At 72.3% G+C, this 44,681-nt stretch carries 42 protein-coding genes and 1 pseudogene; 18 read left to right on the top strand and 25 right to left on the bottom strand.

Features of this window, described 5'->3' with window-relative positions; genetic code table 11:
- Positions 1–148 precede the first annotated feature (148 nt).
- On the bottom strand, positions 149–730 hold the full coding sequence (locus ACWGKT_RS38370) for a TIGR03086 family metal-binding protein (RefSeq protein WP_453277290.1): 582 nt from the start codon (positions 728–730) through the stop codon (positions 149–151).
- A gap of 85 nt (positions 731–815) precedes the next feature.
- On the opposite strand from ACWGKT_RS38370, the gene ACWGKT_RS38365 reads away from it, so the two are divergent.
- Entirely contained in the window at positions 816–1,427 is a 612-nt protein-coding gene (locus ACWGKT_RS38365) for a TetR/AcrR family transcriptional regulator (protein ID WP_453277289.1), read from the top strand.
- Between the two features lie 290 nt (positions 1,428–1,717).
- Here the strand turns inward: ACWGKT_RS38365 and ACWGKT_RS38360 are convergent, their stop codons facing one another.
- Positions 1,718–2,329 (bottom strand): TetR/AcrR family transcriptional regulator, encoded by a 612-nt coding sequence (locus tag ACWGKT_RS38360; RefSeq protein WP_453277288.1) that lies wholly within the window; start codon positions 2,327–2,329, stop codon positions 1,718–1,720.
- A 279-nt stretch (positions 2,330–2,608) separates the two neighbouring features.
- Between ACWGKT_RS38360 and ACWGKT_RS38355 the strand changes: the two genes are divergently transcribed.
- The 3 genes from ACWGKT_RS38355 (at position 2,609) to ACWGKT_RS38345 (ending at position 4,610) form a co-directional block, all read left to right on the top strand.
- Positions 2,609–3,283: an MFS transporter gene (locus tag ACWGKT_RS38355; protein ID WP_453277287.1), complete on the top strand. Its 675-nt coding sequence runs from the start codon at positions 2,609–2,611 to the stop codon at positions 3,281–3,283.
- A gap of 120 nt (positions 3,284–3,403) precedes the next feature.
- Positions 3,404–3,544 (top strand): hypothetical protein, encoded by a 141-nt coding sequence (locus ACWGKT_RS38350; RefSeq protein WP_453277286.1) that lies wholly within the window; start codon positions 3,404–3,406, stop codon positions 3,542–3,544.
- Positions 3,545–3,641: 97 nt separating this feature from the next.
- The gene (locus tag ACWGKT_RS38345) at positions 3,642–4,610 is read left to right on the top strand and encodes an alpha/beta fold hydrolase (protein WP_453277285.1); all 969 of its coding nucleotides are present in this window, start codon (positions 3,642–3,644) and stop codon (positions 4,608–4,610) included.
- 341 nt (positions 4,611–4,951) lie between these two features.
- Here ACWGKT_RS38345 and metG read toward each other — a convergent pair whose 3' ends face one another.
- Positions 4,952–6,661 (bottom strand): methionine--tRNA ligase, encoded by a 1,710-nt coding sequence (gene metG, locus ACWGKT_RS38340; RefSeq protein ID WP_453277284.1) that lies wholly within the window; start codon positions 6,659–6,661, stop codon positions 4,952–4,954.
- 146 nt (positions 6,662–6,807) lie between these two features.
- On the bottom strand, positions 6,808–8,544 hold the full coding sequence (locus tag ACWGKT_RS38335) for a VWA domain-containing protein (RefSeq protein WP_453277283.1): 1,737 nt from the start codon (positions 8,542–8,544) through the stop codon (positions 6,808–6,810).
- Positions 8,545–8,745: 201 nt separating this feature from the next.
- Here ACWGKT_RS38335 and ACWGKT_RS38330 point away from each other — a divergent pair.
- A pseudogene (locus tag ACWGKT_RS38330) lies at positions 8,746–8,999 on the top strand (alkaline phosphatase PhoX); the annotation flags it as partial.
- Positions 9,000–9,011: 12 nt separating this feature from the next.
- On the opposite strand, the gene ACWGKT_RS38325 reads toward ACWGKT_RS38330, so the two are convergent.
- Genes ACWGKT_RS38325 through ACWGKT_RS38315 form a run of 3 tightly spaced genes read right to left on the bottom strand, consistent with a single transcriptional unit; the run spans position 9,012 to position 12,883 of the window.
- Positions 9,012–10,949, bottom strand: a complete 1,938-nt coding sequence (locus tag ACWGKT_RS38325; protein ID WP_453277282.1) for an FUSC family protein — start codon at positions 10,947–10,949, stop codon at positions 9,012–9,014.
- A gap of 37 nt (positions 10,950–10,986) precedes the next feature.
- Complete coding sequence (locus ACWGKT_RS38320) at positions 10,987–12,012, bottom strand: endonuclease/exonuclease/phosphatase family protein (RefSeq protein ID WP_453277281.1); 1,026 nt, start codon at positions 12,010–12,012, stop codon at positions 10,987–10,989.
- Positions 11,942–12,883 carry a hypothetical protein gene (locus ACWGKT_RS38315; RefSeq protein ID WP_453277280.1) on the bottom strand — a complete coding sequence of 314 codons (942 nt, stop codon included), beginning with the start codon at positions 12,881–12,883 and terminating at the stop codon, positions 11,942–11,944. The genes ACWGKT_RS38320 and ACWGKT_RS38315 overlap by 71 nt, the downstream gene beginning before the upstream one ends.
- 198 nt (positions 12,884–13,081) lie before the next feature.
- On the opposite strand from ACWGKT_RS38315, the gene ACWGKT_RS38310 reads away from it, so the two are divergent.
- On the top strand, positions 13,082–13,480 hold the full coding sequence (locus ACWGKT_RS38310) for an SH3 domain-containing protein (RefSeq protein WP_453277279.1): 399 nt from the start codon (positions 13,082–13,084) through the stop codon (positions 13,478–13,480).
- A 76-nt stretch (positions 13,481–13,556) separates the two neighbouring features.
- On the opposite strand, the gene ACWGKT_RS38305 is transcribed toward ACWGKT_RS38310, so the two are convergent.
- Entirely contained in the window at positions 13,557–14,003 is a 447-nt protein-coding gene (locus tag ACWGKT_RS38305; protein ID WP_356149524.1) for a hypothetical protein, read from the bottom strand.
- A gap of 104 nt (positions 14,004–14,107) precedes the next feature.
- Here ACWGKT_RS38305 and ACWGKT_RS38300 point away from each other — a divergent pair, with 104 nt between their 5' ends.
- Together ACWGKT_RS38300 and ACWGKT_RS38295 are read left to right on the top strand one after the other, a co-directional pair.
- Positions 14,108–15,301 carry a PP2C family protein-serine/threonine phosphatase gene (locus ACWGKT_RS38300; RefSeq protein ID WP_453277278.1) on the top strand — a complete coding sequence of 398 codons (1,194 nt, stop codon included), beginning with the start codon at positions 14,108–14,110 and terminating at the stop codon, positions 15,299–15,301.
- An 87-nt stretch (positions 15,302–15,388) separates the two neighbouring features.
- Complete coding sequence (locus ACWGKT_RS38295; protein ID WP_453277277.1) at positions 15,389–16,447, top strand: hypothetical protein; 1,059 nt, start codon at positions 15,389–15,391, stop codon at positions 16,445–16,447.
- Positions 16,448–16,477: 30 nt separating this feature from the next.
- On the opposite strand, the gene ACWGKT_RS38290 is transcribed toward ACWGKT_RS38295, so the two are convergent.
- The 3 genes from ACWGKT_RS38290 to ACWGKT_RS38280 form a co-directional block, all read right to left on the bottom strand.
- The gene (locus ACWGKT_RS38290) at positions 16,478–18,427 is read right to left on the bottom strand and encodes a YncE family protein (RefSeq protein WP_453277276.1); all 1,950 of its coding nucleotides are present in this window, start codon (positions 18,425–18,427) and stop codon (positions 16,478–16,480) included.
- Between the two features lie 136 nt (positions 18,428–18,563).
- Positions 18,564–19,805: an amidohydrolase gene (locus tag ACWGKT_RS38285; RefSeq protein ID WP_235457341.1), complete on the bottom strand. Its 1,242-nt coding sequence runs from the start codon at positions 19,803–19,805 to the stop codon at positions 18,564–18,566.
- Between the two features lie 67 nt (positions 19,806–19,872).
- Positions 19,873–20,076 (bottom strand): hypothetical protein, encoded by a 204-nt coding sequence (locus ACWGKT_RS38280; RefSeq protein ID WP_356149546.1) that lies wholly within the window; start codon positions 20,074–20,076, stop codon positions 19,873–19,875.
- Between the two features lie 111 nt (positions 20,077–20,187).
- On the opposite strand from ACWGKT_RS38280, the gene ACWGKT_RS38275 reads away from it, so the two are divergent.
- Both ACWGKT_RS38275 and ACWGKT_RS38270 read left to right on the top strand, forming a co-directional pair.
- Positions 20,188–21,531, top strand: a complete 1,344-nt coding sequence (locus tag ACWGKT_RS38275) for a tetratricopeptide repeat protein (RefSeq protein WP_453277292.1) — start codon at positions 20,188–20,190, stop codon at positions 21,529–21,531.
- Between the two features lie 113 nt (positions 21,532–21,644).
- Entirely contained in the window at positions 21,645–22,343 is a 699-nt protein-coding gene (locus ACWGKT_RS38270) for a GAF and ANTAR domain-containing protein (RefSeq protein WP_453277275.1), read from the top strand.
- A 14-nt stretch (positions 22,344–22,357) separates the two neighbouring features.
- Here the strand turns inward: ACWGKT_RS38270 and ACWGKT_RS38265 are convergent, their stop codons facing one another.
- The gene (locus tag ACWGKT_RS38265; RefSeq protein WP_453277274.1) at positions 22,358–23,137 is read right to left on the bottom strand and encodes a hypothetical protein; all 780 of its coding nucleotides are present in this window, start codon (positions 23,135–23,137) and stop codon (positions 22,358–22,360) included.
- Positions 23,138–23,380: 243 nt separating this feature from the next.
- Between ACWGKT_RS38265 and ACWGKT_RS38260 the strand changes: the two genes are divergently transcribed.
- Entirely contained in the window at positions 23,381–24,352 is a 972-nt protein-coding gene (locus tag ACWGKT_RS38260) for a nucleoside hydrolase (RefSeq protein ID WP_453277273.1), read from the top strand.
- Between the two features lie 153 nt (positions 24,353–24,505).
- Here ACWGKT_RS38260 and ACWGKT_RS38255 read toward each other — a convergent pair whose 3' ends face one another.
- Complete coding sequence (locus tag ACWGKT_RS38255; protein ID WP_453277291.1) at positions 24,506–25,297, bottom strand: DUF4142 domain-containing protein; 792 nt, start codon at positions 25,295–25,297, stop codon at positions 24,506–24,508.
- 208 nt (positions 25,298–25,505) lie between these two features.
- Between ACWGKT_RS38255 and ACWGKT_RS38250 the strand changes: the two genes are divergently transcribed.
- Positions 25,506–26,195 (top strand): DUF6445 family protein, encoded by a 690-nt coding sequence (locus ACWGKT_RS38250; RefSeq protein ID WP_453277272.1) that lies wholly within the window; start codon positions 25,506–25,508, stop codon positions 26,193–26,195.
- A gap of 31 nt (positions 26,196–26,226) precedes the next feature.
- Here the strand turns inward: ACWGKT_RS38250 and ACWGKT_RS38245 are convergent, their stop codons facing one another.
- Positions 26,227–26,733, bottom strand: a complete 507-nt coding sequence (locus tag ACWGKT_RS38245; protein ID WP_453277271.1) for an FxLYD domain-containing protein — start codon at positions 26,731–26,733, stop codon at positions 26,227–26,229.
- A gap of 167 nt (positions 26,734–26,900) precedes the next feature.
- On the opposite strand from ACWGKT_RS38245, the gene ACWGKT_RS38240 reads away from it, so the two are divergent.
- Positions 26,901–27,329: a DUF7144 family membrane protein gene (locus ACWGKT_RS38240; RefSeq protein WP_453277270.1), complete on the top strand. Its 429-nt coding sequence runs from the start codon at positions 26,901–26,903 to the stop codon at positions 27,327–27,329.
- Between the two features lie 140 nt (positions 27,330–27,469).
- Here the strand turns inward: ACWGKT_RS38240 and ACWGKT_RS38235 are convergent, their stop codons facing one another.
- Complete coding sequence (locus ACWGKT_RS38235; RefSeq protein WP_453277269.1) at positions 27,470–27,829, bottom strand: carboxymuconolactone decarboxylase; 360 nt, start codon at positions 27,827–27,829, stop codon at positions 27,470–27,472.
- Between the two features lie 161 nt (positions 27,830–27,990).
- On the opposite strand from ACWGKT_RS38235, the gene ACWGKT_RS38230 reads away from it, so the two are divergent.
- Together ACWGKT_RS38230 and ACWGKT_RS38225 are read left to right on the top strand one after the other, a co-directional pair.
- Entirely contained in the window at positions 27,991–28,422 is a 432-nt protein-coding gene (locus ACWGKT_RS38230) for an SHOCT domain-containing protein (protein ID WP_453277268.1), read from the top strand.
- 15 nt (positions 28,423–28,437) lie between these two features.
- Positions 28,438–29,817 (top strand): diacylglycerol/lipid kinase family protein, encoded by a 1,380-nt coding sequence (locus tag ACWGKT_RS38225; RefSeq protein ID WP_453277267.1) that lies wholly within the window; start codon positions 28,438–28,440, stop codon positions 29,815–29,817.
- Positions 29,818–29,854: 37 nt separating this feature from the next.
- On the opposite strand, the gene ACWGKT_RS38220 is transcribed toward ACWGKT_RS38225, so the two are convergent.
- Both ACWGKT_RS38220 and ACWGKT_RS38215 read right to left on the bottom strand, forming a co-directional pair.
- Complete coding sequence (locus tag ACWGKT_RS38220; protein ID WP_453277266.1) at positions 29,855–32,575, bottom strand: cation-translocating P-type ATPase; 2,721 nt, start codon at positions 32,573–32,575, stop codon at positions 29,855–29,857.
- Between the two features lie 15 nt (positions 32,576–32,590).
- Positions 32,591–33,556, bottom strand: coding sequence for a polyphosphate kinase 2 family protein (locus ACWGKT_RS38215; protein WP_356149483.1), 966 nt, complete (start codon positions 33,554–33,556; stop codon positions 32,591–32,593).
- Positions 33,557–33,738: 182 nt separating this feature from the next.
- On the opposite strand from ACWGKT_RS38215, the gene ACWGKT_RS38210 reads away from it, so the two are divergent.
- The 3 genes from ACWGKT_RS38210 to ACWGKT_RS38200 all read left to right on the top strand — a co-directional run bounded on the left by ACWGKT_RS38210 (position 33,739) and on the right by ACWGKT_RS38200 (position 36,210).
- Entirely contained in the window at positions 33,739–34,464 is a 726-nt protein-coding gene (locus tag ACWGKT_RS38210) for a DUF4328 domain-containing protein (protein WP_453277265.1), read from the top strand.
- A 52-nt stretch (positions 34,465–34,516) separates the two neighbouring features.
- Positions 34,517–35,182 (top strand): SDR family NAD(P)-dependent oxidoreductase, encoded by a 666-nt coding sequence (locus ACWGKT_RS38205; protein WP_453277264.1) that lies wholly within the window; start codon positions 34,517–34,519, stop codon positions 35,180–35,182.
- A 104-nt stretch (positions 35,183–35,286) separates the two neighbouring features.
- Complete coding sequence (locus tag ACWGKT_RS38200) at positions 35,287–36,210, top strand: MIP/aquaporin family protein (protein ID WP_356149474.1); 924 nt, start codon at positions 35,287–35,289, stop codon at positions 36,208–36,210.
- A gap of 26 nt (positions 36,211–36,236) precedes the next feature.
- On the opposite strand, the gene ACWGKT_RS38195 is transcribed toward ACWGKT_RS38200, so the two are convergent.
- The 8 genes from ACWGKT_RS38195 to ACWGKT_RS38160 all read right to left on the bottom strand — a co-directional run.
- Entirely contained in the window at positions 36,237–37,691 is a 1,455-nt protein-coding gene (locus tag ACWGKT_RS38195; RefSeq protein WP_453277263.1) for an NADase-type glycan-binding domain-containing protein, read from the bottom strand.
- Complete coding sequence (locus tag ACWGKT_RS38190; RefSeq protein WP_235460879.1) at positions 37,688–38,245, bottom strand: phage tail protein; 558 nt, start codon at positions 38,243–38,245, stop codon at positions 37,688–37,690. Before ACWGKT_RS38190 ends, ACWGKT_RS38195 begins: the two co-directional genes overlap by 4 nt.
- A 31-nt stretch (positions 38,246–38,276) precedes the next feature.
- Positions 38,277–40,235 (bottom strand): putative baseplate assembly protein, encoded by a 1,959-nt coding sequence (locus tag ACWGKT_RS38185; RefSeq protein ID WP_356149468.1) that lies wholly within the window; start codon positions 40,233–40,235, stop codon positions 38,277–38,279.
- Positions 40,235–40,681, bottom strand: a complete 447-nt coding sequence (locus tag ACWGKT_RS38180) for a GPW/gp25 family protein (protein ID WP_235460881.1) — start codon at positions 40,679–40,681, stop codon at positions 40,235–40,237. The genes ACWGKT_RS38185 and ACWGKT_RS38180 overlap by 1 nt, the downstream gene beginning before the upstream one ends.
- 34 nt (positions 40,682–40,715) lie before the next feature.
- Positions 40,716–42,620, bottom strand: a complete 1,905-nt coding sequence (locus ACWGKT_RS38175) for a VgrG-related protein (RefSeq protein ID WP_356149465.1) — start codon at positions 42,618–42,620, stop codon at positions 40,716–40,718.
- Entirely contained in the window at positions 42,620–43,348 is a 729-nt protein-coding gene (locus tag ACWGKT_RS38170) for a CIS tube protein (protein ID WP_356149463.1), read from the bottom strand. The genes ACWGKT_RS38175 and ACWGKT_RS38170 overlap by 1 nt, the downstream gene beginning before the upstream one ends.
- A gap of 30 nt (positions 43,349–43,378) precedes the next feature.
- Complete coding sequence (locus tag ACWGKT_RS38165) at positions 43,379–43,804, bottom strand: phage tail protein (protein ID WP_356149461.1); 426 nt, start codon at positions 43,802–43,804, stop codon at positions 43,379–43,381.
- 32 nt (positions 43,805–43,836) lie between these two features.
- Positions 43,837–44,681, bottom strand: an 845-nt coding sequence (locus ACWGKT_RS38160) for a hypothetical protein (RefSeq protein ID WP_453277262.1), incomplete at its 5' end; no start/stop codon positions are given.

The following is a 44,681-nucleotide window of genomic DNA, read 5'->3' as shown; positions in this document are numbered from 1 at the left end:
CCCCGGGGGCCCCCGCCCGTGCTCCCCCTCCGCCCCGGGCGCGTGGGGGGGCTGGGCTTCACCCCGGGCCCCCGGCGGGGGGGGGGGGGGGGCCCGACCCCCCCCCCCCCGCCGGTCCGTCAAGCGAGGACGACGCCGCAGGCGCTCATCAGCGCAGCTGAACGGGGGGCGCCCAAGCGGGGTCGCGGCCGGTGAAAGCGACCAGCCGGTCCAGAGGTGGTGCGCTTGCGTCGATGGCGATTTCGGGGCCGAAGGGCATGCCGGGGCCACGGTATTCCGGCTGGATCACGCCTTCGAGCACGGTGAGGGCATGCTGGCAGGTTTGCGGGTCCGGGTTCCATCGCTGGCCGGTCGCACGGGCCAGGTCCCAGCCGTGGCCGAGCGTTTCGATCAACAGCAGGTCGATGACTACGGAGCCCGGATAGGCGCCGCCCAGCAGCGGAACGTTCACGGTAGCTGTCGCCAGGCCGCCGGCCAGGGCCGATCGGATCGTGGTGGTGAGGTGCGCGATCACGGCACTCGGGTGGTCGGGGCCCGTGAACGCGGACGGGTCGGGCCGGTCGCTGCCGGACGGCTCAGTGAAGGCAGCGTCGAAGTAGGTGAGCCAGCCCAGCAGGTGGCGGCGCAACGTGCTCACGTCGAAGTCGTCGCACGGTGTGGGGAGCTTGTCCTGCTCGGGAGTGATGCCGGGGAACTGGTGAGCCAGGTCCTCGAGTACCGGAAAGATCATGGAACCACTTTCTCTGATAGGTGACTATATCGAGTGTAGTCTACTCTCAACGATCTACGATCGGGCAGGGTCTACAGTCATAGGGGTGGTGACACAAGAGGCCGGACGGCGGGCCGAGTACGCGGCTGCGACCCGTCAAGCGATCCTGCTGGCGGCGCGGGAACTGTTCGTCGAACGGGGCTATTTCGACACCCGGGTGCAGGACATCGCCCGTGCAGCGCGGGTAGCAGCGCCCACCGTCTACGCAGCGGTCGGAGGCAAGAGCGGTGTGCTACGCACACTCATCGAGGACGGGGTGCGCGCCGCTGAGGCCGGCGGCATCTACGAGCGGATCGCTGCGCAAACCGACCCCGGCGCGCTGCTGCGCATGCTCGTGGACGGCACTCGAAGCGAGTTCGAGCTCTGGTCGCCGATCATGCGTCAGGCGATCGCCGCCGCACCTCAGGACGCCGGGATCCGGGAGACCGTCGGCGCGGCGCACGACAGCCTGCGCCGCGGATTGCGGGCCACTGCGGCCCGGCTCGCGGAACTGGGCGCACTGCGCGCCGGAGTCACCGTCGACGAGGCTGCGGACGTGCTCTGGTACTTCCTCGGCAACGCCTCCTACTTCACACTGACCGACGACTGCCACTGGCCGCTCGACCGCTCCGCCGACTGGCTGCACCGATGCCTCGCCGCCGCGCTGCTCGGCACGTAAGGAAGTGGCCGGCCAGGACCGCACGCCGTCGTGGACGCGGCGGCCGCGCGATGTGCAGCCGCCGAAAACGAACCGGCGCCTCGGCCGTAGATCTCCTTCGACCCGACTCGGCTGACGACCTGCGTCGAAATCCCCGACGGCCCGCTGCCGCCCCTCCGCCAGGCTGACGTACGCCCGGTCACACCGGCGCAACGCCGAGGAACGGTCGACAGGCGTACGGCGCATTCCATGCCCGACGATCGCGGTGCCGGATCACTGCGGCGGAGCACTTTGCGGGCTGGCCGGCGTCGTCAGTCACAGGCGGCACGCTCCGGTGTCGCGCGAAGGGTGTCTGCCACCGTCTGACAGGCGAGCCGCGCCACGGCCCGTAGCTCCGTGTCCGAGGCGCTGGCGCGGCTGAGGACGGCCAGCGACTGATTGACTGCGACGACGAACGTGGCCAGCTCGTCCGCCAGTTCCTCAGGGGCGGCCGAGGGACCCGTCAGGGCTGTGCGCACTCGCCGGCGCTGGGTGTCGAGCAGAGTGCGCACGTGAGCGCTGTTGTCTCCCTTGAGTATCGGCGCCTGCGCGGCGGACTGGGCGATGAGGCACCCCGCAGGGACAGACGGATCGGCGATGCGCGCGAGGACGACGTCGAAAAATGCCTCGATGGCGCGTACCGGGTCGCCGGCATGGGTGGTGAGGGCCTGCTCGTATCGAGTGCCGTAGGTCGAGGCGTAGCGGTCGAGGCACTGGCGGAAGAGCGCGTCCTTGCCGCCGAAGGTGCCGTAGAGGGAGCCGCGGCCGAGACCCGTGGCGGACCCCAGGACGTCCAGCGAGGCGTCCGTGTACCCGCGTTCCCAGAACACGCGCATCGCCTGGTCCAGAGCCGTGTCAACGTCGAACTGCTTGCGGCCTGACATGTTCCCTCCTGCGTCCCTTCATGATCCTACACACCTGCTGTACCGATCGATCCAAGATTCCTTGACCGATCGTTCCAAGATGATTAACGTGAAGGCACTCGTACCCGAAGTTGGAAGGTGCCGCCGTGATCGGTGAGAGGGCACGTGAGGTTTCGGCCAAGGCCCTCACGCCCGAAGGGGGCTCGCGGGCGCGTACCGGATTTTGGCTCGTAGCTGCGGTGTACGCCCTGGTCTGGGTGGACGCTGCCGATTCCGCTGTACGCGCTCCGGGCGCCGCGAATGGGCTTCGGACCGTTCACCACGCCGCTGGTGTTCGCCGTCTACGCGTTGGGAACGGTGCTGGCGTTGATGATGTTCGCGTCCCTGTCCGACCATACGGGGCGTCGCCCGCTCCTGGTCGGCGCCCTGGCCGCCGCGACTGCGAGCACCGCCTTGGTTTTGATTGCATGCGACGTCGGAACGTTGCTGGTGGCGCGGTTCCTGTGTGGATTGGCCACCGGTGTGTTCACCGCCACCGCTACCGCAGCACTCAATGAGCTGGCCGGAGAACCTCGCGCACGGCGAACGTCGATCGCGTCCACTGCCGCGAGTATGGGCGCACTGGGGCTGGGCACCGTCACGGCGGGTCTGTTCGCCCAGTACGGCGCGGACCCCACGCGCCTGGTGTTCTGGGCGTATCCGGGTACCCGGGCACTGGCGTTTCCCGCCCGCGCCGTCGTCCCGGAGACCGTTGCCGTTCGGCGAGGCCCTGTCCTGTCCGTGCGCCGACCGACCCTGCCCGACCGGCGGCCAGATCGGCCGGAATTTCTGAGCGCCGCCACGGCCGTCCTGGCCGCCTTCGCCGTCAGCGGATTGTTCTCCTCGCTGGTGCCCTCATTTCTGCGCGAACAACTGCACGTTCACAACCTCGCCGCGATCGGCGCAGAGCTGCGCTGCTGTTCCTCATCGCCCTGATCGTCCAAGTGGCCTCCCCCCGGGCGCTGGCTGCGCGACGGCCGGCTTTCGACTGCTTTCCTTGTCGCGGGCATCGCGGTCTTCCAAACCGGGCTGTGGGTACGGCCGCTGCCGCTATTCGTGATCGACCCCCTGCTGGCGGGCACCGGCGTCGGCCTGGGCGGATCTGCTGTCGACGATTTCCTCGCCGCGTATGCCGGCACGATCGTGCCCACCCTGGCCCTGGGACTGCTTGACCAGATCCTCGACCAGGACATCTGACCTCGCCGCTGTCTGTCGCCGTGGCCGCCACGACGCTCGCCACCGCCCGAAGGCGACCCGCAGCACCGTACTTGCTGCATCCACGAAAGGAACAATCATGAGCCGGTCCACGATCGACCTGCCCCCACCCGACGGCCCTGGCTCCGTGTCGCAGGCACCGAAGCTCGCGGCCCGATTCAGCGATACGTTCACGAGCCGTTACATCGACACCGGCGAACTGCGCCTGCACGCGGTCATCGGCGGTGAAGGACCCGCCCTGCTGCTGCTGGCCGGCTGGCCCCAGACCTGGTACGCCTGGCGCCTTCTCATGCCCGCGCTGGCCAAAGACTTCCAGGTCGTCGCGGTCGACCCACGTGGCGTCGGACTGTCCGACAAGCCCTGCAACGGGTACGACACCGGCACTCTCGCCGACGACCTCGCCGCGCTGATGACCGCGCTGGGACACCAACGATTCGCCATGGTCGGCCACGATATCGGAATGTGGACGGGCTATGCCCTGGCCGCGGATCACCCCGACCGGCTCGATCGTCTGGCCGTCGCCGAAGCCGCGATCCCAGGCCTGTCCCCGTCACCACCTCTGTTCGGAAGTGCGGATTCCAACGACCGACTCTGGCACTTCGGCTTCAACCGGCTCAGCGAGATCAATGAACGACTGGTCAAGGGGCGTGAACACCTCTACTTCGGGCACCAGTTCGCGACCAAGGCCACGAAGAAGCTGCCCGACTACGCCGTCAAGCACTACGTCGACATCCTCGCGGCTGACCCGGACGCCCTGCGTGCCAGCTTCGAGTTCTACCGCGCGCTCGACACGACCATCGCGCAGAACCAGCGGCGCAAGTCACGACCGCTCACCCTCCCCATCCTGACGATTGCAGGAGCGGACAACTCGGGCGAAATGGTCGGCAACACCATGAGGCTCGCGGCCGACGACGTGCAAAGCCTCATCATTCCCAAGTGCGGCCACTACCCGCCGGAAGAGGCACCGGAAGCGATGCTGGCCGCCCTCACCACGTTTCTGGCCCCATACCGGGATAACCCGAACAATTCCCCGGCAATGTCGCGGTAGAAGGGCTCCACATACACAGCCACTCCGGAAGAGCAGCTTCAACCCGCGCCGTCTTGCCGTCCCTCTGCGTTCGACCGGGCGGCGTTCGGTCTGTGACGCTCGCCGACCTCCTGGGCACGCAGGGGCTTCGTCGTGGACTGCGCGGAACCCCTTGGGCGCCCGTCGATACGGCGCGCACCTCGATGATCTTCCGGTGAGCTGTTCGTCAGCCCTGCACCAGACCCGGGCCACCGTCAGCCACTACAACCGGCGCGGCGACCCCCTCCCGAGCCCGCCTCCGCCCCTGGGACAACCCGAGCAGAACCGATCACAACCTCAAGATCTGAGGCTGTAGTACTCGCCTACTCGCCGCCGAAGCGCTCCTTGTACGTCTCCAGGTCCTCGTCCGTGAGCTTGGCGAACAGGACCGGCGGGACCGTGAAGGGGGTGCCGGCCGGGACCGAGGAGAGGGACTTCGCCTCGTCCGCCGAGACCCATGCGGCCGAGTCGTCCTTCAGGTCGAACGCCGCGCGCATCGTGGCCGCCGAGCTCGGGATGAGGGGCTCCGAGACCACCGCGTACAGGTGGATCAGGTTCATCGCCGTGCGCAGGGTGAGGGCCGCGCCGTCCTTGTCGGTCTTGATCTCCAGCCAGGGGGCCTTCTCCTCCAGGTAGGAGTTGCCGGCCGACCACAGGGCGCGCAGGGCGGCGGCCGCCTTGCGGAACTGGAGGGCCTCCATGTGCTCCTCGTACTCCGCGAGGAGACGCGCGATCTCCTCGCCGAGCTTCGCCTCCGCCTCGCCCGGCTCGCCGCCCGCGGGGACGTCGTCGCCGAAGCGCTTGCGGGAGAAGGACAGGACGCGGTTGACGAAGTTGCCGAGGGTGTCGGCGAGGTCCTTGTTGACCGTGGCGGTGAAGTGCTCCCACGTGAAGGACGAGTCGTCGGACTCCGGAGCGTTGGCGATGAGGAAGTAGCGCCAGTAGTCGGCCGGCAGGATCTCCAGGGCCTGGTCGGTGAAGACGCCTCGCTTCTGCGACGTGGAGAACTTTCCGCCGTAGTACGTCAGCCAGTTGAAGGCCTTGACGAAGTCGACCTTCTTCCACGGCTCGCGCACGCCCAGCTCGGTGGCCGGGAACATCACCGTGTGGAACGGGACGTTGTCCTTCGCCATGAACTGCGTGTAGCGGACGTCGGTGTCGACGTCGTACCACCACGACTTCCAGTCGCGGTTCTCCGGGTCCTGGTCGGACCACTCCTTGGTCGCGCCGAGGTACTCGATCGGGGCGTCGAACCAGACGTAGAAGACCTTGCCCTCGGCGGCCAGCTCCGGCCAGGTGTCGGCCGGGACCGGGACGCCCCAGTCCAGGTCCCGGGTGATCGCGCGGTCGTGCAGGCCCTCGGTCAGCCACTTGTGGGCGATGGAGGACGCCAGCTGCGGCCAGTCGTTGTCGTGCCGGGCGACCCACTCCATGACCTCGTGCTGCAGCTTCGACTGGAGCAGGAAGAGGTGCTTGGTCTCGCGGACCTCCAGGTCGGTGGAGCCGGAGATCGCCGAGCGCGGGTTGATCAGGTCGGTGGGGTCGAGCACCCGGGTGCAGTTCTCGCACTGGTCGCCGCGGGCCTTGTCGTAGCCGCAGTGGGGGCAGGTGCCCTCGACGTAGCGGTCCGGGAGGAAGCGGCCGTCGGCGGGCGAGTAGACCTGGCGGATCGCGCGCTCTTCGATGAAGCCGTTCTCGTTCAGCTTGCGGGCGAAGTGCTGCGTGATGTCGCGGTTCTCGGCGCTGGAGCTGCGGCCGAAGTAGTCGAAGGCCAGCGCGAAGCCGTCGTAGACCGCCTTCTGGGCGTCGTGCGCCTGGGCGCAGAACTCGGCGACCGAGAGGCCCGCCTCGTTCGCGGCCAGCTCGGCGGGGGTGCCGTGCTCGTCCGTCGCGCAGATGTAGAGGACGTCGTGGCCGCGCTGGCGGAGGTACCGGGAGTACACGTCCGCCGGGAGCATGGACCCCACCATGTTGCCCAGGTGCTTGATCCCGTTGATGTACGGAAGGGCGCTGGTGATGAGGTGTCGAGCCATCGGGGGCTGCTCCCAGGTCGCGGTCGCTGAGTGTACGAACCTTGAAATCGTAGCCGACATGTGTATGCCGCCCGCCTCCCGTTTTACGGGGTGAGAAGCGGGCGGCATCGGTGTGCCTGCGGAGGATTACGGAGGGCTACGCCGGGTTACGGGCGCCAGTTCGCCAGGATGCCGTCGTAGAGCTCGATGTCCGTGAGCTCGCGCGGGGTCGGGCCCGCGTGGAAGAACGACGTGTTGTCGGTCTTCAGTTTGCGGAGGTAGTCGAAGGCCTTGTTGTCGTGCTCGCCGAAGGCGACGAAGGAGAAGTGGACGGAGGGGTGGTTCTTCGCGGCGTCCGTGAGGGACTGGGTGGCCGGGGTCTTGGCGTCGGGGGCGCCGTCCGTCTGGAAGACGACGAAGGCGGGGGCCTTGGCGTCGTGCTCCTTCGTGTGGTGGGCGAGTACGGCTTCGACGGCGGCGTGGTAGCTGGTACGGCCCATGCGGCCGAGGCCGGCGTGGACCTCGTCGATCTTGTTCTCGTGGGCGGTGACGGTGAGGTCGGTGGTGCCGTCGACCTCGGTGGAGAAGAAGACGACGTGGACCGTGGCCTCGGGGTCGAGGTGGGTGGCGAGGGCGAGGGTCTGCTCGGCGAGGGCCTGGGCGGAGCCGTCCTTGTAGTACGGACGCATGGAGGCGGAGCGGTCGAGGACCAGGTACACGTTGGCTCGGGCGCCGGTGAGGGTGTGGTTCTCAAGGGCGGTTCGAGCGGCCTTGTGGGCGGTGGTGAGGGTGGGGGCGAGGGCGATGCCCTCGGCTTCGGCGGCCGTCGGCTCGGCTTCGCCTTCGCCCGAAGCGTTCCCACCCGCACCACCCGTGCGGGTCTCGTTGTCGAGTGCGGGTGGCCCCTGGGGGGCGTCCTCGCCGTCGGCGGCCGCGGGCTCGTCCGCCTCGGCGGTCACCACGGCCTCCGGCGTGACCTCCGCCGACTCCGCCGCTGCTTCTACCTCGGCCTCCGGCTCAACCTCAGCCGCCTGAACCACCGCTTCGGCCTCGACCTCGGGCTCAGCCTCGGCAACGGGCTCGGGCGCGACCTCCGCCACCGGCGTCGGCTCGACCTCGGCGACGACGGGCTCCGGCTCGGCCTCCGCGACGGTCTCCGCCTCCGGCTCGGCGACGGGTTCGGCCTCTGCCACCGGTTCGGGCTCGGCCTCCGCGACGACGGGCTCCGGCTTGGCCTCAGCCTCCGTCTCGGCCACCGGCTCGGCTTCCGCGACGGGCTCCGGGTCGGCCGCCGACTCCGTCTCGGCCACCGCGACCGGCTCCGCATCGGCCTCAGCCACGGGCTCCGGCTCAGCCGCCGGCTCCACCTCGGCTTCCGCGACGGGCTCCGTCTCGGCCACCGGCTCCGTCTCGGCCACCGGCTCTGCCTCGGCGACAGGCTCCGGCTCAGCTGCCGGCTCCGCCTCGGCCTCGGCGACAGGCTCCGGCTCAGCCGCCGGCTCCACCTCGGCTTCCGCGACGGGCTCTGCCTCGGCCACCGGCTCTGCCTCAGCGACAGGCTCCGGCTCAGCCACCGGCTCCGCCTCCACGTCAGCGGGCTCGGCCTCAGCCACAGGCTCGGCCTCAGCCTCAGCCACCGGCCCCGCATCAGCCGTCGGCTCCGTCACCGCGTCCCCCGGCTCTGTCGGCCTCGGGACCGTTACGTTGTTGAAAGCCGCCGAGACCAGTTCGTGCTCGTTGGACGTGGCGGAGCGGGGCTCGGGGACCGACGGGGTCGACGCGGTCGACCGGGTCGTCGGAGTGCCGTTTTCCTGCGAAGGAACTTGCTCCGCACCCTCTGCTTCGGCGGTCCGCTGCTTGCGTGACCGGCCGAATGCGTTCCGCAGGAGAGTGAGAATGCCCATGTGCGCAACCCTTCGCGTGAGTTGTTCCCGTAGATCCCTGGCCAGGACGGACACGTAAGGTTAGCGGCCCCAGGTAGCGATCTTGGGGAGGGTCTCGTACCGCGGTACGTGCCGCTCCGCTCTCGGGGGTTCACTGGAGAGCAAAGTGCGCATCCGGGCGGCCGCTCCGCCATGACCTGCCGTTTCCGGTGTGGTGACGCCGGCCTGTTCGATGTCGCCACGCGCGGCGACCGGCGCGGTGAGCTCAAGCAGTTCCTGACCGTGCCGACCGGCGCCGAGACCTGCGGTCCGATCGTCCAGGAGCGCCGCGTCCTCGTCGCGGTCCAGCACCCGGGCGAGATCGACGGCGCCTCGGTGGAGAAGCCGGCGAGCACCTGGCCGGACGCCCGGGGAAGATCGTCCGCCCGGCCGTCGTCGCCGTGTGGCGCGCGGACGGCGAGGACATCGGGGCCTGAGGCCCCCGCGCGTCAGCGCGGTGACGCGATCGCCCTGGCCGCCGCGACCTCCTGGCGCAGCGGTTCCAGGACGCTGTCCGCCGGACCGGTCAGGTCCGTGCGGACGGCGACGAGCGTCTCCGCCTGACGCACACCCTCGGACAACTCCCGCAGTTGCCGCGAGACTTGGGTGATCTCGGCCGAGGACGGCGGCTCGGCTCCGTGTTTCACGCGGACGCGGGCCGCCGTCGTCGCGTCGATGATGCGTTCCACGGCGACGACCAGCGGCCACCAGGCCGCGGCCCGCCGGCCGGTGGGCGGCGGCTCGGTCAGGGCGCGCTGGAACTCCGTACGGACGACGGAGAGGTCGCGGTACAGACGGCGGCGCATCCGGGCGCGGGCGGCGGGGTCCGCGGCGCTCCCGAAGGCGCTCTCGACGTAGCGCGCGGTGTCCGCCACCGCGTCCGCGAGGCGGTCGCCGACGCGGGTGTGCCAGCTCTCCGGCCACAGCAGATAGCCCGCGATCAGAGCGATCGCGCAGCCCATGAGCGAGTCGACCAGGCGCGGCAGCAGGAGCCCGGTGCCCTGGTGGTTCAGGATGTCCGACAGCAGCAGGATCACCGGGGTGATCGCCGCCGTCTGGTAGCCGTAGCCGCGCGGGGTGAACGCCGGGATCAGGGGCGCGAGGATCATCATCGTCGGTACGTCCCACCAGCCCCGCGGCACCTCCGCGAGCACCGCCGCCGCGATCACGAGCCCGGCGACCGTGCCCAGCGAGCGCAGCAGCGCCCGGGAGAAGACCGAACCGAAGTCGGGCTTGAGGACGAAGGTGATGGTCAGGGCGACCCAGTAGGAGCGCGGGACCGGGATGATCGAGACCAGCACCTGGGCGAGGCCGATGCACAGGGCCAGGCGCAGGCCGTAGCGCCAGGAGTTGGCGGAGAGGGTGACGTTGCGGGCGGCCCGGGCGGTGCGGATGCTCAGGGAGGCCGGGCTGCCCAGGCGGTCGTCGATGCCGCGCGGGTCGACGTCGGGGACGGCCACCACGTCGGCGGCGTGCCGCAGGGCGTGGTCGACGGCCCGGCCGGTCTCGGTGGTGGGGGCCGGCAGGGCGAGACCTATGGGGCCGGCGTAGCCGGTGTCGACGGCGCGGGCGAGGTTCCGTACGGCCTCGGGAACCTCCGGCGCGAGCGGCTGTCCGGCGAGGTGGACCGCCGGTGCCGCCTCCACGACCGGGGTGATCGCGTTCAACTGGGCGAGCAGCCGGGTCAGTTCGGGGCTGCGGCCGTGGTGCCGGGCGCGGTGGGCCAGGATGAGGTCGTAGGACTGGTTCAGGGACTGGGTGACGTCGTAGCGGACCTCGTCGTACCGGCCCGGGTCCCCGCAGGCGGCGAGCAGGTCGGCCACCGTGCGGTAGGCGGCCGCGACCGAGGCCCGTTCCGGCATCCCGGACCGCAGCGGCCAGGCGAGCAGCGCGAGCAGCAGGACGAGCAGGGCGCCGCCGCAGGTCAGCGCCGGGGCCAGCCACCAGGGGCCGGGGAGCGGAAGTCCCGCGCCGATCACCGCGTCGAGCAGCAGCACCAGGCCCGATACGGAGGCCACCGCGCCGATCGTCGAGATCATCCCGGAGACCAGCGCGACTGCGGTGACGACGGCGACGGTGACCCAGCCGTGGCCGTAGAAGAGGGCGCCGAGGGTGATGCCGACGGCGCCGAAGAGTTGGGGGACCGCGATGTTGAGCAGCCGCATGCGGTAGGCGTCGGCGGTGTCGCTGATGACGCCGGACAGCGCGCCCATGGAGGCGAGGGCGCCGTAGGCGGGCCGTCCCGCCGCGAGTCCGACGGCCAGGGGCAGCGCCATGGAGATCGAGGCGCGGGCCATGGCGGGCCAGTTGAGCGGGGCCCGCTGGGGTCGCAGGTTCCGCACCAGCCAGTCGGGAGGGGTCAGGCCGATGGGGAACTCGCGGGACATGCGCCCATTATGACCGGGGCGGTCGCCTTGTTCCGGGTCATCTCCGCTGGTGAAGCGTGAGGTCGACGAGCAGCGCGCGATGGTCGGTCGAGGCCAGGCGCAGGAACCGGGCGTCGCTCGCGGAGAAGTCCCGGGAGACCAGGACGTGGTCGATCTGGGCGCCGATGCCCCCGGCGGTGCGGGCGGGCCAGCTGGGGGTGCGGTCGTGCCCGGCGAGGCGGGCGGCGTCGTGGAGGCCGGTGTCGAGGATGCGGCGGAAGGCGGCGTGGTCCTGGGAGGCGTTGAAGTCGCCGGCCAGGACGGTCGGGGTCCGCCGGTCGGCGGCGCCGAAGTCGCGCAGCCTGCCCAGCTCCCGGCGCCAGAGGCCGACCTGTCCGGGCAGCGGGGGCATGGGGTGGGCGAGTTGCAGGCGCACGTCGTGGCCGCGTACGTCGGCCACGGCACCGGGCATGCCCATGGTGCCGGGGACGCCGTCGGTGCCGCGCAGGGGGTAGCGGCTGAGCAGCATCGAGCCCGCCGAGCCGCCCGCGACGACCTCGCGCCGGTGCGGGTAGGTGTCGCCGAAGTCCCGTTGCAGCGTGGCCTGGCAGGTGTACTCGCACTCCTCGACGAACACCACGTCCGGCTTCCACCGGCGGATCTCGGGGACCAGGGAGCCGGTCCCGTGCCCGAACTCGACGTTCGAGGTCAGTACGCGCAGTTCGGCGAGGGGCGTGCCGTCGGGCTCGGTGCTGTTGCCGTACGGCTCGATGAACCAGGCCAGCGGGGCGAGGGCCACAACCCCCCACACCAGCCCGGTCCACCAGCGTGCGAGCAGCGAGAACAGCAGGGCCGCGCCGGTGGGGACCAGCAGCCAGGGCAGGAAGGCGAGCAGTTGCGGTACGGGGGTGATCCCGTCGGTGCCGGCGGCTCGACAGCCGACGACCACGCTCACGCCGGCGAGCAGCAGTGCGGCGCACCAGGCGGCGAGTCGGCGTCCGGACCCCCGGCGGCTACCGCCCCCGGGTTCCCCGCTCGGCCCGGACGGCCTCGTCCCCGTACCCCGGACGGGCTGGTAGGTCACGTGCACGAGCGTACAGAACCGGGATGTACCGGGTCAGCCACACGCTCAGCGCCACCGCCAGGCCGACCCCCACCAGCAGCCAGGAGACCGTGCGCAGGTCGGCCGTGAGGGCGTCGTAGACGGCGCCGGCGGCCGGGTGCGGGACGTCGGCGGGGAGGTCGGCGAGGGTGAGGCTGCGGCCGACCGCCAGGGCGGCGGCGAGCAGAGCGCCGCCCAGGGCGGTGCCGAGGGCGGTCGCGGCGACGGCGCGGCGGCGGCGGACGGCGAGGGCGATCCCGGTGACGGCGAAGACGACGGCCGCGACGGGGAGCCAGAAGCCGGCGACTTCGAGCACGTGGAAACCCTTCCGGAGGGGGGCCAGTTCGCCCGCCGGGAGCAGGGCGACCGCGGTGTGCTCGACCGGGATGCGGGCGGCGAGCGGCACGTGGTCCCGCTGGAGTTGGCGTTTGACCTGGGCGGTGACGGGGGCGAGGTCGACGGTCACGGCGGTCTCGGCGCCGTCGCGTTCGTCGCGCAGGGCGCGCAGCAGTGCGTCGTGGGCCGCCCGGTTGCCCTCGTCCCAGGCCAGCCGGAAGGCCCGGGTCTGGGTGAAGGACCGCACCGCGTCGCGCACGAAGGGGACGACACTGCCCCGTATCGGGCGGACGTCGTGGACCTTGTGGTCGACCTCGCGCATGATGCCGGCCCCGAGGGCGTCCGCGACGGCGTCCCGCACGTCGGAGTCGCCGGCCAGTGGCGCCATCGCCGTGACGTAGCGGCCGGTGTCGGCGAGCCCGTACGCCGCCCAGGCCGCCAGTGCGCCGAACGGCACGAGGAGGCAGGAGAGGGCGAGCAGCGCCGCCGACAGGGCGCTCCTGAGGCGTGGGGGCACTCTTCCAGGCAAGGCTCTGGGGGCGTGAGGGGCGAGCGGTACGACTCCGTCCGGGTGCAAATGTCAAGCCGAACGGGTAGTACCCGGGGCCTTCCCCCCTGCGGAACTGGGGCTTCCGCTCTCCGGTGGAGCGTTCACCCGAACGGGTGTTTCCTGGTGCTGGGGTGATTCCTGGTGCTGGGGAGAAGGAGAGTCATCATGCGCACCACTGTGGCCCTGCGGACCCTGGCCGCGGCCCTTCTCACCGGCGGCACCCTCGCCGTCGCCGTTCCGGCGGCGGTCGCCGGCGCGCATGCCGACGTCGCGGCACCCGTCGGTCCGGTCCTGGCCGTCGTCGTCTCCCACGACCCGGCCCCGGTGCGGGCCGCGCCCACCGGGTACTCCGCGCTCGTCAACCGGCTCTGGCCGGGGACCCACGTGAGCCTGGCGTGCGAGACCGAGGGACAGACCGTCCACGGCAGCAGGATCTGGTTCCAGCTGTCCGGCGACCGCGGCTGGGTGAGCGCCCACTATGTCGACGCCGGCCACCGGTGGGTGCCGGCCTGCGGTGACACGACCTACTCGGTCACCTCGACGCCGCCGAGCACGAGCGGATGACTCGGCGGCCTGTGAGGGGAACAGGGGAGCGTGTGGGCCCCGGCCGTGATGCCGGGGCCCACACGCACGCTCCGGATCAGCGGATGCGGTGCCCCGTCCCGTCCTCGTGCGTGTAGTAGTGGTAGAACGCCACGATGCCCACCGGGATGGCGAACGCCAGGCCCAGGGCCGTGGACGCCAGCACGGAGTGGCCGCGCCCGCTCAGGCTGAACAGGAAGCCGATCGTGATGCCCGTGAAGGAGGCCCACAGCACCGCGTGCAGTTCGCGCGGCAGCCGTGGGGCCAGCGCCTGCACCCCGAGGTACAGGGCGATGAAGACGATCGTGGTCACGAAGCCGAACAGCACGTTCATGCCGGTGATCGGCCCGCCGTAACGGACGTTGGCGGCGGCCCAGTACCCGTAGACGAGGCCGAGCGCCACCGGTACCGCCCACCGAGCGATCGCGTGGGTCCGCTCGCTGAACAGATGAGGGGGACCGCCGTACCGGGTCACCGCACCGGTCGCCGGAGCCGCATGAGCCATGAGAGCACTCCTCTCGCCTCGCCCCCGCCTACCAGAGCACACCTGGGGGGACGCCCTGGCAAGTCGGCGGACGAGATCGGTCCGGGAGCCGTTCGGGTGCCCGGATGCGGCCCTGGCCGTGGCGTGTTTGGCTGAGGTGCGTGATCGACGACGCACTGCTGCGGCGGCAGGCTCTGCTGCGGATCCGGGGGCACAGTGTCGCGTGGGTCGCGCCGCTGCTGCTGCTCGTGCTGATCACGCTCATCGACTACAACACCAGCGAGAAGTTCCGGATCATCTCCTGGATCGTGCTGGTGCCCGGTATCGCCGCCGCGATCTGCGGGGTGTGGACCACGGCCGCTTTCGCGGTCGTCTCGGTCGTCACCTACATCGTCATGGACAGCACCTACCCCGACGAGTACCAGGCGGGCCTGCCCGACTTCATCCTCGTCGCCCTCGGCGGCGTCCTGGCCACGCTGGCCTGCGCGATCCGGGTGCGCGGCGAGGAGCGCATGCTGCACATGCGGGACATCGCCGAGACCACCCGCCGTACCGTGCTGCGCCCGCTGCCGCCGCGGTGGGCCGGTCTGGAGCACGCGGCCGTGTACCTCTCCGCGGACACCGAGGCCCGCGTCGGCGGCGACTTCTACGACATCCAGTCGAGCCCGCACGGCACCCGGGTGCTCGTCGGCGACGTGCAGGGCAAGGGCCTGGGCGCGGTCGAGGCCGCGGCCGCGCTGCTCGGCACCTTCCGGGAGGCCGGGTACCACGAGCCGGATCTCGCGACCGTCGCCGCCCGCCTGGAGATCCGTATGCTGCGCCACCGCCGGCACACCACCGCGCTCGGCCGGGACGACGGCGACCGGTTCGCCACCGCCGTCCTGATCGGCATCCCGGGGGACGGCTCCGACACCCTCGACATCGTCAACTTCGGCCACGAACCCCCGCTCGCGGTCGGCCCCGACGGCGTGCGCCCCCTGCCGCCCGGCGGCGGCCTCCCCCTCGGCATGGGCGACCTGGCCGAGAACAGGGCCCCGCCGCCCCTGACCCGGTTCCCGCTCGCCCGTGCCGAGACGCTGCTGATGACCACGGACGGCGTGACGGAGGCCCGGGACGGCAACGGGGTGTACTACGCCCTCGACGACGAGGTCGCCCGTGCCGTCGCCGCCGATCCGCGCGCCGCCGCGCCGCGCCGCCTGGTCCGCCTCGTCCGCGACGGCGTCCTGCGGCACAGCGGCGGTCATCTCGGCGACGACACAACGATCTTCGCGATCCGGCGGCTCGAAGAGGGCGCGGAAGAAGGCGGTTTGGGTTCCTGACACCCACCTTTGCAGCCGCAGCGGTTACGGTGCTGCTCTGACCGATCAACGGGATCGACGCCAGCGAGACCGACCCCAGGGGGACCGATGCCCGGAACCGTGCTGCTGCTCGCGGCCTCGCCCATGGGCCGGGGACGCCTGGTGGACGCGGCCTCGGTGCTCCCCGTCCTCGCGGCCGTCGCACCCGCCGTGCTGTCCGGCACGGACACCGCCAACGTGGTCGAACTCGCCGACCCCCTGGAGCCGCAGGCCGTCCTCACCCGGCTGCGCGCCGCCGCGGCCGCACCCGGCCCGCTGACCGTCTTCGTCACCGGCCAGCTCCAGCTCGACCGCCGCCAGCACCTGCCGCACCTGGCACTGGCCCGCACCACGCCGGCCTCCGTCCGCTACACGGGCTTCCCCTGGCACTGGTTCCGCGAGGAGCTGCGGCTGCGTCCCAGCGGCGCGACGACCCTCGTCGTCGACCTGCACGCGGACCCCGAGACCTGGGAGCATCTGCGGTCCCAGCCGCTCGACTCCGGCCGCGGGAACGCCGTTCACGGTCGCATCGCCCCGCCGCCGTCCCGTCGCGGCGTCGCCCAGCCGTCGTACATGAAGGCGGTGGCGACGCTGCTGCGCAGCGGGCACCGGCCGCCGCTGGAGCAACTGCACCAGCAGGTGCTCGCCCGGCTCGGTGCACAGGCGGCGACGAACATCCTGCTGACCGCGCAGGCACCGCAGAGCGGCGACCCGCACGCCGTCATCGCCGCCGCCGTCAAGGCCGGGCGGCACACGGAGGCCGACGCGCTGGCCGCGCAGTGGGAGCGGACCGCCGTACGGGCGCACGGGCCGGGCTCCGAGGACGCCCTGCACTGGGCCGAAGTCCGCGCGGATCTCGCGATGTTCGCGGGCGACCCGGTGCGCAGCTGCCGTACCTGGCTGACGGTCGCCACCGCCCGGCTGGCCGCCGGGCAGGCGCCTCACGCGCCCGCCGTGGAGTCGGCCGTGGACCGCGCGCACCACCAGTGGGGGCGCATCGACGACACAGCGCGGGCCCGTGAACTCGGGCCCGCGCTGGCGGAGTTGAGGCTCAGGGTGCCGGGGCGGAAGCAGGGTGCGCTGGACCATGTCCAGCAGCACCTGCGACAGCTCCAGACCCAGGGCTGAGCGAGCGGGGCCCGAGCGGCCCCGGCGGCCTCAGCCGGTGAAGGTGAAGTACTTCCACCCGCCGTGCGTCGTGGAGTTCACGGAGTCACCGGAGTTGCCCTTGAGGTACGTGGCCCGCACCCGGAAACGCCAGCCGGTGTCGTGGGTGCCGCCCAGTTCCACCCTGGAGACGCCGTCGGAGCCCAGCGGGAAGTACTGCGAGCCGCCGTCGTACCAGGTGCCCTGGTAGTAGACCTGGAACTCCAGGCGCTGCGCGCGGTTCGGGTAGTACGTCATCGTGGTCGTGAACAGCGGGTTCTTCGCCTTGTGGAAGAAGTAGTACGTGTGGCCCCACGTGCTCCGCGTCTTGTACTGCCGGCCGACCGACGTGGACACCTTCACCCGGGTGCCGACCGTGCTGGACGCCGACCGCGGCTGGTAGCGGGCGTCGCCCCCGAACTTCGCGGTGACCTTGGTGTTGCGCCTCAGGTCGATGGTGACGGACAGGTTGCCGTCGGCGTTGACCCGGCCGGACTTCACCAGCTTGTTGGGCTTGTCCGCGCCCGCCGGGTCGGCCCAGATCTCCACCGTGCGGTTCTTGTAGGTGCTCCCCAGGTGGGCCGTGAACTTCACGTCCTTGCCGTAGGAGTACACCTTGCCGTTGTTGTTGACCGACAGCCCCGGCTTGGCGCGGGAGACGTCGACGGTGTCGCTCGCGGAACCCGCGGCGTGGGTGGTGTCACCGGCGTAGCTCACCGTGTACTTGACCTTGCCGCCGGCCGGCGGGGTGTCCGTGAAGGAGTACGTGCCGTCGGCCCGGATGGTCACCGCGGGCAGGGACTTGCCGCGCGGGGAGTCCAGGTCGGTCCGCGTGACCGTGAGCTTCATCCCGGCCGCCAGTGCGACCCTGGAGGTGACCTTGCCCTTGACGGTGAGCTTCTTGGCGCGCGGGGCCGTCGACGGGGCGTTCACCGTGACGGTGGTGACCGCCTTGGTGGGGCCGGCGAGGACGCGCAGGGAGTACGCGCCGTCGCTGTTGTACGACACCGCGAACAGGCGCGAGGCGTCCGGCGCCCAGGCCAGGGCGGAGTCGGCGAGCCGGTCGGTGGTCCGGAAGTCGTACTCCCGCACCGAGGTGTGCGCGCCCGGCTTGAAGACGTAGATGTCCGGCTCGTACGGGCCGTCGATGCCCGCCGCGACCGAGCCGTCCGGGGCGATGTCCACCGCGTTGGCGTAGGCGTCGGAGGGGTACTCCCCGTCCGGTGCCAGGTCGGAGGTGCGGTAGGCGGTGTGGTGGGTCGGCCCCGGGCTGGCCAGGACGACGTCCTTGCCGTCGGGGGTGAGGGTCAGGTCCTTCATGCCGCCGCCGTCCGCGTCCCGCAGCGCGGTGCGCTGGGGCGTGCCCGAGGAGACGTCGTAGGCGGCCAGGTGCTGCGGGGTCCGGCCCGGCTGACCCGCGACGAGGGTGTTCCCGGAGGCGTCCACCATCGGGGCGGCGGTCCAGGCCTCGTCGGGGAAGAAGGACGCCGGCTGCCCCGGGGCGGCCAGGTCGATCGAGCCGATGCCGCCCTGGTCCGCGCCGGGCGCGTAGCCGAACCACAGCTTGCCGCCCGCCTCGGCCAGGTACTTCGGGCTGTACGGCAGGTCGATGTGCCCGACCTCGGTCGTGGAGGCCGTGGCGATGCTGACGAGCGACGGGGGGCCGCCCGCGGAGACGGCCGCGTAGACGGTGTCGGAGTCGGCCGACAGTTCGAGGTCGGTGACCCCCTTCAGCGAGGTCAGCTGCTTGACGACCTGGCCGGCGTAGTCGGTGACGACGATCTTGCCGTTGTCCGGGTCGCTGATGAAGACCCGCTGGTGCTCGCCGTCCACCACGACGTCGCCGACCGACTTGATCGGCAGGGCGGTGGTGGTGTCGGCGAACGCCGGAGTGGCGGTGAGGGCCGCCGAGCTGATGAGGACCGCCAGGGTGGTGGCAGCCGTGAGAGTGCGCTTACGCACGCTGATTCGAACCCCCCGGATCGAATGTGGGCATGGGGTGCCACGGGCACGGCTGTTGTGTGTGTCCCCTGTGGGCCGTGTGTGGCGGGTGGGTGAAGTCGGTGAAGACGATGCAGACTATGTCGCTGACACTAGGTCATGCCACTGACAAAAGAGCCAGCGCCCCCGAGACGAGGGTCCGCACTCCTGGGGCGACCGTGGACAGGTCGGGCGCGAAGCGGGGGCTGTGGTTGCTCGGCACCGACGCGAACTTCTCCGGGAAGCCGTCGCCGGGCGCCTGCTCCCACACGTCGGCGGGCGTGGTCGTCACGAACCAGTAGGAGTACGGGATCGAACCCAGCGCCAGCACCGGGAAGTCCTCGCTGCCCATCGCCGGGCCCGGGTCGAAGACCGTCGCCGCGCCGAACACCTCGCCGTGCACGGCGGCGACGAGGCCGTCGGTCCCGGAGTCGTTGACCGTCACCGGGAAGGTGGTGCCGACGGTCACCTCCGGCTCGCGCGGGCAGCCGGCGGCCAGGCACTCGCCCCGCGCGACGCGCCGGATCGCGGCGAGCATCCGCTGCCGCACCTCCTCCGACTGCGTGCGCAGGTTGACGGCGATCCGGGCCTCGGACGGGATGATGTTGTGCCGGGTGCCGGCCTCGATACGGCCCACCGTGAGCACGGCCGACTCCTTGGCGGCGATCTCGCGGGAGACGACGGTCTGCAGCCGGGTGACCAGGTAGGCGGCGGTCACCACCGGGTCCACGGTCGACTCGGGACGCGAGCCGTGCCCGCCCCGCCCGTGCACGACGATGTCGACGTCCGTCGAGGCGGACATGATCAGGCCCGGGATGTGCGGGTAGAACCCGGCGGGCCCCGGGGCCGCGTGCTGTCCCAGCAGCACGTCGGGGCGCCCGAACCGCTCGTACAGACCGTCCTCGACCATGTTCCGGGCCCCCTGCCCGGCCTCCTCCGCGGGCTGTCCGACCGCCAGCAGCGTGCCCGACCAGGTGTCCCGCCCGTCGGCCAGCGCGCGGGCCGCGCCCGCCAGCCAGGTCACGTGCAGGTCGTGCCCGCAGGCGTGCATCACGCCGTCCGTCCGGGAGGCGTACGGCAGCCCGGTCTCCTCCCGCACCGGCAGCGCGTCCATGTCGGCGCGCAGCAGCACGGTCGGGCCGTCCCCGTTGCGCAGCACCCCGGCGACACCGGTGCCGCCGATCCCCTCGGTCGTCTCGAACCCGGCGTCCCCCAGCCGGCCGGCGAGCTTCCCGGCGGTGCGGTGCTCGCGCAGCGACAGCTCCGGGTGCCGGTGCAGGTCGCGGTAGAAGTCCTCCAGGTCCGGGACCGGGAGGCCGGCGGTGAGGTCCAGCGCGGTACGAGCGGCGGCAGAGGTCACGGGCCCAGCGTAGAGGCCGCCCGCCGGGCTCGGGCCGTGCCGGGCGAACTGCCCGGCACGGGGCGGCTCACCAGCGGTGCGTGGCGTGCTGGGCCGTGGGGGCGGCCGGTCTTTCCTGGGCCGCGCGGGCCGGGCCCGCGTTCGCCGCCGTGATCAGGGCGGCCACGGCCACCACGGCGGCGGTCAGGCCTCTGACCGCCGGCGTTCCGCCGATCGCGGGACGTCGGAAGTGGGAGAGTGCGGTGGGGCGTGCGGATGTGCGTCCGAGCACGGCGACCTCGCAACAACAGCGACGTATTAAGCATGCTTAATGCGCCGTTTAACCTAGGGGCAGTCGGTGCCGAACGGCAAGAGGTCCAGGGCGAGTTGGGGGCAGTCCGGAATGCAGGAGCGGGACGATCCGGAGACCGTCGGGCGACGGGTGCAGCAGCTGCGGACGCAACGGGGTCTGACCCAGCGCCAGTTGGCCGAGCCCGCCTACACGCCGGCCTACATCTCCACCCTGGAGGCGGGACGGGTGCGGGCCTCCGACGACGCGCTGCGGCACATCGCCGGACGGCTCGGCGTCGCCTTCGAGGAACTGGCCGTGGGACGGCCCGCACACCTCGCCACCGATCTGCGGCTGCGGCTGACCGAGGCCCAGCGCACCCTGGCCACCGGCGCCGCCGAGGAGGCGGCCGGGCAGTACGCCGCGCTGTTCGCGGAGGCGGAGCGGTACGGGCTGATGTGCGAGCAGGCCACCGCCCTGCTCGGGCTCGGCGAGTGCGCCCTCGACACCGGTGATCTGGTGGAGGCGCGGGGGTACTTCGAGCGGGCCGAGGAACGGACGGCCGGGGAGCCGCTGCCGATGCGGGTACCCGCCCTGCGGGGCCGCGCCGTCTCCCACTACCTCGCCGGTGAACTCCGCTACGCCGTCTACCTGCTGGAGTCGGCCCTGGACGAGCTGAACCGCGGCGGGCTGCACGATCCCGACGCGCTGCTCCTCCTCTACGCCAGCGTCATCGGGCCCTACATGGACATGGGCGCCCCCGCGCGGGCGGCGAAGGCCGCCGAGTTCGCCCTGGCCCTCGCCCCGCAGGTCGGCGACCCGGCGCTGGTCGCCCGTATGCACCGCTCCGTCGCCCGCACCCTGCTCGCCGAGGGCCGGGTCGCCGAGGCCGACGCCTCGCTGGCCAAGGCGGCCGAGCTGTACCGCCAGCTCCAGCTGCGCACCGAGCTCGCCAACTGCCACTGGATGCGCGGCTACGTCTACGCCCAGGACGGCGAACTGGAGCGCGCCGAGGCCGAGTTGCGCGAGGCGCTGGCCATGCTCTCGGCCACCCGCGCCGCCCTGTACCGCAGCCAGGCCGCCGTGGAGCTCGCCGACGTCCTGCACCGGCGGGGCAAGTCGGCGGAGGCGGCCGCGCTGCTGGAGGAGGTCCTGGCGGACCTCTCGCCCGAGCGGGGCGCCCTGCACGCGGCCGCCGCGCACCGGCTGCTCGGCATCATCGCCGAGGACGGCCGGGACACCGAGGCCGCCGAGGAGCACTACGTACGGGCGCTGAGCCTGCTGGAGCGGGCCGGCGCGGCCGGGGACCTGGCCGACCTGTGCCGGCTGCTCGGTGACCTGCTGCGCCGCACCGGCCGGGTGGAGGCCGCCCTGGACGCCTACCGCACCGGCCTCGGCCACCGCACGGCCCCGGGCACCACGACCCTGGGACCCGCGCCCGCACAACCCCCTCTGTGACCGCGGGACCGTTTCGGCCCCGGTGCGGCGGGTAGTCGGGAAGCCCCAGGGCGGGAGCCTGCGCCAGGGCTTCCACGACCACGCATGCACCGGTGCTGAAGGAGGCGGTGGACATGCATCGGGTCGCCGAAGCCATCGCCGAACGGCTGCGGGGTGTGCCGTCCCGGGACGTGCCCGCGCGGCTGTGCGGCCTCGCGGTGGAACTGCTGCCCGTCGTCGGAGCGAGCGTCTCGCTGTGCGGCTGGGGACTGCCCCTGCGGGTCGGGGCGAGCGACGCCGCGGCGGCCGGCCTGGCGGAGACACAGGCCACGCTGGGCGACGGGCCGTGCGTGTCCGCCGTCCACCACATCGCGCCCGTGCTCGCCCGGGACCTCACCGCGGGCCGGGACGCGCGCCGCTGGCCGGTGTTCGCCCAGCAGGCGACGGCCGCCGGGGTGCGGGCCGCCTACTCGATCCCGCTGGGCAGCGGGACGGTGTGCCTGGGCACGCTCGACCTGTACGGCGCCGAGCCCGGTGAACTGTTCGACGCCGACCTGCGCACCGCCCGGCTGCTGGCGGCCATGGTGACCCTCGCCCTGGTCGCCCTTCCCCGCGCGCCGGAGGGCACCGGCCCCCGCACGGCCTGGTTGAACGGCCTAGCCGCCGACCACGACGAGATCCCCCAGGCCGTCGGCATGATCATGGCTCAGCTGAGGGTCCCTCCGGACGAGGCGCTGGACCTGCTGCGCGCACACGCGTTCGCGTGCGGCCGTACGGCGCTGGAGGTGGCGCACGACATGGTCCGCCGCCGCACCTGTCTCGACCGGGTGTGAGGCGGCCAGGGGCGTCAGGCCAGCGCCCTGCCCCGTTCACGGATCTGGGCCAGGCGCTGGGTTCCCACTTCGAGCGCCTGGCGGGTGGCGTCCGCGGGCAGCTCGCCGAGGGCGCCGTCGGTGAGGACGATCGCGTCGTCGCCGGCGAGGACGACCGCCACGTCCATGGTGAGGATCGTCGGCTGCTCGTCCTCGTTCGCCTGTCCGGTCAGCGTGACCCGCAGCCCCTGGCGGTCGTCCCCGACCTGCGGCAGCTGGATCTCGGAGACCTGGACGGACTGCAGGCCCGCCACGGTGGTGGCCGCCGTGAACTGGGTGCACGCCCCCGGCAGCGTCCGCAGCCAGGTCAGCGTGCGCTCCGCGTCCGCGCGGCGATGGGCGGCGACCCGGTAGCGCAGCTGCGCCTGGTCGTCGCCGTCGTCGAGGGAGGTCACGGCGGACGTCCCCGACGGCTCGCCGAGCAGTTCGTCGGCGTACAGAGCGTCGAGCAGCCGCTGGCACTCGGGGACGTTGGTGACCGCTTTCAGTAGCCCGTCCCGCCAGGTGGCGATCCCCTCGGTCGGGCCCCACGGCGCCCCGAGATCGGCCTCGGTGATCAGCGCGGCCCGGGCCTGGGCCTGGGTGAGGGCGGGCTTGGCGCCCGGGGACGCCTGAGGTGCCTGCTCGGCCGCCGGGGAGCCGGGCACGCGCCGCGCCACCCTGTCCGGGACGCTGCCCAGACAGCCGGAGACGGTGACCAGCGCGGCGACGGTGAGCGCGGAGGCGGCGAGGAGGCGGGCCGGGGGTACTGGCATGACGGGGCCCTCCTGGGCGTGCTGGTGACCTGGGTACGTGCTCTCACGGCACCACCGCCCCGCCCCGCCCACCAGCGCTCCGGTCCGTCCGGGTGATCCCGGTGCCCCGGTCGGCGGCCCGCCGCGCCTCGCGCCGGTCAACGGCGCCCCGGCCTTGTGCGGCACCGCCCTGTGGGACTGAGTGCCGCATAAGGTCGGGGCGGGGACTTCAGGGTCCCGAGGGACGAGGGAAGGAGCCCCGCCGTGGCCGAACGGACGACGCGCATCCCCGTGATCATCGACTGCGACACCGGCGTCGACGACGCCCTGGCCCTGCTGTTCGCCGTCCGCCACCCGGGCCTTGACCTGCGGGCGGTCACCTGTGTCGCCGGGAACACCGACGTGGACGGCGTGGTGCGCAACACGCTGCGGGTACTGGAGCGGGCCGGGGCCCCGGAGATCCCGGTCGCCCGGGGTGCCGAGCGGCCGCTGCTGGAACCGGCCCGCTCGGCCCGGCATGTGCACGGGGCGGACGGGATGGGCGACCTCGGGCTGCCCGATCCGGCCCGGGCGCCGGTCGACGTGGACGCGGTCACGCTGCTGCGCCGCGAGATCCTCGCCTCGCCGCGCCCGGTCACGCTCGTGCCGACCGCCCCGCTCACCAACATCGCGCTGCTGCTGCGCACCCACCCGGAGGTGACCCGCAACGTCGAGCGGATCGTGTTCATGGGCGGCGCGGTGAGCACCGGGAACGCCACGCCGGTCGCGGAGTTCAACGTCTGGCACGACCCGGAGGCGGCCGCGATCCTGCTCACCGCCGGGGTGCCGATCACCATGTACGGGCTCGACGTGTTCACCCGGGTCCTCGTGCCGGGCGTGGAGGTACGGCGACTGCGCGCGAGCGTGGAACCGGGCGCCCGCCTGGCCGGGGACCTGCTCGCCCACCGGCCCGCCGGCCCCGAGCCCGACGGCGACGACCCGGCCGGCGGCCTCGGTGACGCCGGTGCGGTGTGCGCGGTCGCCGACCCGGCCGGCCTCACCACCCGGCTGCTGCCGGTCGAGGTCTCCCTCGCCCCGGGCCCGACCCGCGGCCAGACGGTCGTCGACCGCCGCGCCCGCCCCGGCGAGTCCGAGATCCACGAGGGCGCCCGCGAACAGGCCCTGGTGAACGTGGCGTTGGACGTGGACGTCGACCGCTACGTGAAGCTGTGGCTGGAGACGGTGGAGCGGGTCTAGCGCCTGGTGAAGCCGGCGGCCGCAGAAAGGCGAACGCCCCGGAGCGGGGGATCTCCGGGGCGTACAGGGGGCACCCCCAAGATCGCCGCGTCCCCGCTCGGGTCGGCCGGTCCGCACCGTTCGTCACGGCCGGCCCGATACAAACGACACCCCCTAACCGACCGTCGGGCTCGGGCTGGGGAGGGTGGCCCCGCCTTGGCCTCCGGTGGTGTTGGCTCCGCCTCCGGTGCTCGCCCCGCCGCCCTTGCCGCCGGCGATGCCGTCGATGTCCACCGGGGTGGAGGTGGCGTTCGGCGGCGGGGTGAGGACCACCTCGGGCTGCCCGGCGGGCGGCGGCGGCGGGGTCACGTCGGTGTCGGGCAGCTTCGGCGGGGTGGTCTGCTGGAAGAGGGTCTGGTCGAAGTCGACCAGACCGGTCTTCTCCATCACCGTGATGTGGTCGAGCACGGTGTCGTTGGCCTGGTCGGCCAGGGCGCGTACGAGCGTGTTCTTGGTGGTGGACCGGATCTTCGCCACCGTGTTGAAGATCGAACCGTGCGTCATGCGCAGGATGTTGGCGAAGTCCGTGTCGAACTTCTTGCCGCTGTCCGCCTTCAGGGTGTTGACGAAGCCCTCCTGCTGCGGACTCGCGATGTTGGGCAGCGTGATGTTCAGCATGGGCGCGATCTTGCGGCAGGTGGTGTCCAGCGCGGCGTGCCCGTCGATGAGGTGCCGGCTCGCGATGAGGACCCCCTTCGAGGTGCCCTTCTGCAGGCCGATCTGCCCGACCGGGTACTCCCACAGCCCCGCCGCCCGCACCTTCACGACGAAGTCGCGGTCCCCCTCGGTCAACGGCCCCCACTGGGTCTGGGCGATGACCCGGTCCGGCGAACTGGAGACCTTGGTGACCCCGAGCATGCTCGGGTAGACGAGTGCTCCGAGGGTCAGGCTCAGGGCACCGCCCACGAAGAGAGTTCCCGTCGCGTTCCGCGAAAAGCGCACCGTAGCTCCTGCCCGGTCGGGGTCCCGTCTCAAGACGGTTCGGACGCACAGCAGTACGGACGAGGAAGCCGCGGAATTCATTTGGTTCGGTAAAAAGTCCCGGCGCGCTCGTGGACAAACGTTGACCGCTTCGGGGGAGAGTCCGGGTGGACCACCGCCCTAGATTCGCCGCATGCCCCCACAGCCCCCCTCCCCCAGAGTCCCCGGCGTGCTCCCCGTCCTCCCCTACCGCAAGCCCACCAAGGGACGGGACTACTGGGTGCTCGACAACGTCCTGCCGGACGTGGACGCCGTACGCGAGCGGTGCCTGGCCAAGGACGACTGGGTCCAGGGATACCCGTACACGCAGGAGACCTGGCCGGGACTGCGGGCCATGCCGGGCCTTGAGCCCGAGGAACTGGAGTGCGTCGAGGGGCTGGTGAGGAAGGCCACGGGCGCCAAGCAGCTGTGGGTGCAGCAGGCGCCCGGCGGCGGCACCCTCAACCACAACTGCGTGCAGGTGGTGGGGGAAGGGGAGAGCGAGCCCCGGCCGCACACCGACTCCCGCGCGCTGTGCCGGTACGCCGCCGTGCTCTACCTCAACCCCGGTGTCCCGAAGGACTGCGGGACCAGCTTCTTCCGGCAGTCGCTGCCGGGCGGCCGGCTCGGCGGCAATGTCGTCCAGGCCCCGCACAACAACCTCGTCGAGGCCCTCGGGACGCGTTTCGTCGCGCCCGACGCCTTCGAGGAGGACGTACGCGTCCCCCACAAGTACAACCGCCTGCTGCTCTACAACGCCAACCTCGTGCACAGCGCGACCGGTTACTCCGGCAGGACGCTGGAGGAGAAGCGCATGACGGCGGTGTTCTTCTGGATGGCCTGAGCCCGTCCGGTCCCGCCGGGACGCTGCGCGCTCAGTAGCGCAGCGCCCTGGCGACCTCCGCCTTCACCTGGCCCGTCAGGTTGCGGTTGCTGGTGGCCGTGGCCTTCCCGGTCTGGCCGGCCGCCACCTTGGAGACCGTGACGACGGTCGTGTCGAGCAGATTGCCGCTGGTGTCGGTGAAGTTGACCTGCACGGCGAAGGACTTGGCGGCATCGGCCGTGTTCTTCGCGGTGACGTCCACCGTCGCGCGGCCGCCGGTGGCCGTGGTCGGCGTGCCGAGCTTGACGTCGTCCTTGGCCTGGGCCCCCTTCTTCACCTCGTCGAGCCGCCGCTTGGCCTCCGCCGACGCGGACGCGAGCGCGTCGGTGCCCTTCGAGGCGAGGGACGACGCGGCCGAGGCGGCCTTGCTCACGGCGGCCGACGCGGCCTTGCTGGCGTCGGGCGCCGCGCTGCTGTCGCCCGAGCAGCCGCTCAGTCCCGCACCCGCCGCCACCGCCGCCAACACGGCCAGCGCCGCGCCCTTTCGGTAACCCGCCATCGTTCGCCTCCATCGGTTCCGCTCCGCCCGGCTGTCCCTCCCAGTCAAGATCGGGACCCGGGCGCGCGCATGTCGGGTTCATCCGTTCGGCGCAAGCCCCGTGGTGGCCGGGCAGCGCGGGCCGGATCGTCGTAACCACGACGGAGTACGAGTCGGGAGGTACGGACATGACTCAGCAGGCGCACCCGGGGAAGCCGACGCCGTCGGTCCCCAACCCCCTGGCCTCGGGCGGGGTGGTCTTCGCGGGCGTTCTGATGGCGGTGTACGGCTTCCTGGCGATCCTGCAGGGCATCTCCGCGATCGCCGCCGACGACGTGTGGAGCCACATCGGCTCCTATGTCTACAAGATCAACCTCACCGGGTGGGGCTGGATCCTGCTCATCGTGGGCGCCGTCGCCGCCGTCACCGGCGCGTTCATCCTGAAGGGCGCCGCGTGGGCGCGGGCCGTCGGCATCGGGCTGGCGGCGCTCAGCATCATCGTCCAGTTCCTGTTCCTGCCGTACGCGCCCGTCTGGGCGATCATCATGATCGGCATCGACATCTTCGTGATCTGGGCGCTCGCGGTGTACCGGCCGGAGTGGGGCGACGCGGCCTGACCGCGTGCGCCGGACTCCCCGGCGGGCTCCCCGGCGGGCTCCCCCGTCCGGGCGGGGCCGCCCCAGGCCAGTGGGGCAGCCCCGTCGGTTCCCCCCGTGAGTCGGTCGGTTCAGCACCAGTGGGACCAGTCGGACCGGGACTAGGAGTGGGAGCGGCTCTGCGCCTCGGCCTCGGCTATGGCCTCGGCCTCGCTCTCGCCCACCGCGATGGCGGCGATGCCGAGCGCCTGGGCCAGGTGGTCGGCGGCGGACATGACCCGTGCGGTACCCACGACGGGGGCGATCGCCACGAGCACGTCCTGCACCTGCTCGATCGTCAGGTCCGCCTTCATCGCGGGGTCCAGGTGGGCGAGGTAGGAGATCGCCGGGGCGTCCATGGCCACGAGGGCGGCGATGCGGGTGAGGATGAGCGTCCCCGTGTCCATCCCGCAGCGTTCGATGGAGTCGATGGTCATGGCGGCGAGCGTGTCGAGAACGGGAGCGTCTGATGCGGTGGCCATGTCGGGACCGCCTTCCGATGTGCGCCGGGCTGATTGCCCCTTCACCGTAGGAGCGAGGAGGGCACTCGCTGCTCACCCGGCGCGGGTGAGGCCGCCCGGTGCGCGCCGCGCGCACGCTGAACGCAGCGACGAAGGGGGCGAGGGGGGCAGGGAGGCACGACGTGCACACACCGATGTATCTCGCGTACGACTATCCGCTGCTGAGCGCGTTCTGGACGATGCTGGGGTTCGTCCTGCTGGTCATGTGGTTCGTGCTGCTCTTCAAGGTCATCGTCGACGTGTTCCGCGACGACTCGCTGAGCGGCTGGGCGAAGGCCGGCTGGCTGATCTTCGCCATCGCGCTGCCGTTCCTCGGCGTCTTGGTCTACGTCGTCGCCCGCGGCAAGGGCATGGGACAGCGCGAACTGGCGGAGGCCCGGGAGCGGCAGGCGGCCTTCGACTCCTACGTCCGCCGGACGGCGGGCACCGCGACCCGTGCCGGCAGCGTGGACGACCTGACCAGGCTGTCCGAGCTGCGCAGCCACGGCGACATCACGGACGAGGAGTTCCGCCGGGCCAAGGAGCAGATACTGGCCGGCGGCGCGCCGAAGTGAGCGAAGTGACCTGACGTGAGCGGCGGTAGGAGCGCCGGGTGGGCCCGGCTGGCGCTGCTCGCGCTGGTGGGCGGCGTCCTGCTGCCCCTCCTGGCCGCCGGGCTGAAGAGCCTGCTCGCGGTGCTGGTGGGAATCGCGGGCCTGGCGCTGACCGCCGTCGGGGTGTGGTGGGCCCTCGCGTACCGGGGGGTCGCCCGGGTCGCCGGGGCGCTGCTGTCGGTGTCCGTGCCGCTCGGGATCCTCGCGCTGTACGCCTTCTACGGACTGCTGTGGCCGGCCTTCGCCTCCCTGGCCCTGTGGGGGCTGGCGGTGGCGGCCGCGCGGACCGCCCTGACCGCGGCGGGCGCGGCCTCCTCGCACCGTCACGCCAAGCGCGACAAGCGGGAGAAGCGCGACAAGGGCGGTGTCGAGGCGCCGCGGCGCCCGTGGATCGTGATGAACCCGCGCTCCGGCGGCGGCAAGGTGGCCCGCTTCCAACTGGTGGAGAAGGCGCGGGCGGCGGGCGCCCAGGTCACCCTGCTGGACCCGGAACTGCACCAGGACGTGGCGGAGCTGGCCCGACAGGCGGTGGCCGACGGAGCCGACCTGCTGGCCGTGGCCGGCGGCGACGGCACCCAGGCCCTGGTGGCCGAGGTCGCGGCCCGGCACGACCTCCCCTTCGCGGTGATCCCCGCCGGCACGCGCAACCACTTCGCCCTGGACCTCGGCCTGGACCGGGAGGATCCGGCTGCCGCGCTGGAGGCGCTGACCGACGGCGAGGAGTTCCAGATCGACCTCGGGTTCGCCGCCGACCGGGTGTTCGTCAACAACGCCTCCTTCGGCACGTACGCGGTGGTGGTCGGCGATCCCGCCTACCGCGACCGGAAGGTGCGCACGGTCCTGCAGAACCTGCCCGATCTGCTCACCGGCGAGGAGGCGCCCCGGCTGGCGATGCGGGCCGGGCAGACCAGTGCCGAGGGGCTGCAGGCGCTGCTCGTCAGCAACAACCCCTACCGGCGGTTCGGCGACCCGTCCGCTCCCGGACGCAGGGAGGGACTGGACTCCGGGCTGCTCGGCGTCCTGTGCGTACGGGTCGAGAGCGGCGCCGAGGCGGCGGGCCTGGTCACGGACCCGCGGTCCCCCGGTCTGCTGCGGCTGACCGCGGCGGAGGTGGTCGTCCAGGCCGACGGGGACACCGTCCCGGTCGGCATCGACGGGGAGCACGTGGTGCTGGACGCACCCGTCGTGTGCCGGATCGCGCCCGGTGTCCTGCGGGTCCGGGTGCCGCGCCACCGGCCCGGTACGCCGGCGACCAGGCCGGCCCTCGACTGGCCCCGGGTGGCGCGGCTCGCGCTGGGGCGGCTGGTTCCGCCCCACTCGGCGCCCTCGGCCCACCTGCCGGGTCCGCCGGGCTGAGGAAGCCACGGGCCGTCCGTCACGTCCGGTGGCCGCGTCACGTCCGGTGGCCGGCCCGCCTGGCCACGAGCTTGCCGAGCTCCCACAGCGCCAGCAGCACGAGCGGCGGCAGCAGCGCCCAGCCGAACTGGTGCACGTCGATCCGTGTCGTACCCAGCAGCCGCCGGAACCCGTCCAGCTGCGTGACCAGCACCGCGAGCGCGAACTCCACGAATATCGCCCAGTTCATCTGCTTGCTGTCGAAGCTGGCGGGGGTCAGCACGGTCGCCGTCTCGCTGCGGCACTCGAGCGCGGCCACGATCAGGCAGAGCGCGAAGGAGGTGAACGCGATGGACTGGCCGACGGCGGTGCTGCCGTAGTGCGATTCGCCCAGCTTGATCAGGGCGAGCAGGCAGATCGTGATCACCAGGCCGGAGAGGCCGACCGTGACCATCACGCCCTTGGTCAGCACCGGTTCGCCGCGCGGACGCGGCCGGCGCTCCATGAGTCCGGGGCTCTGCCGGTCGAAGCCGAGCGCGAAGCCGAAGGCGGCGTTGACGAAGAAGTGGATCCACAACACCTGGGCGGGGCTGAACGGTTCGCCCGCCGCGATGTTGAACAGGGTCGCGCCGAGGAAGGTCAGCACGAAGACCACGAGCAGGACCAGCACGAAGCGGATGTACTTGGTGAGGTTGTCGTAGATCTTGCGGCCCTGTTCGACCGCGAAGACGATCGTGGCGAAGTTGTCGTCGGCCAGCACCATCCGCCCGGCGTTCTTGGCGACCTCCGTGCCGGAGCCCATGGCGATGCCGATGTCGGACGCCTTGATGGCCGGGGCGTCGTTGACGCCGTCCCCGGTCATGGCCACCACATGGCCCTTCTTCTTCAGCGTGTCCGCGAGCAGCACCTTGTGCTCCGGCGCGACCCGGCCGACCACGCCGATGTCGTCGATCCGGGCGAGTCGCTCGCCCTCCGGCAGCGCGGCGAAGTCGGCGCCGAGCATCGCCTCGCCCTCGATGCCGAGCTGTCGCGCGATGGCGGCGCCCGTGACGACGTCGTCCCCGGTCACCATCCGCACCCGGATGTGAGCGGCCTGCGCGTCGGCGACGGCGGCCCGCGACTCCTCGCGGGGCGGGTCGACCATGCCGATCAGGCTGGTCATCTGCAGGTCGGTGACATGGGCGAGAAGGTCCCCCTCGGGGTCGAAGTCGGCGGGGTCGAGGTCGCGCCGTGCGGCCGCCATCACCCGCAGTCCCTCGCCGCCCATCCGCTCGATGTGCTCCTGGGCGCGCCGTTGAGCCTCCGCGTCCCACGGGACGTCCGTGCCGTGCGCGAGCGCGCTGCTCGCCCGGGCCGTCACGGCGGGCGCGGCCCCCTTCACGAAGCACCGCACGACCGGCCGGCCCGCCGCGTCGGTGGCCGAGTTGAAGGTGGCCATCAGTTTGTACGAGGGGTCGAAGGGCAGCGTGGCCAGCCGGGGCAGCCGCTCGCGGGTGGCGTCGAGGTCCAGCCCGGCCTTGTGCCCGAGCACCAGCAGGGCGCCCTCGGTGGGGTCGCCGACCACCGCGCCGTCCACCAGCTCGCCGTCGTTGGCGATCAGGTACGGCAGGATCGCGTCCTCGATGCCGGGTGCCGTGCCGACGGCGTGGTGGACCTTGCCCTGAAGGCCGTACCCGGTGCCGGAGACGGTGTAGCGGTCGCCGGGATCGAGCACCTCCACGACCGTCATCTGGTTCATGGTGAGCGTGCCGGTCTTGTCGGAGTTGATCGCCGAGGTGAAGCCGAGCGACTGCACCGACGGCAGGTCCTTCACGATCGCCTGACGCCGGGCCAGGTCGACCCCGCCGATCGACAGGATGGTCTGGGTCACCGTGGGCAGGGCCTCCGGGATGGCGGCGATCGCCAGCGAGACGGCGCTCACGAACAGCGCGTCCCACGCCTGGCCGCGGCTGCGCCCCAGCACGAACATCACGATCATCGTGAGTCCGGCCGCGCCCGTGATCCACACGGTGAGCCGGTTGAGCTCCCGGTCCAGCGGGGAGGTCTCGCGGGGGGTCGCCGACAGCATCCCGGAGATGCGGCCGAGCTCGGTGTCGGCCCCGGTGGCCGTGACGATCACCGTCGCGCTGCCGTGGGTGACCGGCGTGTTCATGAACGCCATGTTCGTGCGGTCCCCGGGCCCCAGGTCGGCGCCGGTCAGGGTGGTCGCGTCCTTGGCGGCGGGGACGCTCTCGCCGGTCAGCGCGGACTCGTCGATCTGCAGGGCGCTGGCCGCGACGATCCGCCCGTCGGCCGGGACCTCGTCGCCGGCGGAGAGCAGCACGACATCCCCGACGACTACCTGCTCGGCCGGGATCTCGGACTCCGTCCCCTCCCTGCGCACCCGGGCGGTCGCCTTCAGCATCGACTTGAGCGCGTTCATGGCGCTCTCGGCCTTGCCCTCCTGGCGCATGCCGATGACCGCGTTCAGGATCGTCAGCACGACCAGGAGGATGCCGGTGTTCCACTCCGCGATCAGGAAGGACACCACGGCGGCGGCGACCAGGACGAGCTGCATGTAACTGCGGTACTGGGCCAGGTAGCGGCGCCAGCCGGGCAGGGCCTTCTCCTCCGGCAGCGCGTTCGGTCCGTTCGTCCGCAGGAGTTCGGCCGCCCGCTGGGCGGACAGTCCCACGGACGGGAGCACCCCGAACGCGGCGGCGACCTCGTCCGCGGGCCGCGCGTACCATGCCGGGCCGTCCGCCGCCCGCTCGTGCGGTGCGTGTGTCTGCGCGGTCATGGCACGTACCTCATCTCAGCCCTTTCCGCCCGAGCGCTTGCCCTTCTTGCGGCCCTTGGCGTACGGGTCCGGGGCGGCGCCCTTGGGAGCCTCACGTTCCAGATCCCGCTTCACCTCGGCGAGCTCGCGCCGCGTCTCGTCGCTGACCTGCGGATACTGGGGATCGATGCCGATCAGGGTGTGCGCCAGCACCGCGGCGGCGCAGATGCGCGCGAACCACTTGTGGTCGGCCGGCACCACGTACCAGGGCGCCCACTCCGTACTGGTGGCGGACAGCATCCGGGAGAACGCCCGCTGGTAGTCGTCCCACCGGGCCCGCTCCCGGACGTCGGCAGGCGAGAACTTCCAGTTCCGCTCGGGCACGTCGATGCGCTTGAGGAAGCGGGTGCGCTGTTCCTCCTTGGACAGGTTCAGGAACAGCTTCACGATCTTGAACCCGTTGTCGCTCAGATAGCGCTCCCAGTCGTTGATCTCCCGGTACCGCCGCTCCCACACGTCGTCGTCGCGGTCCGCCGGCGGCAGTTTCTGTCTGCGCAGGTTCTCGGGGTGCACCCGCACCACCAGGACCTCTTCGTAGTGCGACCGGTTGAAGATCCCGATCTCGCCGCGGGCCGGCAGATGGCGGGCGTAGCGCCACAGGTAGTCGTGGTCGAGCTCCTCGGCCGAGGGCACCTTGAAGCCGGTCACGCGCACACCCTGGGGATTGACGCCGCTCATGACGTGCCGGATCGTGCCGTCCTTGCCGCCCGCGTCCAGCGCCTGCAGGCAGACGAGCACCCCGTAGGTGTCCTGGGCGGCCAGCCGCCGCTGGTAGTCGGCGAGCAACTCGATGCCGCTGCTGAGCAGCTCGACGCCGTCCTTCTTGCGGATCCGAGCCTTGTACCCGGGGTCGAAGTCCCTCGCCAGGCGCACCGTGCTGCCCGGCCTGACCCTCAGCGGTTCGATGAGGTCCGCGATGCGCTCGGCTCTCTCGTCGGACATCGTCCACCGTCCTTACGGCCCCCCGGCACGGACCCCCGCGCACCGGCAGCGTCCCTCCCCGGCGCGGGGGCGGCCTCACCCTTCGCGGGTGGTTCGGGGCCGGCCGGACCCGTCGTCCGGCTCCGGACCGAGGCCCCGCGTGGTGCGTGACCCTGACATGTCCGGTACGACAAGATGCCGGAATGAACAACCAAGACGGCATAGGCTCCTCGCCGCCGGCCCCGCAACACCCTGCGCACGTCCCGGCCCTGCGGCCGGTCCGCGGCGCGGCCCGGTGCGCTGTCGGCGCTCTCCTGCTCGCCGCACTCGCCTGGGTGGCCCGGGCGGTGTGGGAGATCCGGCTCGCGATGGCCGGAGAGCCGGCCTCGGGACCGCCCGACCAGGGCGAGGGCGTGCACCGCCCGCTGACGGCGCTCGAAGACTCGTACCACCTGGTCACCACCGTGGGCGGGGTGGCCGCGCTGGTCTGCGCCGTCGCCTTCCTGTCGTGGTTGTGGCGGGTGCGGGACAACGGGACGGCCCTGTCGGGCGCGGCGCCCCGGTACGCGGGCTACTGGGTCTACCTGGGCTGGATCGTGCCGATCGTGAACCTGTGGGTGCCCCGGGGACTCGTCGCGGACGTCTGGCAGGCCACCGCCCCGGGCCGACGCGCGCCGCTCTCCCTGAACGTGTGGTGGGGCCTGTGGCTGGTCGGGATGCTGAGCGGGGTCGGGCTGCTGTACACCGACTCGAAGGACGAGGTCATCGAGCGGGCCTATACGGAACCCTGGCCGCTGCTGGCGTCCGACGCGGTGATCGTGGGCGCGGCCGTGGCGGCCGTGTTCCTCGTACGGGCCGTCACCGCGGCACAGTCGGAGTGGGCGGGGCAGACTCCGGACGGCGGCCTTCGGGTGGCAGCCACCTCCTGAACGCCGCGACCGGACGTTCGCCGCGTCGTGCGTCGGCGCTTACCGTCGGAGCATGACCACCATCGCCATCGTGGGGGCGGGCCCCGGGCTGGGCGCCGCCGTAGCGCGCCGGTTCGGGCGCGAGGGGTACGACGTGGCGCTCGTCGCCCGTGACCGGGACCGGCTGGAGGCGCTGGCCGGGGAACTGGCCGCCGCGGGGGTCAGCGCGCGCGGCTTCGCCGCCGACGTGCGCGACCCGCCGTCGCTGGCGGCGGCGCTGGGCGCGGCGGCGAAGGAGCTCGGCCCGGTCGAGGTGCTGCAGTACAGCCCGGTGCCGCAGCGGGACTTCATGCTCCCGGTGCTGGAGACCACCCATACGGATCTGCTCGGCCCCGTCGAGTTCTCGGTGTACGGCCCCGTCGCCGCCGTACAGCAGGTCCTGCCCGGTATGCGCGCCCTCGGCCGGGGCACGATCCTGCTGGTCAACGGGGGCACCGCCGTCGTCCCGCACCCGGAGCGCGCGGGCACCTCGATCGCCTTCGCCGCCGAGAGCGCGTACGGCCATCTGCTGCACGACCGGCTCGCCCCCGAAGGCATCCACGTGGCCCAGCTCGTCATCCCCGGCGCGATCGTCCCCGGTCACCCCAGGAAGGATCCGGCCGTGCTCGCGGACACCCTGTGGACCCTGCACCGCGACCGGCACGGCTTCCGGCACTACGCCGACGACCTCTACGGCTGATCGCTCCCGCTCCGCAGTGTCGGATTTCGATTCGTGGGCAACGATGGTGCTACGACCGGAACGCACAGGAATGTACCGGAACGCACCCTCTGAAGGGGGTCGAGATGGCTGTGGAGATCCCTCCCCTCATCAAGCCCTCGCGGCTCAGACGCCGCGGGGGCCTGCTGGGCGAGTGCATGGCGGAGTTCCTGGGGACCTTCGTCCTCATCTGCTTCGGGTGCGGCGTCACGGCGATGGCCGTCGCGGCACTGCCCGGCTCGGGACGTGCGGCCACTCCGACGACGATCTTCCTGGCCGCGGGCGACTGGCTGCTGATCACCTGGGGCTGGGGCATGGCCGTGGTCTTCGGCATCTACGTGGCCGGCGGTGTCAGCGGCGCACACCTGAACCCGGCCGTGACGCTGGCGTTCGCCGTACGCCGCAAGTTCCCCTGGGTCAAGGTGTTCCCGTACTGGTTCTCGCAGGTCGTCGGCGCCTTCACCGGGGCGGCCCTGGTCTTCGCGGTCTACCACGACGCGATCAACGCGTACGACGCGGCCTCGAAGGACCCGCACGTGGGCGGGAAGACACTCGCCACGTTCTCGATCTTCGCCACGTTCCCGGCGCCGTACTTCAACGGCGGTGTCTGGGGTCCGCTGATCGACCAGATCGTCGGCGCCGCCTTCCTGGTCATGTTCGTCGTGGCGGTCGTCGACCTGCGCAACACGGCGGTCCAGGCGAACCTCGGCCCGCTGGTGATCGGCTTCGCCGTCGCCGCCATCGGCATGTCCTACGGGGCGAACGCCGGCTACGCCATCAACCCGGCGCGTGACTTCGGCCCGCGCCTGCTCACCTGGTTGGCGGGATGGGACGGGTTCTCCTTCCCGGGCAGTGGAGCGTGGTTCAGCAACTACTTCTGGATCCCGATCGTCGGGCCGCTGATCGGCGGCACGATCGGGGTCCTGGTGTACGACCTGTTCATCGGCGACGTACTGCACACCCGCGCCCAGCAGGGCGAACTGCCGGAGCCCGGCCGGACGCGGGAATGACCGCCTTGGAGCCGTGACGGCCTCCCTCAGGAGGCGTTGGAGTTCGACCGGCCGAAGAACTCGATCTCGGCGATGGAGACCTGCTTGCCGGCGGAGGCGGCGTAGGCCGACTCGATGGTGAAGCGGACCTTGGTGACCTCGCCGACCCGGAAGGCGCGGCGCTGGCCGCCGGCCCCCTGGTCCAGGGTGATCTCGCGCGTCGTGGTCTTTCCGTCCTTCGTGGTGATCGTCGCCTTCAGGCGGTGCGGGAGGGCCGACTGGGAGAGCTGGTCGGGGCGGGTGGAGACGCCCGGCGTGATGATCAGGTCCAGCAGCCGGGTCGGCTCGTCGAACCGGGCCTCGATCCACTGGCCCTCGCCCGACTGGGAGACGCCGGGGCCCCACCAGCTGTTGTTGATCTTGTCGAAGGCGAGCTGCGGCTTGTGCCCCGGGTAGGAGCGCGAGGCCGCGACCGCGTCCGGGGCGACCGGGGCGCGCTTGGCGAAGTGGTCGCGGGTGGCCTGCACGGCGGCCGGCGCGTTCGCCCCGGCGAGGATCAGCAGGGTGAGGACGAGGGCGCCCACCACCCAGCTGACGATGCGGTCGAAGGTCCGCCGCAGGCGGGGGCGGTCGCCGGCCCACGGGGTCTCCCGGCTGCGGAAGTCCAGCACGCGGCGCCACCAGGGCCGCCGCTCGGGCGAGCGGTCGTCCCGGGACATGGGCATCGCGCACCGGGTGCAGAAGTGCCGGTCGGGCCGGTTGGGTGTGGAGCACCAGGGGCACGGCACGCCGTTCTCGTCCCCCAGCACCGGCCCCGGCGCCCGCACCTGCGGCCGGTCCGCGACCGGCCGCCCCGGCAGCACCGGCGCGACGGCCGGCTCGGCGGCGGCCCGCGCCTCGGGCTCGGCGACGGGCACGAGAAGGGAACGGGCCCGCTCGGCGAGCGTGTCCCCGAGGGCGACGGGGGGCACGGGCTCGGTGGGGGCGGTTTCGTCGGGGGCCGGGGTGCGGGCCTGCGCGGGGACCGCGGCCTGTGCGGGGGCAGGGGCGGGCGCAGCGGCAGGCGAGGGTGCCGGGGCGGTCGCGGGGCGCACGCCGGAGTCGGCGGCGGTGGCAGCGGCGGGTGCCGTCGCCACAGGGCTGGGACCGGGGTCGGTGGTCGGGGCTCCGGCGCCCTGAGCGACGGGGGCGGGGGCGGGGGAGCCGCTGGGCGCAGTGCCACCTGGGCCCGCCGTGCCACCGGGGTTGCCGTCGCCCTGAGCGGTGCCGTTGCCACCGGCCGCCGCGGCGGAACCACCGGCAGTGCCCGGCACGACCGCCGTCTCCTCGTCCTCTTCCTCCGCCGCACCACGAACCGCTCCCGAGCCGCCGGCGCGCGCCGCCTCTCCCGAGGCCGGGCCGGCGGCGCGGTCCGTCCAGCTCAGTACGGCCCCGCACGCGTCGCAGAAGGACTGGCCCGGCTCTGCCCGGGTGCCGCACTCGGCGCAGTTCAGGGTGGTCATCTCTCCGGGGTCCTTTCAGCGGCGGTCACCTTGACCGTGTACGGCATGTGGGCGGGGCGGGCGGCCGAGACGAGGGCGTCCAGGCGGTGGTGGTCCGCCGGGCTCGGGTCGGGCAGGCGGAGCGTGACGTACAGATGGGGGCGGGGCTCACCGGGGAACGCGCCCAGCGGACGCGCGCTCCAGTCCGCACCGCCGCTCTCGGAGACCTCCGGCGCCACGCCGAAGGCGAGCCGGACCGCCTCGGCAAGACCGCGCCGCGTGCCCCGTACCCGGTGCAGATACGCGGCGGCGGCCACGGCGGCCCGCAGCCGCGGATCCGGCTCGGTGCCGTCGGTCTCCGCGCCGACCCAGCCCGCCAGCCAGCGGGTGAAGTCGACCGGCGCGAGGGCCGGGTCGAAGTAGGCGGGCAGGCAGTCGAGGACGTTGTGGATCGGCGCGATCACCTCGTCGAGCCCGGCGACGAAGCGCTGCGCGAGATCGTCGTCGGCGAACACGGCGGGCAGCATGTCGGCGATCGGCGCGGAGGAACCGAGCCCGTCGATCGAGCCCCTCATCCCTCGGCCCCCGTCCCGTCGAAGAAGAGCGTCACGTTCCGTCTCCGATCACGCGGACGCGGTGGTCGTACGAGAACACCAGCGACGGCGCCGCCAGGTCGATCCGGTCCGTCGCCTCGCCGCGCTTGCCGGTCAGGGGGTCGGCGGGGTGCAGGGTGACCTGGTCGACCAGCTCCACGCCGGGCACCCGTTGCAGCACCGCGAACACCTCGCCCGACTGGACGGGCCGTCCGAACGGCCAGCCCCGGCCGTCCGCGCCGCCGGTCAGCGGATCGAGGTGGCGGTAGAGGGCGTCGTGCGCCTGACGGCGCACCCGGTCGGTGTCGACGCCCCGGAACGCGTGCACGGTCGCGACCACGGTGACGCCCTGGTAGTACGGCGGCCCGACCGCGAGACGGGTGCCGATCAGGCGTCGTTCGTCCAGGTGGCGGGTGATCCGGTCCAACAGGGCGTCGCCCGGAACCAGTTGCTCGAAGCGCAGTCGGCCGCCCGGGTCCGGGACCGCCTGCGGCACCACCAACACCCGTACCGCGTACGCCCCGTGCTCGCCCTCCTCGCCCTCCAGGCAGGTGATGCGCGCCGTCTCGGGGGCGGCCCGGCGGGCGAGTTCCTCGTAGTCGCGCAGGGTCACCGCGCGTTCCTGGGCGCGCAGCGTGATGGGGGCCCGGACCTTCGCCTCCTCCACCGTCTCCCCGTTCACACCGCCGCGCGCGGCTTCCCGGTTGACGACCTCCGAGACGTACGGGACGGAGGTGCGCAGCACCTGGACGGCGCCCCGGGCCACATTGCCCGCGCGGCCCCCGCCGGTGCGGTAGCGGCGGGCGCGGATCATCGCGCCCTTGGGGGCGACGGCGCCGTACTGGCGCAGGGTGCCGTCGGGTTCGCGCACCGACGGGCCGAAGGCGAGCTCGCCGGTGGCGGCGTCCAGGGTGAGGTGGCGGTCGTCGGGGCCGGAGGCGGCGAAGTGCGGGACCACCTGCCAGTCCTGCCAGCCCTCGTGCTCGGCGGTCTGCAGCAGGAGCGGCGGGTCGTCGCCGACCACGGGGGCGTGCGCCAGGCGCAGCCGCTGGCCGGGCAGGCCGGTCGACTCGCCGAGCGGCTCGTCGGACACCGTCTCGGCGTGGACCGCCGGAGCGGTGCCGCCCACCGTGAACGCCTCCACCGAGCGCACGGTCGGGGAGCTGGTGTAGAAGGGCTGGCCGGTCAGCGGCTCGGTGACGCGACAGCGCAGCCAGCCCGCCTCCTGGCCGCCGGAGCGGGAGAGCACATGGCCGCCGGGGATGTGCAGGACGACCTCACCGGGACGGTTGAGACCGCCCGTGCCGTCCCGGTCGACCTCGCACTCCTGCCAGCCGTCCTCCGTCCACGCCTCCCACACCAGCGGCGGCTGGCGCGGGTCGACGCCGACGCCGTCCACCCGGCTGTCCAGCTCCAGCGCCACCGCGCAGTACGGCACGGCGGCGCTCAGCCCGAGCAGCATGCAGTCGCCGGCCTGCGGAGCCTCGGCGAAGCACAGCACGTCCTTGCCCTCGACGAGGTCGGTGGTCCGGTCGGTGACCGGCTCGCCCCGGTGCTGCACCACCAGATGCCGCAACGAACTGGGGACGACGGCGAGTTCGCGCTCGGTCGCGAAGACCACCGCCTCCTCGCTCTCGGTGCGCACGGTCGCCACCTCGGTGCCCACCGGCAGCAGTACCGCCTCCTCCTGCGGCGCGGACAGCCAGAACGTGACGTCCGTCCGGGCCGCCGACGGCGGGAAGAGCCGGATGCCGACCAGGTCCAGGAACGCCAGATGGTTCTTCTCCGGCACCCGGTTGAGCCGGTACACGATCTGGTCGGCCATGTGGGCGACCGTCTCGACGAGGGTGACGCCCGGGTCGGAGACGTTGTGGTCGGTCCACTCGGGCGCGCGCTGCTGGATGTAGCGCTTGGCGTCGTCGACGAACTGCTGGAAGCGGCGGTCGTCGAGGTTGGGGGAGGGCAGGGCCATCAGCGGTCGCTTTCGGAAGCCGTACCGGACGCCGTACCGGAGACGCCCGGCTCGTCGTGGGACGGAATGACGTAGAAGGGGAAGACGAGGGAGCGCGGGTTGTTGGTGCCGCGGATCGAGTAGCGGACGTCGATGAACAGCACGCCCTGCTCGGCGCCCGCGGTGACCTCGACGTCGTTGACCTCGATGCGCGGCTCCCAGCGGTCGAGGCTGGTGTGCACCTCGTGCTGGATGCGGCCCGCGGTGGCCTCGTTGACGGGCGCGAACACCAGGTCGTGGATGGCGCAGCCGTACTCGGGGCGCATCGGCCGCTCGCCCGGCGCGGTCGCCAGGATCAGCCGGATCGCCTCCTCGATCTCGCGCTCCCCGCTGACCAGGGCGATGCCCCCGGTCGGCCCGATGCGCAGGGGGAACGCCCACCCGGACCCGACGAACTGTTCGGCCATCAGCAGCTCACCCGCCTTCTTCCTGTCCGGGCCGTCACGGCAGCGGATACGGCTTGTTGTTGACCAGCACCACGCCCTGCAGCAGGAGGGTGGCGGCCCGGATGCCGACATTGGCCACGGAGTTGACCTGGAGGGTGCCGCCCGCGCTGATCGTCGCGGCGCCCACCGCCTTGAGGTTGAGCGCGCCCAACGCGTCCACGGTGACCGCGCCGGTCAGCGACTTGACGTTGACGAGACCGCGGCCCTGGATGTCGAGCAGTCCGCCGCTCTTGATGGTCACCTTGCGGGCCGCGCTGAGCGTGAGGTCCGTGCCGGCCTCCACCGACACCGACCGGCTGCCCTTGATGCTGACCGTCCCCTTGCTGTCGACGGTGATCTCGGTCCGGGTCCGGTCGAGGTTGATGACGAGTTTGTCGTCGCCGGTGGTCACCCGTACGCCCTGCTTGCGGCCGCCGGTCTTCTGGCTCAGCAGGTCCATGCGGTTGCCGTCCCGGTCGGACAGCGTGTGCCGGGCCGCGCGGCGCCGGGCGCCGTCGTGCAGCGGTACGTCCTTGACCGGGGTCGGCACGTCCTTGCCGTTGTACAGACCGCCGATGACGTACGGATGGTCGAGGGCACCGCGGTCGAAGGCGACCAGCACCTCGTCGCCCACGTCGAGCGGGAAGACGGAGCCGCCGTCCTTGCCGCCCCACTGCACCACCCGCGTCCAGTCGCTGACGTAGGTGTCGTCCAGCCAGGGGAACTGGAGCTTGACCCGCCCCTGCTTGAGCGGATCCTGCACATCGGTGACCAGCGCGTTGACGGTTCCGGGCAGCCGCAGCCCGGTGCCCGCCCCGCCGCCGGAGGCCAGCCCGTACAGCGAACGCCACTGCCGTCCGCTGACGGTGACCCAGGCCTCGTAGTGCTTGCCGTCGCCGAAGACGTGCCGCACGGAGGTGGCGGTGTACTTGCCCTCGAAGGGCGCGCCCACGTCGGCGAGGGTGACGGGCAGGCCCGGCCGCAGCTTCGGCGTGCCGCGCGCGACCACCTCCAGCTCGGCGAAGGAGGAGGTGACGTCGTCGGCGAGGGCCTCGGCGGCGAACTTCACCTCCGACTGCCGGTCGTACGGCGTCTGCGCGTCGAGCAGCTTGGCCGTACCGAACTTCTTCGCCACCTCACCGGGTGTGGTGCCGATGCTGATGCCCGGGTTGGAGATCGCCGGCGCGGTGGCCGTGAGCTTCTTCTTCGTGGTCACGTCCCAGCCGCGGGTCTCGACCGAGCCGACCTGTTCGGCGGAGGTGACCGCGGCCCGCAGCCGCAGGATGTCGGTGCCCGCCTCCAGCACGAAGGGGCTCTTCTCGCCGGGCGTGCTCACCGGCGGCGCCCCCGAGGCCGGGTCGGGCCGCACGAACTGGAACTTCCCCTTCGCGTCGACCGACATGACCATCTCGTTCTCGTCGGCGAGCCGGGCGAGGAAGTCCCAGTCGCTGACGTTGGCCTGACTGATGAACTCGTACACCGTCTTCGTCGACTGGATCCGCCCGACCGGCACCCCGTCCTGGGCGGCCAGCTTGCGCGCGATGTCGGAGGCGCTCTGGTTGCGGTAGGCGGCCACCCGGCGCCGGCGCATCAGCCGGTGGCCGAGGTCGTAACCCCGGATGACGGTGAACGTGCCGGTGCCGTCGTAGTCGGCCTCCAGGGCGCACACCTCGCCGGTCAGCAGCGGGTCGGAGGCACCCTTGCCGTCGGCCACGGGCGCGAGCACCACGGGCGTGCCGAACTTCACCTTCAGCTTGCCGAGGAGCAGCCGGTACGGGTCGCGGAAGGTCAGCCGGAAGGCGGCGGGCACCCCAAGACCCTGGTCCACCCAGCCCTCCACCAGCAGCGGGGCGAAGTCCGAAGGCAGCGGACGGCCGCCGATGGTGACCTCGATGACGCTCGAAAAGGCGGACGCCACCATCAGAAACGCACCTCCTCGGCGGCCGGCAGGACCAGCTCGACACCGGAGGGCAGCCGGCCCGGGTCGTCGATGCCGTTGGCCTCGGCGATCGCCCGCCAGGCGGAGGCGTCCCCGTACTCCCGCCAGGCGAGGGACTGCAGCGAGTCCCCGGCGACCACCCGGTGCACCCGCTGGGCGGTCAGCGCGCCCGACGTCGGGTTCTGCCCCTTGGTCTTGCTGGGGATCTCGTGCAGCCGCACCTGGCAGACGGCGCGGATGGGCACGCCGGTCGTACCGAACAGGGAGTAGTTCGCCTCGACACTGCTGACGTACGAGGTGAACCGGGCCGTGGAGAAGGACCCCCACTGGAAGACCACCCAGGGCGGCGAGGGCTGCTTGGCCGCGATGCTCTTGCTCGTCACCTCGCAGCACTCCAGCAGCGACTCCACCTTCTTCAGCACGGTGTTGCTGCCGGGCTCGTCGGACGAGTCCAGGAAGATCTCCACCGTCATCTCGCGCGGCTCGGGACCCATGAACTCCGGTACGGAGCCGTCGCGCACGGCGGCCGTCGGCGTCACCTTCCACTGCGCGCGCCGCCCCAGCGACAGCTGCGCCGGGTTGAAGTCGAACCCGAACGACTTGATCAGTCCGCCCGGGGTGGTGCTCGTCCCGACGGGCGGTTCGTGGATCGCGAGGGTGGCGCGGACCAGACTCTTGCCGGCGCCGCCGCCCCTGCCTCCCTTGGCCATGACGGTCCTCCCTTCCCTTCCCTGCCCTCGTCAGTCCGTGAAGCCGTGGTGGGTGATCTCCAGGACCTCCGTGGCGACACCCGGGCTGGCCGGGTCCAGGGACGGCCCCTGCCAGCTCACCGGCAGCACGTCGATCAGCCCCCACCGGGCGACCTCCGAGCCGTCGGCGCGCAGCGCCGCGATCTGCGCGGTCGGCCGGGTCACGCCGGTGGTCACGGAGGAGATCCACTTGGCGACCTTGGTCGTGTCCGGGGTGAGCGGGCGGGTCAGGCGGATCGTGGAGAAGGTGACCCGGGACGGGAGCTGCCAGACGAAGCCGTTGTTGCCGCCCTCCTGGCGGTGCTCGATCTCCACCGTGGACGACAGTCCCTCGCACCCGTTGAAGTAACCGAGGCTCTCCCCGTCGATCGTCAGCGTGAAGAAGATGGTGGAGCCCGGGTCGAGATCGCGGGACATCGAGGGGCCTTTCTGGGAGTCGGTTCAGGTGTTCAGTTCCGGGGATCGCGCAGCCGCCCGATCCGCTCCCGGTCCAGCCGCAGTTCGGTCCGCAGCAGCCGGGTGATCCGCCCGGTCAGCCGGTGCGTCAACTCGTCGAGCTGAAAGTCGGTCAGCGCCCGGGGGTCGAAGGCGCCCCGCGGCACTTCCGTGTAGGCCGGGGGGCCCATCTCGGGGTCCGCGTCGATGGGCGGCGGGCCGCCGGTGCGCCCGGACCCGGCCGCGGAACGCGCGGTGGTACGCGACGGGGTGTGCGGAGGGTTGTGCGGCGGGGTACGCGTGGTCGCCCTGCGCTGCACCGCGACGGGGGTGGGCTGGGGCGGTGGCGGTGGGGGGTTGACCGGGGCCGGGGCCGGGGCGGGTGCGGGCAGGGGAACGGCCATGGTGACGGGCGTGGGTGTGGAGAGGGGGATGGGCACCGGCGTGGGTATGGGTGCGGCCGGGTGCTTGGTGGCGGCGGCGGTGGTCGGGGTGTGCCGCGGCTGGACGACGTGCCGGGGTTCGCCGGTGCCGGGGGTGGTGCGGCGAAGGGGTACGGCCGCCGGGGTGGTTCGGCGTTGTACGGGCGGAGTGTGCGGCCGTGGGAGGGGGGTGTGCACGGCTGACGTGGTCGGCTGTGGGAGGGGGTTGTGCACGGCTGAACTGGTCGGCTGCGGCAGGGGGGTGTGCATGGCCGGGGTGGTCGGCTGCGGCACGGGGGTGTGCACGGCCGGGGTGGGCGCGGCCATGGTGACGGGCGCGGGTGTGGAGAGGGGGATGGGCACCGGCGTGGGTATGGGTGCGGCCGGGTGCTTGGTGGCGGCGGCGGTGGTCGGGGTGTGCCGCGGCTGGACGACGT

This window comes from Streptomyces sp. NPDC054794, from assembly GCF_053611585.1.
This window is presented reverse-complemented; position numbering and strand designations above follow the sequence as displayed.

What these genes read in the sequence shown, in the direction of transcription:
- ACWGKT_RS38370 (WP_453277290.1), bottom strand. Translation starts at nt 730, where the DNA reads ATGATCTTTCCGGTACTCGAGGACCTGGCTCACCAGTTCCCCGGCATC.
- ACWGKT_RS38360 (WP_453277288.1), bottom strand. Translation starts at nt 2,329, where the DNA reads ATGTCAGGCCGCAAGCAGTTCGACGTTGACACGGCTCTGGACCAGGCG.
- ACWGKT_RS38355 (WP_453277287.1), top strand. Translation starts at nt 2,609, where the DNA reads ATGGGCTTCGGACCGTTCACCACGCCGCTGGTGTTCGCCGTCTACGCG.
- ACWGKT_RS38345 (WP_453277285.1), top strand. Translation starts at nt 3,642, where the DNA reads ATGAGCCGGTCCACGATCGACCTGCCCCCACCCGACGGCCCTGGCTCC.
- metG (WP_453277284.1), bottom strand. Translation starts at nt 6,661, where the DNA reads ATGGCTCGACACCTCATCACCAGCGCCCTTCCGTACATCAACGGGATC.
- ACWGKT_RS38335 (WP_453277283.1), bottom strand. Translation starts at nt 8,544, where the DNA reads ATGGGCATTCTCACTCTCCTGCGGAACGCATTCGGCCGGTCACGCAAG.
- ACWGKT_RS38325 (WP_453277282.1), bottom strand. Translation starts at nt 10,949, where the DNA reads ATGTCCCGCGAGTTCCCCATCGGCCTGACCCCTCCCGACTGGCTGGTG.
- ACWGKT_RS38310 (WP_453277279.1), top strand. Translation starts at nt 13,082, where the DNA reads ATGCGCACCACTGTGGCCCTGCGGACCCTGGCCGCGGCCCTTCTCACC.
- ACWGKT_RS38305 (WP_356149524.1), bottom strand. Translation starts at nt 14,003, where the DNA reads ATGGCTCATGCGGCTCCGGCGACCGGTGCGGTGACCCGGTACGGCGGT.
- ACWGKT_RS38300 (WP_453277278.1), top strand. Translation starts at nt 14,108, where the DNA reads ATGCGGCCCTGGCCGTGGCGTGTTTGGCTGAGGTGCGTGATCGACGAC.
- ACWGKT_RS38295 (WP_453277277.1), top strand. Translation starts at nt 15,389, where the DNA reads ATGCCCGGAACCGTGCTGCTGCTCGCGGCCTCGCCCATGGGCCGGGGA.
- ACWGKT_RS38275 (WP_453277292.1), top strand. Translation starts at nt 20,188, where the DNA reads ATGCAGGAGCGGGACGATCCGGAGACCGTCGGGCGACGGGTGCAGCAG.
- ACWGKT_RS38270 (WP_453277275.1), top strand. Translation starts at nt 21,645, where the DNA reads ATGCATCGGGTCGCCGAAGCCATCGCCGAACGGCTGCGGGGTGTGCCG.
- ACWGKT_RS38265 (WP_453277274.1), bottom strand. Translation starts at nt 23,137, where the DNA reads ATGCCAGTACCCCCGGCCCGCCTCCTCGCCGCCTCCGCGCTCACCGTC.
- ACWGKT_RS38250 (WP_453277272.1), top strand. Translation starts at nt 25,506, where the DNA reads ATGCCCCCACAGCCCCCCTCCCCCAGAGTCCCCGGCGTGCTCCCCGTC.
- ACWGKT_RS38245 (WP_453277271.1), bottom strand. Translation starts at nt 26,733, where the DNA reads ATGGCGGGTTACCGAAAGGGCGCGGCGCTGGCCGTGTTGGCGGCGGTG.
- ACWGKT_RS38240 (WP_453277270.1), top strand. Translation starts at nt 26,901, where the DNA reads ATGACTCAGCAGGCGCACCCGGGGAAGCCGACGCCGTCGGTCCCCAAC.
- ACWGKT_RS38235 (WP_453277269.1), bottom strand. Translation starts at nt 27,829, where the DNA reads ATGGCCACCGCATCAGACGCTCCCGTTCTCGACACGCTCGCCGCCATG.
- ACWGKT_RS38220 (WP_453277266.1), bottom strand. Translation starts at nt 32,575, where the DNA reads ATGACCGCGCAGACACACGCACCGCACGAGCGGGCGGCGGACGGCCCG.
- ACWGKT_RS38215 (WP_356149483.1), bottom strand. Translation starts at nt 33,556, where the DNA reads ATGTCCGACGAGAGAGCCGAGCGCATCGCGGACCTCATCGAACCGCTG.
- ACWGKT_RS38210 (WP_453277265.1), top strand. Translation starts at nt 33,739, where the DNA reads ATGAACAACCAAGACGGCATAGGCTCCTCGCCGCCGGCCCCGCAACAC.
- ACWGKT_RS38205 (WP_453277264.1), top strand. Translation starts at nt 34,517, where the DNA reads ATGACCACCATCGCCATCGTGGGGGCGGGCCCCGGGCTGGGCGCCGCC.
- ACWGKT_RS38200 (WP_356149474.1), top strand. Translation starts at nt 35,287, where the DNA reads ATGGCTGTGGAGATCCCTCCCCTCATCAAGCCCTCGCGGCTCAGACGC.
- ACWGKT_RS38195 (WP_453277263.1), bottom strand. Translation starts at nt 37,691, where the DNA reads ATGACCACCCTGAACTGCGCCGAGTGCGGCACCCGGGCAGAGCCGGGC.
- ACWGKT_RS38190 (WP_235460879.1), bottom strand. Translation starts at nt 38,245, where the DNA reads ATGAGGGGCTCGATCGACGGGCTCGGTTCCTCCGCGCCGATCGCCGAC.
- ACWGKT_RS38185 (WP_356149468.1), bottom strand. Translation starts at nt 40,235, where the DNA reads ATGGCCCTGCCCTCCCCCAACCTCGACGACCGCCGCTTCCAGCAGTTC.
- ACWGKT_RS38180 (WP_235460881.1), bottom strand. Translation starts at nt 40,681, where the DNA reads ATGGCCGAACAGTTCGTCGGGTCCGGGTGGGCGTTCCCCCTGCGCATC.
- ACWGKT_RS38175 (WP_356149465.1), bottom strand. Translation starts at nt 42,620, where the DNA reads ATGGTGGCGTCCGCCTTTTCGAGCGTCATCGAGGTCACCATCGGCGGC.
- ACWGKT_RS38170 (WP_356149463.1), bottom strand. Translation starts at nt 43,348, where the DNA reads ATGGCCAAGGGAGGCAGGGGCGGCGGCGCCGGCAAGAGTCTGGTCCGC.
- ACWGKT_RS38165 (WP_356149461.1), bottom strand. Translation starts at nt 43,804, where the DNA reads ATGTCCCGCGATCTCGACCCGGGCTCCACCATCTTCTTCACGCTGACG.